The organism is Planctobacterium sp. R6 (assembly GCF_055755215.1).
Genome location: NZ_JBVTQY010000024.1, coordinates 1 through 57671, shown reverse-complemented (window position 1 = coordinate 57671; position 57671 = coordinate 1). Strand labels below are relative to the sequence as shown.

49 protein-coding genes, 1 tRNA gene and 1 pseudogene are annotated in these 57671 nt (G+C 48.5%); 31 read left to right on the top strand and 20 right to left on the bottom strand.

Annotated elements, in window-relative coordinates:
* The first annotated feature begins 31 nt into the window (after positions 1-31).
* Both AC0J20_RS15135 and AC0J20_RS15130 read left to right on the top strand, forming a co-directional pair.
* Positions 32-835, top strand: a complete 804-nt coding sequence (locus AC0J20_RS15135) for an SDR family NAD(P)-dependent oxidoreductase (protein ID WP_473022312.1) — start codon at positions 32-34, stop codon at positions 833-835.
* Positions 836-886: 51 nt separating this feature from the next.
* Positions 887-1648, top strand: coding sequence for an SDR family oxidoreductase (locus AC0J20_RS15130; RefSeq protein WP_473022310.1), 762 nt, complete (start codon positions 887-889; stop codon positions 1646-1648).
* Between the two features lie 159 nt (positions 1649-1807).
* Here AC0J20_RS15130 and AC0J20_RS15125 read toward each other — a convergent pair whose 3' ends face one another.
* Entirely contained in the window at positions 1808-2992 is a 1185-nt protein-coding gene (locus AC0J20_RS15125; protein WP_473022308.1) for an L-dopachrome tautomerase-related protein, read from the bottom strand.
* A gap of 53 nt (positions 2993-3045) precedes the next feature.
* Positions 3046-4053 carry a zinc-binding alcohol dehydrogenase family protein gene (locus AC0J20_RS15120; RefSeq protein ID WP_473022307.1) on the bottom strand — a complete coding sequence of 336 codons (1008 nt, stop codon included), beginning with the start codon at positions 4051-4053 and terminating at the stop codon, positions 3046-3048.
* 135 nt (positions 4054-4188) lie between these two features.
* Here AC0J20_RS15120 and AC0J20_RS15115 point away from each other — a divergent pair, with 135 nt between their 5' ends.
* The 5 genes from AC0J20_RS15115 to AC0J20_RS15095 all read left to right on the top strand — a co-directional run bounded on the left by AC0J20_RS15115 (position 4189) and on the right by AC0J20_RS15095 (position 11569).
* The gene (locus AC0J20_RS15115; RefSeq protein WP_473022306.1) at positions 4189-5121 is read left to right on the top strand and encodes a LysR family transcriptional regulator; all 933 of its coding nucleotides are present in this window, start codon (positions 4189-4191) and stop codon (positions 5119-5121) included.
* A gap of 412 nt (positions 5122-5533) precedes the next feature.
* Positions 5534-8428, top strand: coding sequence for a TonB-dependent receptor (locus tag AC0J20_RS15110; protein ID WP_473022305.1), 2895 nt, complete (start codon positions 5534-5536; stop codon positions 8426-8428).
* Positions 8429-8498: 70 nt separating this feature from the next.
* Complete coding sequence (locus AC0J20_RS15105) at positions 8499-10046, top strand: tryptophan halogenase family protein (protein ID WP_473022304.1); 1548 nt, start codon at positions 8499-8501, stop codon at positions 10044-10046.
* 10 nt (positions 10047-10056) lie between these two features.
* A complete protein-coding gene (locus tag AC0J20_RS15100; RefSeq protein WP_473022303.1) occupies positions 10057-10818 on the top strand; it encodes a SapC family protein in 762 nt (253 codons plus the stop codon).
* A 28-nt stretch (positions 10819-10846) separates the two neighbouring features.
* Positions 10847-11569 (top strand): DUF6445 family protein, encoded by a 723-nt coding sequence (locus tag AC0J20_RS15095; protein ID WP_473022302.1) that lies wholly within the window; start codon positions 10847-10849, stop codon positions 11567-11569.
* A gap of 11 nt (positions 11570-11580) precedes the next feature.
* Here the strand turns inward: AC0J20_RS15095 and AC0J20_RS15090 are convergent, their stop codons facing one another.
* Together AC0J20_RS15090 and AC0J20_RS15085 are read right to left on the bottom strand one after the other, a co-directional pair.
* Positions 11581-14679: a TonB-dependent receptor gene (locus tag AC0J20_RS15090; protein WP_473022301.1), complete on the bottom strand. Its 3099-nt coding sequence runs from the start codon at positions 14677-14679 to the stop codon at positions 11581-11583.
* Positions 14680-14801: 122 nt separating this feature from the next.
* A complete protein-coding gene (locus AC0J20_RS15085) occupies positions 14802-15698 on the bottom strand; it encodes a diguanylate cyclase (RefSeq protein ID WP_473022300.1) in 897 nt (298 codons plus the stop codon).
* Positions 15699-15873: 175 nt separating this feature from the next.
* On the opposite strand from AC0J20_RS15085, the gene AC0J20_RS15080 reads away from it, so the two are divergent.
* From AC0J20_RS15080 to AC0J20_RS15070, 3 genes are all read left to right on the top strand, one after another.
* The gene (locus tag AC0J20_RS15080) at positions 15874-16431 is read left to right on the top strand and encodes an RNA polymerase sigma factor (protein ID WP_473022299.1); all 558 of its coding nucleotides are present in this window, start codon (positions 15874-15876) and stop codon (positions 16429-16431) included.
* Positions 16428-17480: a FecR family protein gene (locus tag AC0J20_RS15075; RefSeq protein WP_473022298.1), complete on the top strand. Its 1053-nt coding sequence runs from the start codon at positions 16428-16430 to the stop codon at positions 17478-17480. Before AC0J20_RS15080 ends, AC0J20_RS15075 begins: the two co-directional genes overlap by 4 nt.
* Positions 17481-17596: 116 nt before the next feature.
* Entirely contained in the window at positions 17597-19057 is a 1461-nt protein-coding gene (locus AC0J20_RS15070) for a sugar porter family MFS transporter (protein WP_229530138.1), read from the top strand.
* Between the two features lie 18 nt (positions 19058-19075).
* Here the strand turns inward: AC0J20_RS15070 and hemN are convergent, their stop codons facing one another.
* Positions 19076-20452: an oxygen-independent coproporphyrinogen III oxidase gene (gene hemN, locus AC0J20_RS15065; RefSeq protein ID WP_473022297.1), complete on the bottom strand. Its 1377-nt coding sequence runs from the start codon at positions 20450-20452 to the stop codon at positions 19076-19078.
* Between the two features lie 322 nt (positions 20453-20774).
* Here hemN and AC0J20_RS15060 point away from each other — a divergent pair, with 322 nt between their 5' ends.
* Together AC0J20_RS15060 and AC0J20_RS15055 are read left to right on the top strand one after the other, a co-directional pair.
* On the top strand, positions 20775-21257 hold the full coding sequence (locus AC0J20_RS15060) for a DUF3085 domain-containing protein (protein WP_473022296.1): 483 nt from the start codon (positions 20775-20777) through the stop codon (positions 21255-21257).
* A gap of 55 nt (positions 21258-21312) precedes the next feature.
* Positions 21313-22050 (top strand): M48 family metallopeptidase, encoded by a 738-nt coding sequence (locus tag AC0J20_RS15055; protein WP_473022295.1) that lies wholly within the window; start codon positions 21313-21315, stop codon positions 22048-22050.
* Here AC0J20_RS15055 and AC0J20_RS15050 read toward each other — a convergent pair.
* Positions 22047-22658: a DUF7010 family protein gene (locus AC0J20_RS15050; protein ID WP_473022293.1), complete on the bottom strand. Its 612-nt coding sequence runs from the start codon at positions 22656-22658 to the stop codon at positions 22047-22049. The genes AC0J20_RS15055 and AC0J20_RS15050 overlap by 4 nt on opposite strands.
* 297 nt (positions 22659-22955) lie before the next feature.
* Between AC0J20_RS15050 and crp the strand changes: the two genes are divergently transcribed.
* The 5 genes from crp to AC0J20_RS15025 all read left to right on the top strand — a co-directional run bounded on the left by crp (position 22956) and on the right by AC0J20_RS15025 (position 26059).
* Complete coding sequence (gene crp, locus AC0J20_RS15045; protein WP_377307080.1) at positions 22956-23594, top strand: cAMP-activated global transcriptional regulator CRP; 639 nt, start codon at positions 22956-22958, stop codon at positions 23592-23594.
* Between the two features lie 75 nt (positions 23595-23669).
* On the top strand, positions 23670-24056 hold the full coding sequence (locus AC0J20_RS15040; protein ID WP_473022292.1) for a VOC family protein: 387 nt from the start codon (positions 23670-23672) through the stop codon (positions 24054-24056).
* Between the two features lie 4 nt (positions 24057-24060).
* Positions 24061-24411, top strand: coding sequence for a YciI family protein (locus tag AC0J20_RS15035; RefSeq protein WP_229530131.1), 351 nt, complete (start codon positions 24061-24063; stop codon positions 24409-24411).
* On the top strand, positions 24371-25627 hold the full coding sequence (locus AC0J20_RS15030; RefSeq protein WP_473022291.1) for an RNA polymerase sigma factor: 1257 nt from the start codon (positions 24371-24373) through the stop codon (positions 25625-25627). The genes AC0J20_RS15035 and AC0J20_RS15030 overlap by 41 nt, the downstream gene beginning before the upstream one ends.
* Positions 25628-25876: 249 nt before the next feature.
* The gene (locus AC0J20_RS15025) at positions 25877-26059 is read left to right on the top strand and encodes a hypothetical protein (RefSeq protein ID WP_229530129.1); all 183 of its coding nucleotides are present in this window, start codon (positions 25877-25879) and stop codon (positions 26057-26059) included.
* A gap of 70 nt (positions 26060-26129) precedes the next feature.
* On the opposite strand, the gene AC0J20_RS15020 is transcribed toward AC0J20_RS15025, so the two are convergent.
* The gene (locus AC0J20_RS15020) at positions 26130-26486 is read right to left on the bottom strand and encodes a VOC family protein (protein WP_473022290.1); all 357 of its coding nucleotides are present in this window, start codon (positions 26484-26486) and stop codon (positions 26130-26132) included.
* A gap of 216 nt (positions 26487-26702) precedes the next feature.
* On the opposite strand from AC0J20_RS15020, the gene AC0J20_RS15015 reads away from it, so the two are divergent.
* Complete coding sequence (locus tag AC0J20_RS15015; RefSeq protein WP_473022289.1) at positions 26703-27686, top strand: transposase; 984 nt, start codon at positions 26703-26705, stop codon at positions 27684-27686.
* Between the two features lie 237 nt (positions 27687-27923).
* Here AC0J20_RS15015 and AC0J20_RS15010 read toward each other — a convergent pair whose 3' ends face one another.
* Entirely contained in the window at positions 27924-28295 is a 372-nt protein-coding gene (locus AC0J20_RS15010) for an MGMT family protein (RefSeq protein WP_473022326.1), read from the bottom strand.
* A 17-nt stretch (positions 28296-28312) separates the two neighbouring features.
* Here AC0J20_RS15010 and AC0J20_RS15005 point away from each other — a divergent pair, with 17 nt between their 5' ends.
* The 3 genes from AC0J20_RS15005 (at position 28313) to AC0J20_RS14995 (ending at position 33008) form a co-directional block, all read left to right on the top strand.
* Positions 28313-28915: a tRNA-uridine aminocarboxypropyltransferase gene (locus AC0J20_RS15005; RefSeq protein ID WP_473022288.1), complete on the top strand. Its 603-nt coding sequence runs from the start codon at positions 28313-28315 to the stop codon at positions 28913-28915.
* Positions 28916-29041: 126 nt separating this feature from the next.
* Entirely contained in the window at positions 29042-32074 is a 3033-nt protein-coding gene (locus AC0J20_RS15000; protein WP_473022286.1) for a response regulator, read from the top strand.
* A 91-nt stretch (positions 32075-32165) separates the two neighbouring features.
* Positions 32166-33008, top strand: coding sequence for a type 2 periplasmic-binding domain-containing protein (locus AC0J20_RS14995; RefSeq protein WP_473022285.1), 843 nt, complete (start codon positions 32166-32168; stop codon positions 33006-33008).
* A gap of 15 nt (positions 33009-33023) precedes the next feature.
* On the opposite strand, the gene AC0J20_RS14990 is transcribed toward AC0J20_RS14995, so the two are convergent.
* From AC0J20_RS14990 to AC0J20_RS14970, 5 genes are all read right to left on the bottom strand, one after another.
* Entirely contained in the window at positions 33024-34241 is a 1218-nt protein-coding gene (locus AC0J20_RS14990) for a CaiB/BaiF CoA transferase family protein (protein WP_473022284.1), read from the bottom strand.
* Positions 34242-34280: 39 nt separating this feature from the next.
* On the bottom strand, positions 34281-35486 hold the full coding sequence (locus AC0J20_RS14985; RefSeq protein ID WP_473022283.1) for a multidrug effflux MFS transporter: 1206 nt from the start codon (positions 35484-35486) through the stop codon (positions 34281-34283).
* Between the two features lie 25 nt (positions 35487-35511).
* Entirely contained in the window at positions 35512-36345 is an 834-nt protein-coding gene (fghA, locus tag AC0J20_RS14980) for an S-formylglutathione hydrolase (RefSeq protein ID WP_229530121.1), read from the bottom strand.
* A 29-nt stretch (positions 36346-36374) separates the two neighbouring features.
* Positions 36375-37499: an S-(hydroxymethyl)glutathione dehydrogenase/class III alcohol dehydrogenase gene (locus AC0J20_RS14975; protein WP_267498304.1), complete on the bottom strand. Its 1125-nt coding sequence runs from the start codon at positions 37497-37499 to the stop codon at positions 36375-36377.
* Positions 37500-37662: 163 nt separating this feature from the next.
* Positions 37663-38946, bottom strand: a complete 1284-nt coding sequence (locus AC0J20_RS14970; RefSeq protein WP_473022282.1) for an Nramp family divalent metal transporter — start codon at positions 38944-38946, stop codon at positions 37663-37665.
* 169 nt (positions 38947-39115) lie between these two features.
* On the opposite strand from AC0J20_RS14970, the gene AC0J20_RS14965 reads away from it, so the two are divergent.
* Positions 39116-40171: a LacI family DNA-binding transcriptional regulator gene (locus tag AC0J20_RS14965; protein WP_229530119.1), complete on the top strand. Its 1056-nt coding sequence runs from the start codon at positions 39116-39118 to the stop codon at positions 40169-40171.
* A gap of 6 nt (positions 40172-40177) precedes the next feature.
* Here the strand turns inward: AC0J20_RS14965 and AC0J20_RS14960 are convergent, their stop codons facing one another.
* Entirely contained in the window at positions 40178-42115 is a 1938-nt protein-coding gene (locus AC0J20_RS14960) for an amylosucrase (protein ID WP_473022281.1), read from the bottom strand.
* Between the two features lie 221 nt (positions 42116-42336).
* Here AC0J20_RS14960 and AC0J20_RS14955 point away from each other — a divergent pair, with 221 nt between their 5' ends.
* The 3 genes from AC0J20_RS14955 (at position 42337) to AC0J20_RS14945 (ending at position 47044) form a co-directional block, all read left to right on the top strand.
* Complete coding sequence (locus AC0J20_RS14955) at positions 42337-44748, top strand: TonB-dependent receptor domain-containing protein (RefSeq protein WP_473022280.1); 2412 nt, start codon at positions 42337-42339, stop codon at positions 44746-44748.
* A gap of 154 nt (positions 44749-44902) precedes the next feature.
* Complete coding sequence (locus tag AC0J20_RS14950; protein WP_473022324.1) at positions 44903-46117, top strand: MFS transporter; 1215 nt, start codon at positions 44903-44905, stop codon at positions 46115-46117.
* A gap of 51 nt (positions 46118-46168) precedes the next feature.
* The gene (locus tag AC0J20_RS14945; RefSeq protein ID WP_473022279.1) at positions 46169-47044 is read left to right on the top strand and encodes an ROK family protein; all 876 of its coding nucleotides are present in this window, start codon (positions 46169-46171) and stop codon (positions 47042-47044) included.
* Positions 47045-47091: 47 nt separating this feature from the next.
* On the opposite strand, the gene AC0J20_RS14940 is transcribed toward AC0J20_RS14945, so the two are convergent.
* The gene (locus AC0J20_RS14940) at positions 47092-47835 is read right to left on the bottom strand and encodes a substrate-binding periplasmic protein (RefSeq protein WP_473022278.1); all 744 of its coding nucleotides are present in this window, start codon (positions 47833-47835) and stop codon (positions 47092-47094) included.
* A gap of 186 nt (positions 47836-48021) precedes the next feature.
* Here AC0J20_RS14940 and AC0J20_RS14935 point away from each other — a divergent pair, with 186 nt between their 5' ends.
* Positions 48022-48528, top strand: a complete 507-nt coding sequence (locus AC0J20_RS14935) for a DinB family protein (protein WP_473022277.1) — start codon at positions 48022-48024, stop codon at positions 48526-48528.
* Here the strand turns inward: AC0J20_RS14935 and AC0J20_RS14930 are convergent.
* Positions 48525-50267 carry a lysophospholipid acyltransferase family protein gene (locus AC0J20_RS14930; RefSeq protein ID WP_473022276.1) on the bottom strand — a complete coding sequence of 581 codons (1743 nt, stop codon included), beginning with the start codon at positions 50265-50267 and terminating at the stop codon, positions 48525-48527. The two genes, AC0J20_RS14935 and AC0J20_RS14930, sit on opposite strands and share 4 nt — an antisense overlap.
* Positions 50268-50456: 189 nt before the next feature.
* On the opposite strand from AC0J20_RS14930, the gene pyrC reads away from it, so the two are divergent.
* Positions 50457-51494, top strand: a complete 1038-nt coding sequence (gene pyrC / locus AC0J20_RS14925) for a dihydroorotase (protein ID WP_229530113.1) — start codon at positions 50457-50459, stop codon at positions 51492-51494.
* A gap of 46 nt (positions 51495-51540) precedes the next feature.
* On the opposite strand, the gene AC0J20_RS14920 is transcribed toward pyrC, so the two are convergent.
* A complete protein-coding gene (locus tag AC0J20_RS14920) occupies positions 51541-52704 on the bottom strand; it encodes a Na/Pi symporter (protein ID WP_473022323.1) in 1164 nt (387 codons plus the stop codon).
* Positions 52705-52972: 268 nt separating this feature from the next.
* Between AC0J20_RS14920 and purE the strand changes: the two genes are divergently transcribed.
* The 3 genes from purE (at position 52973) to AC0J20_RS14905 (ending at position 54770) form a co-directional block, all read left to right on the top strand.
* A complete protein-coding gene (gene purE / locus AC0J20_RS14915; protein WP_229530112.1) occupies positions 52973-53464 on the top strand; it encodes a 5-(carboxyamino)imidazole ribonucleotide mutase in 492 nt (163 codons plus the stop codon).
* Positions 53461-54600: a 5-(carboxyamino)imidazole ribonucleotide synthase gene (locus AC0J20_RS14910; protein WP_473022275.1), complete on the top strand. Its 1140-nt coding sequence runs from the start codon at positions 53461-53463 to the stop codon at positions 54598-54600. The genes purE and AC0J20_RS14910 overlap by 4 nt, the downstream gene beginning before the upstream one ends.
* A gap of 94 nt (positions 54601-54694) precedes the next feature.
* Positions 54695-54770: transfer RNA gene (locus AC0J20_RS14905), tRNA-Thr, on the top strand.
* 255 nt (positions 54771-55025) lie between these two features.
* Here AC0J20_RS14905 and AC0J20_RS14900 read toward each other — a convergent pair.
* The 3 genes from AC0J20_RS14900 to AC0J20_RS14890 all read right to left on the bottom strand — a co-directional run bounded on the left by AC0J20_RS14900 (position 55026) and on the right by AC0J20_RS14890 (position 57281).
* The gene (locus AC0J20_RS14900; protein ID WP_473022274.1) at positions 55026-55550 is read right to left on the bottom strand and encodes a P-loop NTPase family protein; all 525 of its coding nucleotides are present in this window, start codon (positions 55548-55550) and stop codon (positions 55026-55028) included.
* 253 nt (positions 55551-55803) lie between these two features.
* Positions 55804-56724, bottom strand: a complete 921-nt coding sequence (locus AC0J20_RS14895) for a hypothetical protein (protein WP_473022272.1) — start codon at positions 56722-56724, stop codon at positions 55804-55806.
* A gap of 20 nt (positions 56725-56744) precedes the next feature.
* Positions 56745-57281, bottom strand: coding sequence for a hypothetical protein (locus AC0J20_RS14890; RefSeq protein ID WP_473022271.1), 537 nt, complete (start codon positions 57279-57281; stop codon positions 56745-56747).
* 254 nt (positions 57282-57535) lie between these two features.
* Between AC0J20_RS14890 and AC0J20_RS14885 the strand changes: the two are divergent.
* Positions 57536-57671 (top strand): annotated as a pseudogene (locus AC0J20_RS14885) (IS110 family transposase); the annotation flags it as partial.

Genomic DNA, 57671 nt, shown 5'->3' with positions numbered 1-57671 from the left:
ACAACAAATACATTGTTCAGGAGAAATGAAAATGACTTTACAGAAGAACTTAGGTACAGCCCTGATTACAGGCGCATCATCCGGAATTGGAGCTGTCTATGCGGACCGCCTGGCTCGCCGCGGCTATGATGTCATTCTGGTTGCACGCAATCGCGTAAAACTAAATGCTTTGGCCAAAAAGATCACGACCCAAAGTGGCCGATCTGTTGAAGTACTGGAAGCAGACCTCAGCAATCGCGCAGCTCTGACCCGGGTGGAGGAAAAGCTAAAACAGGACGAAACCATAACATTGTTGGTTAACAATGCGGGGACAGGAACCCATACGCCGTTGTTAGAGAGCCAAATTGATAGCATGGAGCGTATGATCGAACTCAATGTCACCGCACTAACGCGTCTGACTTACGCGGCTGTCCCCAAATTTGTCGCCCGTCGCCAGGGCGCTGTCATTAATATTTCTTCTATTGTGAGTATTGCTCCGGAAATCCTGAATGGCGTTTATGGTGGCAGTAAAGCCTACGTACACGCCTTTAGCCAGTCTCTGCATCATGAGCTGTCGGATAAAGGGATTAAAGTCCAGGCTGTACTGCCCGGTGCAACCGCGACAGATTTTTGGGCCTCCGGAGGATTACCGCTGGAAAATCTCGACCAGCAAATCGTCATGAGCGCTGAAAACCTGGTGGACGCTGCATTGGTTGGATTCGACCGAGGTGAGCTGATCACCATCCCATCCTTACATAATTACACTGCATGGGAGAGTTACGAAAAATCCAGACAGCTCATGTCTGCCAACCTTTCCAGTAATTCACCAGCGCCTCGCTATACAGAGACACACTAAAACACATTCACGATTTAACACAACGCTTTAATATCAATGAGGACAATGACAATGAAAACTACTGACAACACTATTTTAATCACTGGCGGTACTTCCGGTATCGGTCGAGGTCTGGCAGAATCTTTTCACAAGTTGGGTAACCAGGTGATTATCGCTGGCCGTCGCCAGGAATTGCTCGACGAAGTTGTGGCAGCGAATCCGGGTATGGATTCGATACGCCTGGATGTGAGTAATCCAGCTGAGATACAAACAGTCGCCGAAGTACTTATTGCGCGCTACCCTTCACTGAATGTGATAATCAATAACGCGGGCATTATGCCTTTTGATAATGCAGCCGGAATACTGGATGACAGCCAGGCAGCTCGTACTATTGATACCAACCTACTCGGTCCAGTTCGGGTCAGCTCGGCCTTTGTTGAACATCTCAAAAAACAGCCTGACGCTTATATTATCAATAATAGTTCGGTACTGGCCTTTGTGCCGCTTGCAGCTACTGCGCTTTACTCCGCCACCAAGGCAGCCATCCACTCTTACACATTGTCACAGCGATTTATGCTGCGCGATACTTCGGTCAAAGTAATTGAAATTGCCCCTCCCTGGGTGGACACCGATTTGATCCACAAAAGTGGTGATCCCCGTGCAATGCCTCTTGATGCTTTCCTCGAGGAAACGATGGAAAAATTAGCGCAGGAAAATGTCGAGGCTCTGGTGGATGTGGTGGTACCTTTGCGCGATAACCCGGGCAGCAAGGAACATGCGCTCGTCAGGGATTTCAATCTGTCACTGGTCGACAATCCAATTCCCGTTGCCTGATCCAGATACCGACAGTACCTTCTGGTACTGTCGGGCTTTTGTTCTGTTCGCAACGGTACTATTCAGCGAAATTATACGGCATAAGGAATCTTGGCTGCTCACAGCTAAAATCAAAGTGCTGCCTGACTGTTTTTACCCGAAACAAACACTTCTAAGAGACTAGCGGGTTGGTGCAGGTAGAGCATCAATCTCAATACGGAAAAGACTGTAGGGCCTGTCTCGTAAGTCGTTACCACCATGAAAAACTGGCTGACGATGAAGTTGATTAACAATAAAGTAAAGGTAGCCATCAGTTCCAATCGACAAGGTATCAGGCCAAAGAACCCGAGGGTCGTGTACCAGTGTTTGCCATTGACCATCCGGAAGTCGCTTGCGAATGCCATTGTGCTCATAATCTGATGCGTAGATAGCGCCATTGGCATCAGCCTCCAAACCATCGGATGCACCTTTTTCACCGATATCCATTACCGCCCGGGACAACTGCTCTTCACTGATGTTCGGATCCCGAAGTAGCGCAGTAGGCACAGCATAAAGCCTGCGACTTGATAGCGCACTGAAATAGAGTGTGACACCGTCCGGAGACAACGCAATACCATCAGAAGCGACCCGAAACGGACTAATCTTTCCATCTGCCTCTCGACTTACCATGTTTACCCCCTCAACCACAGGTATGAAGTTCGGATCAGGAGCGGTAGAACTATCACCACTGAGGCGTCGCAACGCTTTTCCGGTTGCCAGGTCCATGACGATAATGGCACCTGGTCCTGATAAAGATGAGTCAGTTACATACACGACACCGGCCTTACCGACCCGAAAATCAAAACGCATGTCATTCACATAGGTCGTTGGGAAAATAACATCAGGTGGGAATACATGGTTAGCAATCACCTTATTCGTTGCCAGATCTATTTCTACGAGTTTAGCCCCACCCTGTATCGGAGGTTGAAAACCAGGTGCAGCGGTATCCAATACCCAAAGATGATTTTGACCATCAGCTATCACGCTTTGAACGCTGATAAATCCTGAATGGGGCTTTTCTATCTCAAATGTGTTTGTTGCCATATCGGGATAAGGCACCAGTTTGCCGTCTGTCAGTTCCACAACCGCGTAGTTGGGTTCGTCGCCCCATTGAGGAAAGTTAACAAATATGCGTCCGCTGCGACTAACGGTAACGCCCGTCGGCATAGGACCATTGAATGTGTGCACCAATTCGATATCGCCGTAGTAACGGACATGAGGAAGGCCTTCGGTGGTTGCAGCCAGTACCGGAGCGGGAAATACCCCTTCCAACACTGAAAAGGCTGCCAACACAAAGTAAAATATTCCTGAATTTAAGGTTTTCATAATCATCATCTCCAGAGTTCAGTCAGTTTCGAAGTACCAGGCATAAAAGTGCTTTAAAAGCCTTCCAGCACAACTTTTCCTTTCGCCTGGTTACTCTCAATCAATGCATGGGCCCGTCTCAAATTCGCCGCGTTGATCGTGCCAAAATGCGCTCCGAGCGTTGTTTTTATATGTCCCTGGTCGACAAGCTCACTAATGCGCTCGAGCAACTGGTGCTGTTGGATCATGTCTGATGTTTGAAAAATAGGACGGGTAAACATAAATTCCCAATGCAGTGACAGGCTTTTGCCCTTCATGGGTAATACGTTCAGTGACTCAGGATCATCAATAAGTGCCAGCTGTCCCTGAGGTGCAAGTACAGCAATAAGTTGCTCAAAGTAACTGGCTGTGTGTGTCAGGCTGGCAACATGGTGCACCTCGGTGATACCCACATCAAGAAGCTGCTCTTTGAGCGGGGCGTAATGGTTGATGACATGATGGGCGCCCAACGCTTTAACCCAGTCAAGGGTTTCCGGGCGCGATGCAGTACCTATAACCGTCATCGAAGTTAATTGACGAGCCAGCTGGATTAACATCGACCCCACTCCACCTGCTGCGCCAACTACCAGCAAGGTTTCGCCTTTGCCTTGTCTCTCGCTAATTTTCAGTCTGTCAAAAAGTAGTTCCCAGGCTGTGATAGAGGTTAGCGGTAATGCTGCCGATTGAGCAAAGTCGAGTGAAGACGGCTTGTGGCCTGCGATGCGCTCGTCCACTAAATGGAATTCACTGTTGCTACCCGGTCGTGTTATCGAGCCCGCATAGAAAACCTCATCTCCGGGTTGGAACAAAGTCACCGCTTCGCCCGTTGCCTGCACAACACCAGCAGCGTCCCAACCCAAAATACGAGGAGCAACTGTTTCTGAATTCTGTCGTACTTTAGTGTCAACAGGGTTCACAGATACCGCGCGAACTTCTATTAATAGATCTCTGGGTCCGGGAACGGGTTGGTCAATCTCGACATCGATTAGTGACTGTTCATCGCCAATCGGTAAACCATGTTGAGAGTAAGCTATTGCTTTCATATTTATTTCCTCAATTAATGAAAAGTGATATTTGTTAGTCACTTGAAATAGGGTCAAACTTTCCGTCATATTAGCCAGCAGTAGAGATGGGAAAAACGCGTCTAATACAACAACACTTGTTCTCGAGGTGAATAAATGGTTCGACTGGAAGATCTTACGCTGTTTGTCAGAGCTGCTGCCTTAGGTAGCTTTTCTAATGTGGCGCGAGAAGTTGATGTATTGCCGGCACAAGTCAGCGTTGCCATCAAACGTCTGGAAAAGACCCTTGGCATACGCCTTTTTGCACGTTCTACCCGGAGCTTGCGGCTCACGGCCGAAGGAGAGGAATATCTGACTTATGCTCAGAAGGCACTGGAAACCCTGCAAGAGGGGCACGAAAGGATCAATCATCAGGATTCTGAACTGAGCGGTACCTTACAGGTGGCGACCCCCTCTGATCTTGGGCGAAATATGCTGTTACATTGGTTCAGTGAGTTTCGAATCCGGCACCCGAACATAAATCTGAAATTACATTTGTCCGATCAGGTCGCCAATGTGTTTAGAGAGCCTGTGGATGTCGCTATCCGGTATGGTGTTATGGATGACGCCAGCTTTGTGGCCCTGCCCCTGGCACCAGAAAATCGTCGGGTGCTGGTCGCCTCCCCAGAATACATTAAACGCCATGGCAGACCTGAATATCCGGATGAGCTGCAACAGCACAACTGCCTGACGTATTTACTAAAAGGACGAATACACAATCGCTGGCGCTTCGGGATTTCAGGCCATGACCAAACCATAGAAGTTTCAGGTGATTTACAGTGTGACGATGCGGATGTAATCAGACGCTGGGCTATCGCTGGTGAAGGCTTAGCTTACAAATCCTGGCTTGACGTCAGTGGCGATATCTTAGCGGGTCGGTTAGAGATATTGTTACCTCAACTCCAGGGCGAACCTGCTCCATTACATTTGATTTGTCCTCATCGGAAACAGTTTTCACCCGCAATTCGCCAGGTCCATCATTTGTTACGTGAACACTGTACCAAGCTGATGCAAGACTTCCCCAGGGTTGAGCCGGGCACCAAAGTGTAAAAAACAAATAGTCAGCCGGGTTTCAGGTGTTTAAATGAATCTGTCAGGCCCTGGCAAACAGAGCAATACCCCACCTTATTAATCTAAATCCCAGTTTTTTTGCCTTTTTAAGCCCGCTATTTTTGCGGCTTCCCACTCTACTTGTTAAAAATTAGTAAATTAAATTGGCGGAAAATTAACGTCGTTTCGTCTTTACCCCTGACGTGAATAACCGCGCTGATGTGTTGCAGTGCCAGCGCGAGTTTTGAGTTATTCACTGCATTGTGTTGCTCCATTACATGTTGTGTTTTGCCAGCTTTACCCTGTGAAGCTGGCCTTTTTCCGGCTCCTGGTCGGTAACTGGCCCAAAACGCAGATTCGATGACTGGAGAGCAATACAAAAACCAACGCTTTTTTCAGGACACACATCATCATGTTAAAAAGAACGAAACTCTCCGCGGCCGTTGTGGCGGCGATGGCATCACTGAGTAGCGCACCGCTGGTGTCGGCTCAGGAAGAGACAAGTGCCGACAATTTTGAACTAATTCAGGTGCGCGGTATTCGCGGCAGTATGGCGCGGGCTATGGATGTAAAACGCGAATCTGGTGGCGTGGTAGACGCCATCTCCGCTGAAGACATAGGTAAATTCCCCGATACTAACGTAGCGGAGTCTCTGCAACGTATCACAGGTGTATCGGTGGACCGCTCTGGCGGTGAAGGTCAGTTGATTACCGTGCGGGGATTTGGTCCGGAGTTCAATACCGTTCTGGTGAATGGCCGCCAGATCGCTTCAGAAAACAATTCCCGTGCCTTTAGTTTCGATACCATCGCTTCGGAGCTGGTGCGTAGCCTGGATGTCCATAAAACCAGTACCGCCACCATGCAGTCAGGCGGCATTGGTGCCACCATTAACATTGAAACCGCCAAACCCTTCAACATGAATGGCTTTAAAGTGGCGGGCAGCGTTAAAGGGGTTTACGATGAAAACAGCGAAGAAGCCACACCCCAGGTTTCCGGTCTTATATCCAATACCTTCAACGACGACACCTTTGGCGTATTACTGGCGGTATCTCATCAGGAAAGGGAAACCCGGCTCAATCAGGCTCAAATGGATGGCTGGCTGGAAAACGTGGGTGTCCCGAATCCGGTTTCCAGCGATGGCACCCCCTGGACCGGTACTATCTTTTCGCCGCGCAATTACGATCATAAGGTAACCTTCGAAGAGCGCACCCGTACCAATGCCAACCTGGTATTCCAGTATGCCGCCAGCGATGACATAGTGGTCACCGCTGATTTATTGTATTCCGACTTTGATGTCAAAACCGACGCCACCTCTTATGGCCACTGGTTTACAGCTCCCAATATTCAGGGTGTGGGTGATGATGGCAGCCTGTTTGATGCCGACGGCAATCGTCGTTCCGCTATTGTAGACGAAAACGGTACAGTGGTGGATCTGTACCAGGAAATCGGAATGGCCACCGATATGCACGCCAAAAAGTTTGATCGCTTAACCGAAACCATGGATGTGGGTCTGAACCTGGCCTGGGATGTTAACGACAATCTGAAACTGAACTTCGATCTGCACCATTCCAGTGCTGAAAGAGAATCCAACAATGGCGGTGAAAACCAGTTATCACTGATTGGTTATTCCAACCGGGTACGCTTTCAGGTTGATAACAATATTCTGCCCCTGGCCAGCATGTTTGCCTCCCCCAACGGTAACATCTACAGTGGCCAGCAGGAAATCGACGTGCAGGCAGGCGGTCAGCCATTAACCGTAGCTGACCCCAACAACCCGGGATTTGTGATGTATAACCCGATGATTGGCGGTGCTGCGGGCCCGGCGGGTGTGGGCAATCACCTGGATGAAGCCAACAGTCGCGCCCACGTTATGTTGCGTCGTGGCTGGGCGGTGGAAGACGATGTCACTCAGTTTCGACTGGATGGTGAGTGGGATGAAGGTCAGGACAGTGGCCTCACCAAAGCCAAATTCGGTCTGCAATATTCCACTGAAGAAAAGTCACTGACCCGTTGGGATAACGAAACCGGCGTACATTGTTTGTACTGTGGTTATCCGGATGCCCCCGTGGTACCGGCGGATCTGCAATACGTATTTGATGCCGGGAATGATTTCCTCGGCGATGTCAGCGGCAGTGGCCGTATGCCGACGCAGTGGCTGGCTCATAACGGCGAAACCATGTTTGCGTACCTGGAACAGTTATCAGGTCAGAGCTTTGATGCCGTTCAGAAAGACAACTCTTTCGATGTAGAAGAAACCATTTTGTCTGCCTATCTGGAAATGAATTTTGTCGGAGACCTGGCAAAGCGTCCCATTTACATTACCGGTGGCGTGCGAATTGAACAAACCGATGTAGACGTCACGGGCACTCAGGCGGTATTGCAAAGCCTGACGGTACTGGATGCTACGGAACTAAATCAAAACTACGGTACCCCTGCCGCTATCTCTGAAAGCTCCAGTTACGATGCGGTGTTACCCAATGTCGCCATTAAGTGGGACTTCACTGATGACCTGATTTTCCGTGCAGCGGCATCGCGCAGCCTGACTCGTCCGACACTGGAAAGTATGTCTCCGGCGGTTGTGATCACCACCACCCGTCAGGGCGGTGATCTGCGCTCCTTCTCCGGGAATCCGGCGTTGCAGCCTTTCACCTCTGATAACTTCGATTTGTCAGCCGAGTGGTATTACGGCGATGCCAGTTATGCCTCTGCCGGTTACTTCCGAAAAGAAGTATCTAATTTTATCGTCAACGGCCAGAGCGAACTGACCTTTGACGCACCGGGCGGCGGCTTAGTGCAGGATCCTTCTTCAGGCAGCGATGCGGTATTTACCAATACCCTGCCCAGCAACGGAGAAAACGCCTCAGTGGATGGGCTGGAACTGGCGTGGCAGCACACCTTTGACAGCGGTTTTGGCTTTATCGCCAACGCCACCTTTGCCGACAGCAATGCCGAACTGGACCCCACAGATACCACACAGATCTTTGCACTGACCGGACTCAGTGATTCCATGAACCTGGTGGGCTTTTATGAAGACGGTCCTTTCCAGGTCAGGCTGGCCTGGAACTGGCGTGATGAGTTTGTGCAATCCCTCACCCAGGTGCAGGGCAATGGCCCCACCATCGTGGAGGATTATCGGCAGCTGGACATGAGTGGTAGCTACGATATCACCGAAAATATCACCCTGTTCTTTGAAGGTATTAACCTCACCGAAGAATATGTGCATAAACGCGGTCGCTTTGATAACCACCTGCTTCTGGTGGAAGACAGCGGCAGACGTTTTGCCCTGGGTGTCCGGGGCAGTTTCTAAGCCTCACCGTACGCCGCTACCTGTGGCTAGCGGCGTTGTTGTTTTCACCTCAGTAAAAAATGTTAACCCTATGAACAAGCACAATATCAGGCAGGTGGTGGTGGTCGGTGGCGGCACAGCCGGTTGGATAACCGCAGGGCGTATCGCGGCTCAGCACAACAGCCAACAAGAGGGCGCGTTGCAGGTGACTCTCATCGAATCGCCTAATATTCCCACCATTGGCGTGGGTGAAGGTACCTGGCCCACCATGCGCGACACCCTGATCAAACTGGGGATCAGTGAAACCCAGTTTATTCGCGAATGCGACGCCAGTTTTAAACAAGGTGCTAAATTTTGTGGCTGGGTAACCGGCGCAAAAAACGATTTTTATTATCACCCGTTAGTGCTACCACAAGGTTTTAATCAATGTGACCTGGTGCCCCACTGGCAGCAAATCAGTACTGAGCATTCCTTTTCTGAAGCTGTGTGTTTTCAGGAGAGCATCTGCGAACAAGGCCTGGCCCCGAAAACCATTCAGACACCGGAATATGCCGCCGTTGCTAATTATGCTTATCATCTGGATGCCGGAAAATTCACCAAATTATTGACCGAACATTGCACTAAAAAACTGGGAGTTAAGCACATCAAAGCCGATGTCTGTCAGGTAATTAATCATGACAATGGCTATGTGAAATCAGTGCTTACCCGGCAAGCTGGCGAAATTGCAGGCGATTTATTTGTAGATTGCAGTGGCTTTCAGTCCCTGCTGTTAGGGCAACATTGCAACATCCCTTTTACAGATCGCAGCGACGTGTTGTTTTCAGATACTGCATTAGCGGTACAGGTGCCTTACGAAACAGAAGATACCCCTATTGCTTCCCATACAATCTCCACCGCACAAGCAGCCGGCTGGATATGGGACATTGGCCTGCAACATCGCCGCGGTGTAGGCTATGTGTATTCCAGTCGGCACAGTGATGAAAATCAGGCAATGCAGGCGCTGAAAGCCTATGTGGGACCGCAAATAGACACGCTGTCAGTGCGTAAAATCCCCATCCAATGTGGCCATCGCCAGAAGTTCTGGCACAACAATGTAGTGGCTGTCGGGTTAGCCGCAGGCTTTCTGGAACCACTGGAAGCGTCCGCTTTGGTACTGGTGGAAATGTCTGCCACTATGATTGCCCAGCAAATGCCAGCCAATCATGATGTCATGCCGGTGATTGCCAAACGCTTCAACGATACCTTTTTGTATCGCTGGGAGCGCATTGTGGATTTTCTGAAGTTGCATTACCTGTTATCGCAACGCAACGACAACACTTTCTGGCGGGATCACAGGGACCCAGCCAGTATCCCGGAATCGCTGCAACAGTTGCTGCAGTTGTGGCGTTATCACCCGCCCCAGGATCATGATTTCACCAGTAACAATGAAGTATTTCCTGCTGCCAGCTATCAATATGTGTTGTATGGTATGGGCTTTAAAAGTGATTTAAGCCATGTGCACATCAGCCCTAAACAGCAACAAATGGCACAACAGCAGTTCGATATTAATCGGCGCAATATCCAGCAAGTTTTGTCACGATTACCGCAAAATCGCGACATTTTGAATAAGATAAAAGAATACGGCTTTCAAACCTTATGAGGATCAAACCATGTCGCAACTAGTGGCTTTAAATCGCCAGACTCACAAATCACTTCGCGTAGATACCCAAAAGGTAGAACAGCAGGCGGCCGAATTACACATGGTGCCCGTGGTGCTACCTGAATTTCGCAAATTGCTGGTGCACTACCCCATCGTATTTTCTAAAAACAGTGAAACCGGACAATTTATGTGCTCCGCGTTACTGGGTTTTGAACAGGGTGAAAACCTGTTTTGGCAGCAAGGTAGTTGGCAGGGCATTTATGTGCCATTGCAGGTTAGTCGCCAGCCATTTTTCTTAGGTCAACAGGATACGAACCAACAACCAGACGTAGCGCAGCAGGACCCGGTGCTCTGTATCAACGAAGCCCACCCGGCGACAGGCGACCTCGGCGAAGCCCTGTTTGATGCCGATGGTCAGGCAACGGCTTATTTGCAAAACCAGCAACGGGATCTCATGACCCTTTTACATGGCGAGCAGCTGACGCAACAATTTATTGCAACCTTACTGGAATTACAGTTGCTAACCGCCATGTCACTGGAAATAAAATTTGTGGATGACAGCAGCACCAAAATTAATGGCCTGTACACTATTGATGAGGATAAGCTGGACGAGCTGTCGCCTAACATTTTACAGCAGTTGCAGCAGCAGGGTTACCTTGCGGCCATTTACGCCATGGTGCACTCTACCGGTCAGATATATCATTTAATTGAGCGAAAAAACCAGCGTCTGCAACAGGCGCAAAACTGGTTTAAATCGGCGGCACAATCTTAGTACTATGACGACATTACCGGTGGCAGATATGCAAGGACAGCCAATGCAATTTAACCCTTCCGCCAGAATCAGTGTGCACTTTATCGGGCCTGAAAATACTGCGGATGCCAAAGCCCCGTTACTGATCATTGACGATTGTTTGTTAATGCCACACGCGCTGGTTGAAGCCGCAAAAACTGCGCAGTTCAGCAACAATGATGGTGATTTTTACCCAGGAATCCGCGCGCCTTTACCGCCACAATATTGTCACACAATGGCACAGGCCCTAACGCCTCTTCTCGCGCCTTATAGGGATTTCAATAGCGCGTCGCTGGACTACAGTTTTTCAGCGTTTTCCCTGACCACGCAGGCCAGCCAAACACTCAAACCCATTCAGTGTATCCCCCATTACGATGACACCCACACCAGCAAGTTTGCACTGGTGCATTATTTGTTTCAGCAAGACCTGGGAGGCACGGGCTTTTTTCAGCATAAAAAAACCGGTTACTGGCAGATTAACCCACAGAATCAAAACCATTACATGAAAACCCTGGGTACCCAGGCCACCACCGAAGGCTTACCGGAAGCCGCCTATATTCAGGGCAGCACCCCGCTGTTCGAGGAATATTTTAGGGTGACACCCATGTTTAATCGGGCCATTGTTTATCCCTGCAACTTGTTGCACTCGGGATTGATCAACGCACAAACGGGGTTGTCACCGACCCCCAACGAGGGAAGACTCACCGCCAATCTGGCGCTGGAGGCAGGTTAATAGAGTGCGGCTTAGAGTTTGCCGCGAATACCAAAAGAATAGCGGGTTCCGGTATCCTGAATTAGCAACAATTGATTGGCATAACGGCCGTGCTTGTGCACCACTTCATTACTGAGGTTAATGCCTTCCAGAAAAATCGACAGATTGGGGTTAATGTCGAAACTGACACTCATGTCCAGTTGTTTGTATGGGGCAACAAAGGTCGGCTCGGAGCTTTGCCGCTGCACCAGCGACTGCAAAAAGCCTTCCCGGCGATTCCAGGCCAGGCGCCACTGCCATTTATCCTTATCGTAAAACAACACCAGATTGGCGGAATCACTGAGTCCCGTCAGGGCAAACTTGTTGCTGATATCGTCCCGTTTTAATTGTGCGTTGCTGTCCACCAGCGTCATATTCCCCAGCACACTAAATCCCGTATCCCCAAACTGGTGACTTATACTGAGTTCCACGCCCTGAACTTTGGCCTGCTCACCGTTTTGCGGTTGTACCAAATCAAATTCCGCCAGCGCATCGTCAGCGTCCGGTGCGGTTGGATCACTCCCGGTACTGGGGTCGGTAACCTCACCAAACACCACCGGTGAGGTTTGAGTAGTGATAAAGTTGCTAACGCGTTTAACAAAATAACCCGCTGATAAATAGCTGTTGCGGGCGTAATAATATTCCAGAAACACATCCAGATTTTCCGACTCAAAGGGTTGTAGCTGAGTATTGCCGGAACTGGCCCGCAAGTCGCCGCCTTGCCGGGTGGTGTTCAGCGTCACGCCGGGTGATAACTGAGAAATGGTGGGCCGGGTCAGAGAACGCGACCAGGCCAGCCGCGCGGTCAGTTGGTCGCTCAGCTCCCATTTTACATTCAGAGAAGGCAGCCAGTTGTGGTACTGATTGCGAAACGCCACCGGCTGCAAAGCGCCGGTTACCGGTCCCAGCTCGGTTTGATCCAGGATGTCCAGTCGCTGCAACTGTTCAATAAAGCCGGAGATATGCACCCGGGTATGCTCGTAGCGCAAGCCGCTGTGCAGGGTAACGGGGTTATCCAGTAAGGTGTGATTGAGTACAAAATCAATGTATGCCCCCTGTACCTGTTCGGTAACCGTAAACGAACTGCCGCGCTTGGTGGCACCTAAATTGGTTTCGCCAAACGACTCCAGATATGCAAACAACTGCTGACTATCATGGCGCAGCCATTGTTTGGGTATCCACTGATGGCCGGGAACGCTGCTAAGGAAATCATCACCGGCACTGAACACCTGTTGAAACTCATCCGGAAGGTCCGGCTCATCAAAGTAACCACAATACTGACAATGCCGGGCGTTATCTTCATTGTCGTAGCGCGTGTTACTTTTCACCTGCTCAGTGTACTGATAACCAAAATCCAGATAAAAGGGCTGCTGAAAAGCATCGTCCCAGTTGCCATCAATACGAAATTGCCGCACTTCATCACGTATATGCCAGCCCCGGCGCAACATCACATGAGCGCGTCCGTTGGCCGGGTCCAGATAATGGCTAACACCGACATTATTTCCATTGGCATCAGACACAATATCACTGGCCGTCTCAAAACCATAAATACGCGGCAATAGTGCATTTTCCACCAGTTCAAACCGGGAGCGATTGAGATAACCAATCAGCGACAAGGCATTGGCCGCGCCACTGGTATCGTCAATTTCTGCCTGTGAATAAGACCAGTCCACTTCCCAGCTGAATGCGCTGTCCGGCCGCCACTCCATATTCAGTCCAATGGCATCAATTTTCGCCGGCCTGTCGAAGGTTCGCGCGTGAAAATCGGTGGCATGACCAATGTTCTGTTCAAAAGACACGACGGTACCGTGGCTGTCCGTGCTTACCTGTTCCAGATTACTGGAAGTGAACCAGTGCCCCATCGACGTCGCGTTAGTACTGACATCCAGCCGGGTGTGCAGGGCATCCGCTACAAATTCCAGATTGTCATCAGGGCGGTATTGCAACACCAGCGTACTGCCGGTGCGTTTGCGTTCATCAAAACGCACCCGGTGATCATAATTGCGGGGCACAAATATGTTATCGGTTTCGGTGAGCACTTCGCTGTGCGGAATATTGGTATTTACCAACCAGCCGTCCATTTGCGCTTCGTCAATGCGCGCGTCCCGCTGCTGCTGGTTGTAAGCCAGCAACGCACCAAACCGGTTGTTCTGCCAGGTGTTGGAGATCAGGGCAGAATACTGAGGTGATAGATCCCGGCTATTGCGGTCATACAAGCCTTTAACACTGCCCACAAACTGAAAATGCGGTATCGACAGGGGTCTGGCGGTTTGCACATCAATGGTTGCTCCAATGCTACCGGATTGCTGTCTGGCATTCTGAGTTTTATAAACATTGACGCCACTGACGATTTCCGATGCCAGGGTATCAAAACTAAATTCGCGGCCTAAATTATCGGTAGCCATTTGTCGGCCATTCAGCAGTACCCGGTTAAACTCCGGCCCAAATCCCCGCACCGTCACAAACTGTCCTTCACCTTCCGCCCGGTCAATAGAGACACCGGCAATACGCTGCAACGACTCCGCCAGATTCTGATCCGGCAATTTACCAATTTCCACGGCCTGAATGTTATCCATCACTACGTCAGATTCCCGCTTGATGCTCTGCGACTCCCGGATACTGGCGCGATACCCCCGCACCATAATGTGTTCATAGGGGCTGATATCCTTGGCAGGTTCTATGGTGATCAGGTTGTCATCACCACGAATAAAATCAATAAATTGCGCAAACAGTGATTTTACTTCAGGCGGTTCCTGCGGCTTTTCTGAGATGATGATCTGATTATTGTCAGCAATTCTGGCCTGCAATCGGGTGTCTGCCAGCAACCGGTGAATGGCATCCGGTGCCGGAAAGTAACCACGCACCGCATTGGCCTGCACGTCTTTCACCAATGAGTAGGGAAACACCACGGTCAGATTGCCCTGTGATGCAAACTCGATGAGCGCTTCGTCAGCGGGTTTACTTTCTATCTGAAATCGCCTGAGAGGGTTACCTTCTGCAGCCATCACACCCGACATTGCCAACATCAATGCTGTCGCTACGGCGCTGCGCCGTAAACGTTTAATGTCTGATTTGCGAGAAGATAACGCCATAGTAAGCTTAGTAATTCAGTGTCCTGCAAAGATTAATAATGATGATGCCTGCGCCGATTTTCGGATTAGCTCTACACAGCATAGCCAAAAACCCTAACGCCCCCTATTTTTGCTCTGCCATTTCATCGGTTGCTGAGTCTCAACTGTTCAATATTCAGCCATAAGCGTTCGTCTTCAAGAGGCGTTTGGTCACTCATGTTGGGGTTTTCCAGGCGAATCACCACCCGCTCCTGCAGCCGCGCTAAGGTTATCGCATCTTTGATCATGGGGTGAGCGAAAAATAACTGATCGTAGGAGCCATCTTCGATGGCCTGGTTAAAACCAAGCTCTATCGCCTGCGCAAGCGTTTGATTGTCCGGGGCCACAAAAAAATACATGGCAAAGGGATAAATCAACAGTAACCGAGGCTCGATACTCAGATTTAACGCAGTTCGCGCACTGACTTCACTCCAGGGTTCATGGATAGCCCGGGGAAACAAATCAAACCGGCCCCCCTCCAGCATAGGAAACAAACTTTCATACTTCACCGGAGTAACCACATTCAGGCCTGCGTGCTTTAGCACCACAGTATCTCCCCAAAAGCGCCCCTGCCCTACGGAAAATCGCTGCAAATCGACTAAGTTGTTAACCTTTGAATAGCGGCTTTCCTCTCCCTGACGAATGATAAAAATACGGTGTCCTAACATGCCTTTTAACACCGGAATGCGAATCGGCAGCAGCGACTGCTCATAGTGTTTTTGCGTGCCCGCCCACATCACGCTCATGCCGCCTTCTTTTAACATTTCCATGGAACGCCCTTCTGTCTGGGCATTAGGCAACGGCTGAAACTGATAACGGGCGCTGTCTCTGGTTTTACGCAGGGCCAGTTTTAAAATTTCTGCGATCAGGTTTTCTTTTGGGTCATTGGACTTGGGATGCACAATCAGGTACTCATTGGCCTGCGTGTTAAAGCAAATAACCAATAACAACCAACCTGTAGTGCAAATGCCAATCAGGAATAATTTATCAATACGCAGCATGGCTTACCTGTTCTGAAAATAAGGCTTAAAATGTTATAAATATGTTAAATTAAGAGTTCGACGAGCCAGCATTAAAAATCCCCCAGTCGTGTTTTAAAATTTTTTTTAATATCGGCTGGCGGATTTTTGCGTGTGGCTCGTTTTGATGAATGATTGCAATCAATAACAGAACAATATGCCTTTAGACTCTACAATCCATGACGCTTACATGGCAGCCAGAAACGGACTGTCACGTATGGTGTCGCGTCTGGTGCCGCCGAAAGAGGTGGAAGATATTGTACAGGAAACTTACGTTCGACTTTGTCAGGTAGAGCAACCCAGGTCGATCTCTGAGCCCCGATCTTTTTTGTACCGTACCGCCAAAAACCTCGCTCTGGATCATTTAAAAAGAGCGGAAACCCGTCTGACTGATTCACCAGAAGACAGTCTTGACAGTATGATGTTGGAACAAACGGTCGATAACACCTTGCAAAGCGTAGTCAGTGACCAGGAATTTGGTCACTTTTGTGAAGCGGTGCGGCTACTACCGGTTGTCTGCCGCAAAGTATTTGTCCTTAAAAAGGTGTACGGCTATTCCCAAAAGGAAATAGCAAAAATGATGAATATTAGTGAAAGTACCATTGAAAAACATATCGCTCAGGGAATGAAGCGCAGCATGCTCTATGTCATGCAAAAAGAGCAAGGCGCGCCTGTACCCGCTGACAAGGCTTCTGTAACAGGTAAATCGCTATGAACAATAATGTTGTACCTATCCGTACTACCGCCAAAGCCGCAAACAACAGTGCGCTGGATTCTGCAGCAGAATGGATAGCCAAAATGGACCGGGGGCTGAGTCTCGAAGAAGAGCAGCAACTGAAAACCTGGCTGCAGTCTTCAGAAGAGCACCGTGAGATGTTGTTTAAAATGGCGAAACTGTGGGACAACATGGCCGCGCTGGAGCGATTAAAATCGCTGTTCCCGGAACCACCGGTTAAACAGTCTCGCCGCGCGCCTTTAGCCATGGCCGCATCGGTGGCGTTTGTTGCCATGTTATTTACCTTTTTGTGGCTAAGTGCGGGGGACTCCTGGCTGTCTGACAGTGAACTTGTGGTTTTGTCAGAGCAGCGCTTTGAGACAGGTACCGGCGACTCGAAAAAAGTTACCTTGTCTGACGGCAGCCTGTTGTCGGTCAATACCAACACCTCCGTTAAAGTGACCTTTATGGAACAACAGCGGGTAATAGAACTGTTTGAAGGTGAAATTCACATACAGGTGGCCCATAACACCGAAAGACCACTGAGCGTATACGCCGCCGGACAAATCATTCAGGCGGTAGGCACAGCATTCAATGTTGAACTCCTTGAAGATCAGGTGGAGTTGATCGTCACAGAAGGCAAAGTCAGAGTGGCCAGACAAGCTGAAGATCAGCCGGATCCACTGCGCCCCATGCAAAATCGACTGGACGACAGCCTGCCATCATTGGTGCAGGGGCAAAAGTCGCTGCTGACCGTAGCGGCCCCAACCATAGAAACCGTAGAAACGGCAGATATTAATGCAGCATTATCCTGGCAGCAGGGCAATCTGGTGTTCAGAGGGGAACCATTGCAACAGGTATTGGCTGAGGTCAGCCGCTACAATGCAGTGACTTTCGAACTCCCGCAGAATGAACTGAACCACATTCAGGTAGCAGGATTATTTAAAACCAATGACCTGAATGGTTTTCTCAGCGCGCTGCAACAGAACTTTGCCATTGAAAACCAACGTACTTCGGATAACCGCATTGTTTTGCGCCGGGGCAGTTAAGAGTTGCAACAGGATGCCACAGCCAATGCTGTGGCCTCTGTCTGCAAGAATGTGTTAAAACCTGTGCTATTGTCCATCTATCATCCATTCTATGACCCCATAATGAGACCATAATCATGTCAGAAACTATTGAACAGCCAAACCAGGGCGGCATCAGCGCTGCTCAGGTAGAACAAATCACCGCCGCCGAAGATCAGGCGGTCTCGGTGGCCTATGTGATATTTATCTCAGCGGTAGCGGCCATTGGCGGTTTTTTATTCGGCTTTGACTCAGGTGTCATCAATGGCACAGTGGGCGCACTGGAAAAAGCCTTTAATGCCACTGATGTCGCCACGGGTTTTAATGTGGCATCTGTCTTACTGGGTTGTGCCTTAGGAGCATTAATGGCCGGGCCAGTGGCCGATAAATTAGGGCGCAAACCGGTGATGATAGTCACAGCAATCGTATTTGCCATCAGCGCTTATGGCTCCGGTATTGCTGACAGTTCTATGGCGTTCATCTTTTATCGGTTACTGGGCGGATTAGGCGTAGGTGCAGCGTCAGTACTGGCACCGGCTTATATTTCTGAAGTTGCTCCCGCCAGCCTGCGAGGCCGACTGGCCACCTTGCAGCAAATGGCCATAGTGTTGGGCTTATTTGCCGCTTTTATGAGTAACTTTACCATCGCTTCTTACACCGGCGGAGCCAGTGAGCCTGGCTGGTTTGGGATCGCAGCCTGGCGCTGGATGTTCTGGATGGAAATCATTCCCGCCAGCTTGTTTTTCATCGGTGTCATCCTGATCCCTGAATCGCCACGCTTTTTGGTGGCACAGGGCCGCGAATCTGACGCAAAGAGCGTATTTGAGCGCATCGCACCCGGCGTGGCGAACGCCCAGGTTAGTGAAATTAAACGCTCGTTGCAAAGCAGCCATAAACCTGCCCTGCGGGACCTGTTTATCAGCGGCACCCGCAAAATTCATCCCATTATCTGGGTAGGCGTAGCACTGTCAGTGTTCCAGCAATTTGTGGGCATCAATGTAGTATTTTATTATGGTGCTGAGCTTTGGCAGGCGGCCGGATTTGATGAATCGCAATCTTTGTTTATCAACGTTTTGGGCGGTGTTACCAATGTAGTGTCTACCTTTATTGCCATCGCGTTAATAGACAAAATTGGCCGCAAACCGCTGCTGATTATCGGCAGTTCCGGTATGGCGGTGATGTTGGCTACATTGACCTGGTTATTCAGCACGGCAGGTTTAGATGAGGCCGGCAAACTGGCGCTCACCGAAGGCATGGGAACTTTAGCACTGGTTGCAGCCAATCTGTATATCGTATTTTTTGGCATGAGTTGGGGACCGGTTGTCTGGGTACTGCTAGGCGAAATGTTTAACAACCGAATTCGCGGTGCCGCTTTGGCGTTAGCCGCCAGTGCGCAATGGCTGGCAAACTTCGTGGTAACCATGACTTTCCCCATCCTGTTAACTCAAACCGGACTGGGCGGCGCTTACGGATTATATGCCTCCAGTGCCCTGATCAGCCTGTTTTTTGTATTGCGTTACGTCAAAGAAACACGCGGCCGAAGGCTGGAAGAAATGTAGTTCTGCCTTAACTGAACGTCATAATACCTTTGAAAAGCGCTGAGCCGTTTGATGCTGGGGCAAATATTGGTCAAATACCATGCAGATATTTCGCACCAGCAATCTGGCACACTCATGAACCAGGATTTGCTTTTCCTGGATACTCACTAACCCGTCGTCAGCAAAGGTGCTCAGTGTCTGCAATTCCTGCGCAAAGTGCGACTTAAAGTCAATTTCGAATAACTCTTCGACTTCACTAAAACTCACATAAAGATTGGTCATCAATGCCCGGATAACAAAACCCCGAAGTTGATCCTCCTCTGATTGCACCAGGCCGCGTTCAATCGCATGTTGCTGTTCATCCAGTTGGCGGTAATAGTCAGCGGTATGCTTCAGGTTTTGGCTATAGATATGACACACGGAACTGATCGCGCTGACACCAAAGCCCAGCAGATCTGCATGTTGAATACTGCTGTACCCCTGAAAGTTTCGTCCGAGACGCCGCGCTTTGAGGGCCAGTGCCAGTTCATCATCGGGTTTGGCAAAATGATCAATGCCAATCATCACATAACCAGCCCGGGTCAATGTCATAACTGCCAGGCGCATCAAAGCCAGTTTGTGCTCGCCAGTCGGTAACCATTGGTCTTTTATCTTGCGCTGCGCCGGAAATTTCTGTGGCAGGTGGGCATAGTTAAACAGAGAAATCCGTTGCGGATCTATCGCCAGCACATCCTCAAGGGTTTGCTCAAAAGTCGCTAAATTTTGAAACGGCAGGCCATAAATCAGATCCAGATTCACCGAACCTATGCCGCTGGCGCGGGATACACGGCAAAGACGCTTCACCATATCCGTATCCTGAACCCGGTTGATGGCTATCTGCACCTGCGGATTCGTATCCTGGACACCCATGCTAATTCGGTTAACACCAAGTTCAGCCAACCCCTGTATATAGGCTTCTGAAGTTTCTCTGGGATCAATCTCGATACTGATTTCAGGATTGCAACGCACCTTGTAGTCATTGCAAATCCCCCACAAGATATCTTTGATTTCGGTAAGCGACAGCATACCCGGCGTACCACCACCAAAATGGATCTGCACTATCTGATGATTTTTGAACAGTGCAGCCCGTAAACTGATTTCTTTCCGCAGATAATGAACATACTTGCTGATCTTGTCGCGGTTGCGGGTGATCACCTTGTTGCAGCCACAGTAATAACAAAGGCTGTGACAAAATGGCACATGAATATAAATGGCCAGATCAGGGTTTACCGCTAACAGAGCGGCCTTTCGAAACTGTCGGTCGGTGAAGCTGTCTTTAAACTCCAGCGCCGTGGGGTAAGAGGTATAACGTGGTCCGGAAGTGGCATATTTTTCCAGTATTTTGCTGTTAAATAAAGCGCTGTTATCAGAGTACATGTACCGCCCAAGCCTGTTGTTAAATGGGTACTCAGCTTAACTTCTGGCAATTTCTAAACCTTAATCTGTATCAAGTTTTTGCGTGATCCTGGCCTGCATTTCTGCACAATCGTGCAAGCGTGCGCAGAATTCTCGTTTAAGGCAACAAAATCGTATAAAAAAGCACCACAGACAGGAAAAATTTTCTAAAAAAATAAGATGATTTCCTGACGCGTTCCGCTACAATCTGCGGTCCAATAATCAGGCTCTGCAACTGTTTCCAGCCAGACTTCGCCAAAGAGCCTGAACCTGATTTAGCAGTTTACACAGGAGATAAAACGAAATGGCGGCAGCTGTTTTTAATTTATCTGATATTAATAACCTGATGCGGGAGCTTCAGGGCGACGTGGTACTTTACCCCACCATTGAACACATATTTATGGAAAGCCTGTATCCGGATGGCATTATTCTGGATGCTCATGGTCGAACCAAAGCACAGGCGGAAGCCGCTGAAGAAAAGTTTTGGCCAGATTCCAGCCGCATTATCAGCAGCAAAATCCCCAGAGCGTTGCTCATGAAAAATGACAAAGGCTTGTACATTTGCAATAACCTGAAGGACGAACTGACCCCTTTCAGACGCGGTGCTATTGCCTTTGCGAAAGGCTGCAATCCAATATCTGATGACAACTGGGCTAAATACACCCGCCAAATTGCACCGGGTGAAGTGATTCAGATGGTGCCGATTGCGGATGTTGTAGCCGCTATCCGCGCAAAATCTGACACCCTGGTGGTTGAAATTGGTCAACCCAGTCAATCAGCAGCATAATCAAATGCCGGCAGTGTGAACAGCACGGCCGGCATTTAAGCTGATTTCACATTTAATGCCCTTTTTCCGCTTCCCCAAAAAACGCAATCAGGCTCACCGCAAATCTGCTCTCAGGTGGCAGAGTCATGAGGTTCAGATCACCCGCAAAACCATGAAGTCCATCCGGCTCCGGGTAAGAGATACCGGCGAGTTGGCACTGAGTTGCCCACATGGCATCACAGATCACGAGATTATTCGCTTTCTCGATGCCAGATCCGGATGGGTAGAGCAACAGCTGCAGCGTGTAATGGCAGCTAATCACAGCAAGGCAGAACAAAACAACGCCAGACAAGTCAGCCTGTGGGGTAAAGCCTTTTGTATCGAGGTGCGCCCGGCAATCAAAACGCCATTTGAAATTGACCAGCAAAACGCGACTATCTTTATCAGAACCCCAATTCAGCATCAGCAAGAAATTGCGCTATTGCACCAGAAAATCTGGCGCGGGGCGTTACAGAAGTATATGGAACAAGCATTGCCACTTTGGCAAGATAAGATGGGTGTCCATACAAAGTTTAGTGGTATCAGAAACATGAAAACCAAATGGGGCAGTTGCAACGTTACCCGGCACCGCATCTGGCTCAATGTGCAACTGGCTCAGTACCCGCGAAGCTGTGCTGAAATGGTTCTGGTGCATGAACTGGTGCATTTACTGGAAGCATCCCACAACAAACGCTTTTATCAGTTGATGGATCACTTCCTGCCTGACTGGCGCAATGCCGATCAGATACTGAAAACTCAGGTGATGTCAGTTTAGTGCTCTGGCCTCTTGAGGTACAACGCCACAGCAAATAAGAGCTCAAGTCCTCCCCCGATAAAGGCGGCAGCAAAAAACGGCCATTGCAAAATGGCAGCTAAAAACCCTGACGCCATTAGCAAACCACCTAACAGCCAATACAGGGTTAAACCGTATAAGGTCTGAAACATTAAATATCTGGCCCCTATGGCTACCAGCATAACGGGAAAGAACAGATGCGGATTGTACTGTGCCGCGACAAAAGCAACGAACAAGCCCCCAAATAACACGCCTAAACTCTCTATTGCCAATGTGCCCAGTTTGTTCTGCGCTGAATGTTTACCCGTTGCTCCTAAAAGTTTGGCTAACGCAACAGAAAGGGGAAAAATAAACAGACCTCCCAGAAACAGGGCCAACATGCTGCTGTGGGCGTTGCTATAAATACCCACGCTTCCCGCCAGACACCATATCAATCCGGAAACCAGCACGCCGGTTGCTCCGTTTACGTAAACGACACGCATTTCTGCCTGTGACTCTACCAATTCCATTTCCAGCCCCCTGATCATTGAAGTGCAGATAACCGGCCTGCCACTCAGACCCTGATATTTATCGACACTAAAATCTATCATGTTGTGAAGCAGCCCACATTATTGTTCTGATAGAAAACTTTCCATTGCCGATAAACAAAACACATGGGTATTATGACAAATACATTCTTATTTGTTTCGATAACAGGTCGTATTACAGCAGACGCCGGCCACTTTAAACTTCATGCGATTAATGTTCGGGTTTAAAAGTCGGTTTTAAGTGTTTCAGGCAAAATCCCGGATTTACGCCATACTTATAAAAAATTTCTGCTATCGGCTCGTGTGCTTTGTACCTGACGGTGGCACTTAACCTTATAAACTGGTTATGGGTAACAACAAGTGTCAGATTTAAATAATCAATATGATGTGAAAGACGTGGAATTTCTGGATAACTTTTTAACACACTGCACGATTAAAGAATATCGCCGCCATGCGGTGATTGTCAGACAAGGTGAACACACCCAAAAACTGTACTTTTTATTAAAAGGCTCAGTGTCGGTTACCCGTCAGCACGAAGGCGATAAAGATATTGTGTTAGCCTATCTCAATCAGGGCTCGTTTTTCGGTGAAATGGGGCTGTTTGACGAAAAATCTGAGCGCAGTGCTACCATTCGCACCCGTACAGTTTGCCAGGTTGCCGAAATCGCCTACGACAAATTCGAGATTCTGGCGCGCAGCCGTCCCGACATTTTAATGGCAATTTCCAAACAATTAACCGCACGTTTGCGTAAAACGTCTAAAAAAGTAACAGATCTGGCCTTTCTCGATGTTACCGGACGCGTTGCGGGTTGCTTACTGGATCTGATCAATCAACCCGATGCCATTACACACCCGGATGGCATAATGCTGAAAATCACCCGCCAGGAGTTGAGTCGTCATGTAGGCTGTACCCGGGAAATGGTGGGCAAGGTTTTAAAAAGCCTTGAAGATCAGGGATTAGTGGCCTTTGAAGGTCACAGTATTGTGGTTTTACAATAAATTTAAAAGGGGTTGTAGAAATCTACCAGGCTTGTTCGTCAGGGTATTGAAAACTCATAAAACTGGAGATACTTCATGAGCAATAACCTGACTTCTAACCACTTTTCCTGGTCTGAATTAATGACCTCAGCCCCAAAACAGGCGGTTGAGTTTTACGGACAATTATTTGGCTGGCAATTTGAAACCATGGATATGCAGGGGCAGGACTATTTCGTCGCCCTGTGCGACAAGGAAAAAATAGCCGGAATCATGGCTTGTCCAACGCCGGAACAACCACCTTGCTGGGGCCAATATGTTACCGTCTCAGACATTCAGGCCACCGCCGACAAAGTCCAATCACTCAATGGCACATTGTTAACGCCGCCAACTGCAATTGACGGTGTGGGATACTTTATTGTGTTTCAGGATCCCCAGGGTGCCCTGCTATCTGCTATACAATATGAACCTCAATCCGGAGCCTGAACCAATGAAATACCTTTTAATGATTTACGCTAACGAAGCCTGGGAGCAACAGCAAGGCGAAAGCTGGGATGACGCACTGGTGGCAAGATACAACCAGGTGGTGGAACAACTACAGCAGCAAAACGTCTTCCTGGATGGAAAAAGACTGACGCCGACTGAGACAGCCACCACAGTGAAGGTGCGCGAAGGTCAGACATTGGTATCAGATGGCCCCTTTGCGGAAACCAAAGAACAGTTGGGCGGGTTTTTCCTGGTGGAGTGCCGGGATTTGGATCAGGCGACAGAAGTTGCGGCCATGATCCCCAGTGCCGAATATGGCAGCATTGAAATCCGCCCATTGTGGTATCAGGAATAGCGTGTCAGTCACCCTGCTGGAAAGCACGTACCGCCAGTATTCGCAACCGATGCTGGCGTATTTATTGCGCCTCACCGAAGATTTAGATCAGGCTCAGGAAATTTGGCACGAAACCTTTCTGCTGGCATTGCAACAATGGCCTCAAAAGCCCCCTGAAAATCCACCAGCCTGGTTAAAAATCACCGCTAAAAATAAATTCATAGACAAATATCGCCATCACCAAATGACCCGGGAAAAAGTCCAACAGTTGGTTTCTGAACAACAGGAAGCCACTGACGAACTGACAGATACACAATTTGGTGATGAGCAACTAAAGCTGATCTTTACCTGTTGTCATCCGGCACTGGAATTCGACAAACAAGTGGCATTGACCCTGAACACGGTAGCCGGATTAACCACCGCGGAAGTGGCACAAGCATTACTGTTGTCACAAAAGACACTGGAACAACGTCTCACCCGAACCAAACGCAAGATAAAGCAGGCGGCAATCCCCTTTGTGATCCCTGAGCCAAAGCATCTGCCGGGAAGACTTAACGCGGTATTAAAAACCCTCTACCTGATGTTCAACAGCGGCGCAAATCAAAGAGAAGATACACTGGAATTGCAAAAAAATGCCTGTTTTTTGGTGCGGCGATTGTCCCGGTTAATCCCACAGCAGGCTGAAACAGAAGGTATGTTAGCCCTGATGTTATTCCATCAGGCTCGACAACCAGCTAGATTTGATGCAAGCGGAGAAATTATCCCGCTGTCAGAACAAAACCGGGCGTTATGGCACCCGGATTACATCACAGAGGCCCATGAAATACTGAAGACAGCCATGCAAAGACAAGCTTTAGGGGTTTATCAAATTCAGGCTGCAATTCAGGGAGTGCACTGTCATACAAAGCAATGGTCAGATACCGACTGGGCTGAAATAGAAGCTCTGTACAGAGTGCATTTGAACCTTGATACGTCACCCGTTGTAGAGTTAAATGCCATCTATGCAATGAGTATGTCTCGTGGTCCTGAGTGTGCGATAGCACAACTTAATCAATTGGAAGCTTCTGCAGCGCTGGCACAATACGCGCCATTTTATGCCGTTAAAGCAGATATTTCCCTGCGATTGAAAAATATACCGGCCGCGATAGAAAATTTTACTCTGGCAGAAATGTTCAGCAGCTCGAGTCATGAAAAGAATCACTTTGCCAGGCAAGCAGAGACTTTGCGACAGGCCTGACAGAATAAAATAAATACGCCTTCCTGAAGTTGGCATACACCATGCTTTCAATAATACTGAACTTTAAGAGCTGTCAAAAATATCTTGTTATAGGTGAATATTTGCTGGCAGATAATCGTTAAAGTTGGAAACAGATAAAGCCGATAACCTGTGTATACCGACCGGATAAATTGGGTTATGGGCGAGCACGCCCGGAAATAACAAGGTCAATTTCCGCGCGAGTCGACGTAAGGTAATTCAGGAGGCTGTATGTCTTGTTTAACCAGAAGTATGCAGAAACAGTTAGGCAAATACATTAAACGCAATGCACAATCAGATTGGCTGCAAAAACCAGACAAAGTCCATACAGAACTGGTAAACAAAGGGGTTTGCCCCTCAGATGTGACAGTAGATCAGTTAGCCATCATTATTAAAGATGTGCAAACCGGCTGACCTGCATGAAGCGCGTCATTTACAACTGGCGCAGCTGATTTTGCAGTAACAGATTGCCTGAATGTAACATTCAATCTGAGAAACATATTTTGTTTTTGTCTAAATCACGGACATAAGCGGAAAAGCGAGGCCCTCTCTGATTTGGTTGGCCTTCGCAGGTACCTCCCAGGTTAATAGCCTTGTTGTACAGCTTTACAACCTGATCCCCCGTTCCCACATTGAAGCCCAACATAGTCCCATTGCCATTTGTTGCTGGTTGTTCGTTAAATGGCAGCGCAACAGCAAATGCAAAATCCTCTCCCAACCAGTAGGTCATCCTGTCAGAAGCCTTCAGCTTTTGTAAATTTTCACTCTCAAACAGCACATCGTAAAACCTGGTAGCAGCATCCATATTGTTTGTGCCCACAACAAAATAATTCATTTTCATCGTCTGATATCCCCGGAAATACAAAAACCACACCCTAACGCCCCCCACTACCAATATCTGTCAGCAGTCCCTAACATGACACCCATCAAAATTACCTGGACAAAATTAAGAGCGAATTAAGTAGACAGCCATCAAAACTGTACTTAGGTACAGTTTTCAAACTCACTGATTTGTGCAAAATAGAAGTAATTCTTATCAGACTCAGGAGGAGTTCAGATGCCAAAAGCCAGGAAGGCACAAATCAGCCTTGAAGATACCCCCTATTACCATTGTGTTTCCCGCTGTGTGCGCAGGGCCTATTTGTGTGGTCAGGACAAACTCACCGGCATCAGCTATGAACACCGCCGTCAGTGGGTTCAGGACCGGATTCATTTTTTATCTCAGATATTCGCCATTGATGTCTGTGCCTATGCCGTGATGAGCAACCACACGCACCTTGTTTTACACATCCATAAAGCTTTGTCAGACAGCTGGGATACTGAAGAAGTGATTCACCGCTGGCACCGGTTACACAAAGGTACATTGCTGAGTCACCAGTTCCTGAATCCTGTGCAGCGACAACACATGCATGAACCTCAAATGGCTACCCTTGCGGAAACTGTTGAAGTCTGGCGACAACGACTCACCGATATCAGCTGGTTTATGCGCTCATTAAACGAATACATTGCCAGAGAGGCCAACAGGGAAGATGAGTGTACCGGCAGGTTCTGGGAGGGACGTTTTAAATCCCAGGCGTTACTGGATGAAGCGGCACTTGCTGCCTGCATGGCGTATGTGGATTTAAACCCAATCAGGGCCGGCATTGCCAAAACGCCGGAACAATCTGACCACACCAGTATTCAGTATCGCATCAATGCTGCCAGAGCAGGTAAAACACCGCGATATCTGACACCTTTTGTCGGAAGTCACAACGATGACAGGCCCCACGGCCTGCCTTTTCAATTAGCCGATTACCTGGCACTGGTGGATATCACCGGCAGAGCAATCGTGCCGGATAAAAAAGGGGCAATTGACGGCTCTGTACCCGCGATGCTGCAGCGCATCAACATTACACCGATGCAGTGGCAGGAGCTTACCACCCAGTTTGAGGATTGTTTTCACCACGCCGCGGGCAGTGAGTCTTATCTTGAGGCCTACCGGCATCGACACAAACTAAAACGGCTCAGAGATAAAAACAGCGCGATACGGTTGTTTGGATAACATCCCCCACTCCTTACGCAAATTAAGCTCGATTACTGTCAAGGTAAGGTCTGCCCGTACATGCAGACGCAACAAATGGTTGCTGTTGCACGCGAAATTCAAAAAACTGCCCGCAAAAAACTAAGAAACACCCGCAAAACTGCTGATCACGCCTTGTTCATTGACAAATCTTGTCCATTAACAGGAAGTTGGACCTGGAATTTAACATGGCTGTCTTGATAAAAACTCTGATAAAAATCAATGCTGTAGTTTAAACAATAATTCCGCCAGATCGGGTTGCCACTGAAACGTCTTTAATTTCACCCGGTTGTTTAGCACTACGACATTTTCTTCCTGCAATAGTCCGGTTTGAAGCAAGGCGTGTTCGCTACCCGGTGGAAATGCGATCCGGCCATCTGAACGTAACACACGATACCAGGGTACCTGCAGCGCTTTGGGCGCGTATCCCAACGCTTTACCCACCATACGGGCTCGTCCCGGCAGACCGGACAAATCCGCAATTTGTCCATAACTTGCCACCTTTCCCGACGGAATTTGTAATGTGGTTTGCCAGATTCTCGCGTAAGATGGGTGTCCTGTATCTTTTGTATTTTGATTGTTTTCCTGCACGCTTAAAGACTCCTCGTATGGCCAGACGTTATTGTTCAAATTGCCTTTTTCCGGAAAAAACCTGCATATGTGCCCTGGTAGCGCAATTTCAGACGATTTCTTATTCGGGGGCCATACATGTTCTGCAGCATCCGGATGAAATTCAGCATAGCAAAAACACCTTGCGCCTGGTAAAACAATTGCTGCCTTCAGTACAGATCTGGTGCGGTGAGGCCGCGACTGACTTTGCCGCTTTAACACAACTCACTGAAAAACAGCCTCACCAATGGGGCTGCTTTTTCCCCACGGCAAATAGCCACCCGCAATCAGGTGCGCAGCCTGATTTGCCATCGTGCAATTTGATCTACATTGATGCCACCTGGCGCAAGGCCAGAAAAATCTGGCATTTAAATCCCTGGTTATGGGACATCCCCTGTTACAGGCTGACCGAAGCGCCAGTTGGTCAATACCGTATCAGGAAAAATCACGCTCCAGGGCAACTATCAACCTTAGAAGCCATTGCCTATAGTCTGGAAAACGTCATCAACACCCAGGATTTATTAACCTTATTTGAGCAATTTCAGCAACGCACTGAATCCTTTTCTGCAACCGGACCGGATAACCCCTCTTTACAAGAGTAATTTTTTACCGTAAACCTGAGCCATCAGCGAAAAGTACTCAAATTACGTCAGGCGGATTTTTAAAATTTCTCTATACTAGAGTTGGCGTATTTATCATCTCGTTAAAGGACTGAGCTTTTTACCACTATGAAAAGTCGGATTGTTAAAGGATTAATCACTTTCTGGATACTGGCGGTCAGCCACTGCTGGCAGCTGACCAATGCAGAAACGAGCAGATTAGAACTCACAGAAGCTGCCCACTTTGTTCCCGTCGCGCAAAATCAACAGCTGTACAGCAAATCAGCCCCCCCTCCCGCAGCCGCATCAGAGCTATCCCAGTGGTTGGCACAATTAACTCCCATCGGACAGGATTCCGACTCTCAGGGTCAACTGGTGGTTGTCAGCAAACTGCTTAACACCACGCAACAAACGCGTTGGTTCGTGAACCCCATCAGCCCCATTGCTGAAACTGTACACCTGTACTTTTATGAAGATCAGGCACAACAGTCAGGAACAAGCGGATTGCATCACATGGGCGATATCAATCTGCAACAAGGCAATTACATAGACATTCCCACCGGTGTCACCGGTACCCTGTTGCTGATTTTCGAAAGCCAGTTCACCCTGGTGGCACCTAAAATAAAACTCATCGCCGAACATGCAGTTAATGACCAGGTAAACAGCAAATCCATTTTGATGTTGTTAGCGCTTGGTATGTTGTTGGCCCTGAGTATCTACAACGTATTTTTATTTTACGCCAGTAAAGAACTGACCTATTTGTATTTCACATTTTGCTCGGCCTTTTTGGCGTTTGGCTGGGCCAATATCATCGGCCTATTAAAGCTGTTTTTTAATCCATTGCCGGACCTGTTTTTAATTCCACCGTTTTTATTGAGCGCCGCTTTTTCTATTTTATTTACCCGCGCCTTCCTCAATCTCAAAACCATATCCGGGCTATTGGACAGCGTCTTAATGGCTTCCTTCTGGATATGCATTGTGGTGACCCCCATCACCGCCTTTTTGCCTCTGATAGGCATTTTTGTCGCATACGCCTCAGTTTCACTGGTGATTGTAACCAGCCTGATTGCCGGTGCTATCGCCTGGCGTCGACAGTATAAGCCAGCCCGCTTTTTTATTTTTGCTTACTCGGCGTTTGCCCTGCAATCCATTCTCTGGAGCGCAGCATTTCTGCATCCGGCCATCGATACCTCCGTCAGTATTATTTTTATCGGTCTGCTATCCAGCACCACCGGCTGTATTCTGCTGTCTTTATCACTTGCCGCTAAGGTCAGTCTGATCACCATGGAAAACCGGCAGTTTGCCAACAACCTGGAACAAAAAGTTTATGAACGCACCGAAGCCCTGGCTGAAGCCAATGTTGCTTTAGAACACCTGATCAGCGAACTTCAGGAAGCCAGTAGTGCCAAAAGCCACTTTCTGGCCAATATGAGCCACGAGATACGAACGCCACTAACAGCGATTATTGGTTATGCAGACGGGATATTGGAAGGCGATATCAATCGCGAAGAACAGGATCGGGTGTTACGCGTCATTTCCCAGAACGGAAACCACCTGCTGCACATTATCAGCGACATCCTGGATATCAGTAAAATCGAAGCCGATAAGCTGGAATACGAAATGTTGCCCTGTTCTATCGTGGAAGTGCTGAGTCAGGTGGAATCGGTGATAGCTCACCGGGCCAGAGACAAGGGCCTGGGGTTCAGTTTAAATTATCATTTTCCTATCCCATCTGAGGTCACCACCGATCCCTATCGCTTTAAACAGATCCTGTTGAACCTGACCAATAATGCGGTGAAATTTACCGAACAAGGCCAGGTGGATATTGATATCAATTTTACCGACCCTGAACTGGTAGTGACCGTCAAAGATACCGGTATTGGCATGTCGCAGGAAAAACTCAATGCCATCTTTGATCCCTTCGAGCAGGGCGGCGCATCAGTGTCCCGACAATTCGGCGGCACGGGATTGGGCCTGAGTATTTCCCGGCGTCTCGCCATAGGCCTGGGTGGAGACATTTCTGCGCACAGTTCGCCGCAGCTTGGCGCCTGCTTTGAAGTGCGCATCAAGGCTTGCCCGACTCCCCAATCAACTATGTTACACTCTGTATCCGAATTTATGGAAAGCCGTAATGATGCTACGGAACCATCTGCAGAAATGCCCGACTTCTCCGGCAACAAAATTCTCCTGGTAGACGACCACCCAAATAACCGGGATCTGATAAAAATCATTCTCAAACGTATGAATGTTGAAGTCTCAGAAGCCGAGGATGGTGACTCTGCATTACAGATGGTATTTGAAAACGAATACGATTTGATACTTATGGATATACAGATGCCCAGAATGCGGGGAGATGAAGCCACTGAAACCTTGCGCAAGTACGGCTATACTTTACCTGTAATCGCGTTGACCGCAAACAATATGAAACATGAGATCGAGGAGTACATGCGCAAAGGCTTCACCGGTCATTTAGCCAAGCCCATTGTGAGACAGGACTTCATCGCCACACTCACTAAACACCTGAGATCTCAGGGGAGTACCGACAGTTTGTTTAGCAATGATGAGATGTTGCCTTTGGTGATCGACTATCACCGTGACCTGATCAAACAACTGGATAGTTTTGAACATCACTGGGCACAACAAGAACTACAGGAAGCAGGTGAAATAGCCCACCGTATCAAAGGTGCCGCCGGATCCTTTGGGTTTGCTCTGGTGGGCCAAAAGTTTGCCGATATAGAACAGTTGCTGAAAGCCGGTGAACAGGAAAAGCTCAACGCGGTAGTGCCACCGTCGCTCAAACTGGCCCGACTCTGTTGTGAGTTACCGGGTATTGAGATACCCCAGGCAGTAGCGCGTCATGATATGGACGTGGAACTGTTACTCACAGAATTGCAGGCTTTTGTTTTGCGAATAGACGACGAAATTGCCCAACTCTGGGCATGTCTGACACGGGGCGAATTCAATATTGCCAAACTTTACCTGAACAGAATTACCCCCAGAGCCAAAAAGTTCGCCTGGCAACCGTTGTGGCAATTAGCCACCGAGATGGAAGCGACAATACAAGCTGGTCAATCCGACGTTAGCCAGGTCCAGGCGTGGCAATCCCAATTCGAAACCCTGATTGATTCTGTCAAAAATCGATTTGTTGAAGCTGAATTTTAGCGCCTGCTGAACTTTCAACAAAGAAATCGGGGAATTGTGATTTTTTGGGCTATGCTTTGAACCATATAGCAAGTTGATTTGGAGCGGCCAGTTGCGTACGGTACTTTTTTGCACTGTCATACTGATATCCATGGCACTATTGTGCGCCAGCCTTGCCGCGCAAAACAGCAAAGCAGAGCAAAACAACACTAACAGCCACCAAATCACACTAAAACTCTGCTACGAAGAGCAAGAGTTAGCCCCCTACTTTTTAGGCACAGGCCCGGCCCCCCCAAAAGAAAATCCGGGCATTTTTGTGGAACTGATGAAAATTATGGAATCCAGAATTCCCGGTCTGACGATTGAGTTTCACCGGGTTCCCTGGAAACGTTGTCTCAATGAACTCAAACACAATCAGTCTGATGTGCTGATTGCCGGATTCAGACCCGCCAGAGACAATATCGGACTGTACCCAAAATTCAATGGCATGCCCGACAGCAAGCAAGCGTTGCTCACCTCACAATACTGTTTGTTCACCCACGCCGACAGTCAATTCAGCTGGAACGGCCAGGAGTTTAAATACATACCAGACAAACCCATCAGTGTGCCTCAGGGCTACAGTATTGTGGAATTTCTGGAGCGCCATGATGTGCCTCTGGTATTAACCAATTCTTCGCATTCCGCGATGGAATTATTAGCCAAATCAGTGACCGCCGGCGCTGTCACTTATTGTGAGTCTGGGGGCAGCTTTTTGTGGCAAAATGCCGGGCGCTCAATGAACATTATTGCCCATTCACCGGTACTGGTCACAAAACACGGATATCTGGTGTTCAGCAAAGCATTTGCCCATACACATCCGGAACTGGTCAATACTATCTGGCAAACAGCCAGCCAGATTCGGCAGCAGCATTTCAGTGAATTACTGGGAAAATACGAGGCCTTAAAAAGCCAATAACGCCTGTTCTCGGCCCTACAGGATCACGCCCTGGGTTTTCAATATTTGCAGTTCCGTCTCGTCCATTCCCAGTAACTCAGCAAATACCTGATGATTGTGGCTACCGACTTTATCTCCCGGCCAGTCGGTTTTTCCCGGAGTATTGGTCAGCCTGGGTAAGATTGCCGGAACTTTTAGCGGTTTACCGTCGATTTCAACGGATTCAAACAATGCTCGGGCATTAAAGTGAGGGTCTTCCATCATGTCTTTGGCATTGTAGATGGGGCCGGCCGGTACCCGGTATTCAGCCAACACATTCAGCACACTTTCCGCACTTTGTCCGGCGCACCAGTGTTTTAACACAGCGTCAATTTCAGCTTCGTGCACCACCCGGCCACTGTTGTTTGCTAAGCGCGGATCGTCTGCTAAATCTTCCCGATGCGCCGCCTGCATTAACCGTTTGAAAATGGAGTCGCCGTTACCGCCTATCACCACATATTTGCCGTCTTTACAACAATAGGTATTGGTGGGTACGATGCCGGTAACCGTTGTTCCGGATGCCTCTCGCACTACCCCGGCCCCAGAATATTCGGGGATCACGGCTTCCAGTAAATTAAACATGGATTCATACAACGCCACGTCTACCACCTGTCCCTGATGCTGCTCGTCTTTTTGGCGCTGAATCAGGGCTAAAGCGATACCCAAAGCCGCATGAATACCTGAAATCGTATCGCCGAGACTCAGATTAGGTCGCACCGGCACATCGCCCGGATAACCGTTCAGATGCCTGAAACCGCTTATACCCTCACAAACAGAGGCAAATCCGGGCTTTTGCGAATAGGGCCCGGTTTGACCAAACCCGGAAATGCGCGCATACACCAGTCCGGGATTGAGTGCCTTTATTTGTTCCGGACCCAGGCCCCAATTCTCCATGACACCGGGACGAAAGTTTTCAATCAGTACATCGGCTTTTGCCAGTAACTTTTTGGCCACGTCACGCCCGGCCTGTTGTTTCAGATCCAGGGTAACGGATTTTTTATTACGACCAATGCTACGCCACCACAATGAAGTGCCGTCCTGAACTTCTCGCCAGCCGCGAATGGGATCACCGCCCGGCGGTTCGACTTTGATCACTTCGGCGCCGAAATAACCCAAAATACAACCGGCAAAAGGTCCTGCCAACAATTGTCCAAATTCGATAACTCTGATGCCATCAAGCGGTCTGCCGGGATTGGCTTGTGATCCGTTTTTCATTGATATTTTCCTGAATAAAGCGCCAGCTTTTAAAAAATACTACAGTGAAACCGCAGGAGAAAGTCTGGCATAGCGCAACAGCGCAAGACTGATCAATGCCACTGTGGTAAAACAAATCACAACCGGATAGGCCGTTGCGTTGTATAGTTGGCCCACCAGCACGGCCACCGTCACTGACATCAGGCTGGACAACGACCCCACCACCGAATTGCCGATGCCCGCCATTCCGCCCAGCCACTCCATAGACATGGCATTGATATTGCCGAAGATAAAACCCATAAAAAACAGGATAAACATAAAACAACTCAGAAATAACCACATCGGCGGCACCCCAAAATTAAACCAGGTACCCAGCAAAAGCAACAGCCCCACAGCCGTCATGCCCAACAGCGCCCACACCGAAACCCGGTGCATTCCGTAACGCACTACAATACGACTATTGATAAATGCTGAGGCCCCGACACCAGCGGCCAGCAACGCAAAATACAGAGGAAATTCATCCACCACCTGATAAAAGTCACTGAACATCGCTTGCGAGGTACTCAGATACACTAACATTGCCCCAAATGTCAGGCCGGTGACTGAGCAATACGCCATCACTCGTCGGTGCCCCAGAATCAATTTGAGACAGTGGAACAAGTTGCTGAACGACAAGGGAATGCGTCTTTCAGGTAACAAGGTTTCTGGCTGACGCAATAAAAACCAGCTGAGTACCAACACGGAAAATATCAAAAAGGCAACAAATATGGCGCGCCAGCCAAACTGTAGCATGATCACCTGGCCCAACAACGGCGCCATCATAGGCACCAGTATAAATATCACCATGATCACTGACATGATCTGCGCCATTTGCTCACCGCGGTACAAATCTCTGATCAATGCTCTTGCCCCAATCCGACTACCGGAAATGCCAAAGCCCTGTAAGACCCTGCCCAGCAATAAGAGGGTTAAGCTTTGCGAGAAAATGGCGATTAAAGTCCCCACAAGATAACAGGCAACGCCGGCCACAACCGTCTTGCGCCGCCCGTAAGCATCGGAAAATGCACCAAACAACATTTCCCCGAAGACTGAGCCCAGGATAAACATGCTGATCACCAGTTGCGTATCGTTGCTGTCAGTGATCAGCAAATCCCGGGCAATCAGAGGCAACGCCGGTAACATGGCGTCAATAGTTAGTGCCGTCAACGACATAAGCAGGGCAAACAGAGCTATAAACTCTGTTTTCCCCATCGGTGTATCTTTCAAGGTGTTTTTCTCAGCGAGATATTGTTCAGTCAGCTAAGTGCCGGGCGTGGAACAACATGTGTTTTTCAATAAAGGTAGCAATGAAATAATAGCTATGGTCGTAGGATTTATGAGCGTGATACTCTACCGCTACGTCCTTTTCTTCCGCCACCTGCCATAGATTTTCCGGTTTGAGTTGTTCCTGCAAAAACTCATCATCGAGCCCCTGCTCAATCAAAATTGGTAGGTGGCATTCGATGTTCCCCAGTAAATAGGTCGCATCATATTCGCACCAGTCACCAGGGTCTTCTCCCAGATAACCGGTAAAGGCTTTAATACCCCAGGGACAATCCATCGGATTTGCAATAGGGCTAAAGGCCGAAATACTTTTAAACTGATGCTGATTGCGCAGCCCAATGACCAGTGCCCCATGCCCGCCCATTGAATGACCCATGATACTTTGCTGGCCATTGCTCGGAAACTGACTGTGGATCAGTTCCGGCAATTCTTTTGCAATGTAATCATACATCTTGTAATGGGTGTCCCAGGGAGGCTGAGTGGCATTGACATAAAACCCCGCCCCCTTACCAAAATCGTAATAATCCACATCCGGTACAGACTCGCCCCGTGGCGAGGTATCCGGGGCCACCAGAATCACGCCCAATTCCGCAGCAACCCGCTGGGCTCCGGCTTTTTGCATAAAATTTTCTTCGTTGCAGGTCAGCCCCGACAACCAGAAAATCACCGGACATTTGGCCCCTTTCAGCGCCTGTGGGGGCTGGTAGATGGCAAAGCGCATCTTGCAGTGAGTCGAGACGGCAACGTGTTCATAACGGGCTAATTGCCCTCCAAAAACACGGGTATTCGATAGCTGTTTCATGCGCAAAACCTCCTCTGAACCTGGTTAAATTAAAAGTGAATAACAGAACGGATACTCTTGCCTTCGTGCATCAGGTCAAAAGCGTCGTTGATCTCATCCAGTGGCAAGGTGTGAGTGATAAACTCCTGAAGTGGAATATCACCTGCCAGATACTGCTCTACGATGCCTGGTAATTCAGAGCGGCCTTTGACACCACCAAACGCCGTGCCACGCCAGACTCTTCCGGTGACCAGCTGGAAAGGCCGTGTGGAAATCTCCTGACCGGCACCAGCCACACCAATAATAACGGATTCACCCCAGCCTTTGTGGCAGCATTCCAGGGCGCTGCGCATCACGTCAACATTCCCGATACATTCAAATGAAAAGTCCACGCCACCATCGGTTAACTCGACAATAACTTCCTGAATAGGTTTATCGTAATTTTTCGGATTGACACACTCCGTGGCCCCTAACTTTTTGGCCAGCTCAAACTTGGACTCATTGATGTCGATGGCAATTATGCGGCTGGCCCTGGCCATAGCCGCGCCAATTACCGCGGATAATCCGATGCCGCCCAGACCAAATATCGCTACCGTGTCGCCGGCTTTAACCTTCGCGGTATTGAGTACCGCACCCATGCCGGTTGTAACACCACATCCCAGCAAACACACTTCCTCCAACGGAGCGGCTTTATTGACTTTTGCCAGTGAAATTTCAGGTAAAACGGTGTACTCAGAAAACGTAGAGCAGCCCATGTAGTGATATATGGGTTGGCCATTTATAGAAAATCGCGTGGTACCGTCGGGCATCAATCCTTGTCCCTGGGTGACCCGGATCTTCTGGCACAGGTTAGTTTTACCGGATAAACAGAACTTACACTCGCCACATTCCGGGGTATACAATGGGATCACGTGATCTCCCGGCACCAGGCCGGTAACACCTTCGCCCACCTGTTCCACAATACCACCTCCTTCGTGACCTAAAATGGCCGGGAAGATCCCCTCAGGATCGTCACCCGACAAGGTAAAAGCATCAGTGTGACACACGCCACTGGCGACAATGCGAATGAGCACTTCACCCGCCTGTGGCGGCATAACATCAACTTCTTCAATTTTCAAAGGCTCACCTGGTCCCCAGGCAACGGCGGCGCGAGATTTGATAGTTTGTACTGTCATGCTTGTTCCTTTTTTATAATGTGATGCGATACGTGGCCTTCATAGTAGCTGAAGACCGTGTCGATACGATGAACATCGAATGTTTGCTCTGGTCATTGCTAAAGCACACCAGAGCTACAGGTAAAAATAGATTTATACCGATTAGTAGTAAATAAGGAGTCTATCAGATCAGTAGCCACAAAAGATAAAAAATTGCGAAACCGGTTAAACAAAACAAACAGCATTTTGTAAACAAATAATACCCCGGGCTGACCCGACAATCTTCCGGCACATGTCCCAGATTCAGCGCCTTCATATTCAGCCAGGCAAACCAGGGGGCAGCCAAAAAAGACACCGTAGTAGCAAAATCCACCAGCGACTTAAGTTGACCGGAAAACAACAGGATGATCCCCAGGCCACCAGCCGCAATCACCGGTATGGACAGATGATAGCTAAGCTGGTGTTGCTCATCACTGAGATGCAGTTGTTTCTCTGCAATACGGGTAATCACCTGACTAAAACCATCGGCAACCGCAATACAGGTGGAAAACATTGCGATAAAAATCAGAATTGCCACCACCGGACGACTCCAGTCACCCAGCACCTGGGTAAAGATGTCGATCAGTTGCGCCGAAAAGCCGATGGCACTGTTGCTAAGCTCGATACCTCTGCCATATAAAATCTGGGCTCCCAAAGACAAAAACAACAGCGCCAGTAAACAGCAAAATAGATAGCCCATATTAAAGTCTAACAACCGATTTTTCAGTCTCTGCAAGCTTGCCACCTGGGTGCCTTGCTGTGATTCGGGGTTTTGCTGTTCCAGTTTTTGTTGTTCAACCACCCAAAATGAATGCCACACCGACACCTCAATCGCCGTAGGCATCCAGCCCACCAGAGCCACCATAAAGGCAATGCTGGCGGCATCCAATAACGGCGCCGCAACCGGTGCTCCGGCAGGTAAAGGCGGCATATCGGTAAATACCGTGGCGATCAGAGTGATAACGCACAACACCATAAACACCAGCATCATGATTTTCATCAGTTTATTTAACAGCGCGTAGCCACCGGTGATCAGCAATATCATGCTGGCAAACAACACCAGTGCTGACCACATCCCGATGCTCCAGCCAAAGGGCAGAATATTAGCGATGACCCCTGCAGCCACGATGGTAACGGCCGCCTGAATAATAAACATGGTACTGAAGGTGATCAGTACTACCGGGATATAAAACCTGCGGCCCATTCGGTGATAGGCATCCAACAGGTTTTCTCCGGTGGCCGCTGCGTATCGTGGCCCTGCCTGGAAAAATGGCAGTTTTACCAGATGTGCCAGGATGATCAGCCCCACCAGCCAGTAACCAAAGTCAGCACCGGCCCGGGTTGACTGAACCACGTGAGACACGCCAATACTGGTGGCGGCAAATACCAGGCCCGGGCCCAGTAACATAAACAGGTTGCGCATCGTCATTGTTGTAATTTCTGCTAAGCGTTTTTTGGGATTCTGTCACATTATACCGTTCCCATTAAATAATTAATGCGTTCGGTATCGCCACCTACCTGCCTCAGATGCGATAGTCCGTGGACATTTCCACGCCGTTAGGGGAGAATCTGGCGATCAAAATCGTTTAAGTTATGCCATGTCTGCCAGTAATAAGCCGCTCAATTTAAAAGAAGTCTCCCGATTATTAGGGGTCTCCACCGCAACGGTATCTAATGCCTTTAACCGCCCTGACCAACTGTCAGAAGCATTGCGACAGCGGATCCTCAAAGAAAGTGCGGAATTAGGCTACCATGGCCCTAACCTCGCAGCTCGCTCGTTGCGCAAAGGCAAATCCGATGTGGTCGCCGTGGTACTGGCAGATACCCTGAGTTACTCCTTTTCCGATCCGGTGGCCAGCCAGTTTTTACAGGGCGTCTCCGAAGTGTTGTCGCACAAGAAAAAACAACTGTTGTTGTTGTCCAGCAGACTGGCCTCTAAAGAACAAAGCAGTGCAGAGTCCCTGCCCGATGGTTTCATTTTTTATGGCGCCCCCAAAGGCGATGCCTTTGAGCGTATCAGTCGCAGCGGTAAACCCATCATCGCGGTGGACTTCGAGCAAGGCAAAGTGCCTTCGCTGAACATCAATAATCAGGCCGCCGCCAGGGCGGTTGCTTTACACGTCATAAGGGAATCCGAAGAGCGTGTAGCGGTCGTCAGTTTAAGGTTGATCGCCTCAGACAGAGTCTGCCGTCTGGAAAAAGCGGATTTACAGGCTGAATGCAAAGAGGTGATTGCTTATAACCGCCTGCAGGGTTATTTGCAAGCCTGTCAGGAAAAAGGCGTTGATCTGCCCCCCCATATGATTTGGCATACCCCAATGAATACGCCGGAAATGGCGGAAAAAGCGGCTTATGAGGCACTGACGATTACCCCCCGACCCACTGTTATTCTGTGCATGAGTGATGTATTGGCGCTGGGGGTTTTGCGGGTTGCACAATCCTTACACATTCGTGTACCCGAGGATCTTCGCATCGTGGGATTCGATGACATTCCCGAGGCCAACCGCTGCACTCCCTCACTCACCACTGTATGTCAGCAAAGTATTGAAAAAGGTCGTATTGCAGCCCGCTGTTTATTTGATAGTGATAACCCGCAAGCACAGCTGATGGAAACCCGCCTGGTGGTGCGTCGCAGTTCCGGCGACACGCACTAGCATAGCTTACAAATCAGGGTTGCCGACCAGCCACAGCACCTGCAACGGTGACAGGCGCAGTTGCCCATTTTGCACCTGAGGTTTGCTGCGGGTGATTAAGTCTGTGCCCTGGGCCAACCAATTCCGCCCGAGATTCGCTACGCTAACGGTTTGCTCATAGTCACTAAAATTCACCAACGCCAGCAGCTCCCTGTTGTCTTGCCCCTGCCTGACATAAGCAAAAATATGCTGATTGCCCGTATCAAGAATTAGGGTGTCTGATTCTCCAAACAATGGATTTGACTGGCGTATTTTAATCATGTGCTGTAACCCCTGTGCGATGCGATTGCTGACCGTGCCGGTTTCGCTTGCTTTCGCCATGGTTTCATCAGTGACGGCAATCCGGTGCACCCAACGGGCGTCGTGTACCTGAGTGGGATCCTGTTCATAGCCATAATCATTAAGCAGACCCAGTTCATCACCGGAATACAACAGCGGAACACCACCAATACTCAGGATCACGCTGTGTAACAACAAAATTCGGTCGATAGCCTCATTGATTGCCGCATCATCACCGCTTGTCAGGGCTTTTTCCAGTCCCGCCAGACTGGCCAGTGAACCACACACCCGACAATCACCGTTTGTCGGGTTTTCCTGGAAGGCCACTCCCTTAGCAAAACTGCCTTCAAAACGGTCTACGTAAAACTGATTCAAAAAATAACGGTGATCATGACCATTGATCCCCAGTTGCCCGGCGACGGCATCATCAAACGTCCAGCCGATATCATCGTGACAGCGCACATAGTTTACCCAGGCGCAACGGGGATTTATGGCAAAACTCTTGCGCATCGACTGGGTTAACAGCCGGGTTTTACGGGTGGCCAGACTGTTCCACAACAGAGCCATCAGCAACGGGTTGTAAGACAACTGACACTCTTGCGGAGCAATATACTTATTCACTTCATCAGGGTGAACTATGGCTTCCGATTTAAACACCACGGAAGGGGCTACCACCTGTAAACAGGCATTAAATGCCTGGATCAGGGAATGGGCTTTGGGTTGATTTTCACAATTCGTGCCCAGTTGTTTCCAGATAAACGCCAGTGCATCCAGGCGCAATGCTTCGCAGCCCATATTCGCCAGATACAACATTTCTTCAGTAATGGCGTTAAACACCGCAGGATTACCGTAGTTGAGATCCCACTGAAAACTGTTGAAGGTGGTCCACACCCATTTACCTGCCACCTCATGCCAGGTGAAGTTACCCCGGCGCACCTGTGGAAAAATTTCTCTTAAGTTTTGCTCGTAAGCATCGGGTAAACGGCGATCGTCAAACAGGTAATAATACTGCTGATACTCTTCGTTGCCCTGCTGCGCTTGCCTGGCCCATTCGTGTTCGTCGGAAGTGTGGTTAAACACAAAATCCAGTACCAGGCTGATACCGGCTTTTGACAATGCGTCCGCCAGGTTTTTCAGATCCTGATTGCTCCCCAAATTGGGACTGACAGTACGGTAGTCGGACACCGCATAACCACCATCACTGTCACCTTCCGGCGATAAATACAGTGGCATCAAATGCAGGTAGGTGATCCCCAGATTTTGCAGATAAGGAATGCGTTGCTGTAACTTTTGTAAATCACCGGCAAACAAATCCACATAACAGGCCATTCCCAGCATGTTCTCCTGGCGATACCAGTTGGGTTGTTGCAGGCGCTGTTTGTCTTTGCGTTTTAAGCTGGCGGATCGGGATTTATACCCTGCTGCCAAATTTTTTACCAGGGTCTGTAAATGGTAGTGAAAATCATATCTGTGACCATAAAGCTCCAAATATAATGCAAACAGGGTTTCAAACTGATCTTCCAGACGCTGGCGAAAGGCGTTTTTTTCAGATGCTTTTACACCATTTAAAAAAGACTCCACATCCAGTCTGGAAAGTGTCAATTTCGCTTCTTTTGCAATATTCATAGGCACACCAACTTAATCGTTTTAGCTAAATTCATTATATAACTTTTGCACCAGGCCACCATCAGACAAAAGTTTTAATTAACATGTGTTTTACATTTGTTAATTGTTCTGTTAACTTAATCTTAATCGTTTAAGTTGAAAGGTCAAGTGTTGTGTTTTGGCCGCAATAACTTAAGCAATTCCCAAAACACACACTATGCTATTTTTTGTAGGAGAATAAGATGAGCAAGCAACGCAACCCCATTGCCATGGCTGTCGCATTCGCTTTAACTGCCAGCCCTTTACTGGTTAACGGTCAGGAAGCGGAGTCGCAAGACAGCACTGCTGATGTATTGGACTTTGAGAAAATTATGGTTACCGGCTCTGCCCGCGCCACATCCCGTATGGACTCCAGTGTCTCGTCCAGTACGCTCAGCCCGGGTGATTTCGCCGTGGCTACCCCCAGAGCGACTGCAGAGATATTTCGCTCTATTCCGGGTATTCGCTCTGAATCCACCGGCGGGGAAGGCAACGCCAATATCGCAGTGCGCGGCTTACCGGTGGCCGCCGGCGGTGCTAAATTTCTGGTACTGCAAGAAGATGGCTTGCCGGTAATGCAGTTTGGTGATGTTGCGTTTGGGAATGCCGATATTTTCATTCGCGCTGACTCGACTATCTCCGGCATTGAAGCCATTCGCGGTGGTTCATCTTCCACTATGGTGAGTAACTCACCGGGCGGTGTAATCAACTTTATCAGTAAAACCGGGGATTTTGGAGGTGGCAGCGTGGCCACCACCTTTGGCCTGGATTACGACAGTTTCCGCACCGATTTTGAATACGGCGATTACATCAATGATTCTACCCGCTTCCACATCGGTGGTTTCTTCCGGGAAGGCGAAGGTCCAAGAGAAACCGGCTATAACGGTAACTCCGGAGGCCAGATTAAGGCCAACTTCACCAAAGACTTTGAAGCCGGGTTCGTCCGGGTTTATATCAAACATCTGGATGATAAGAGCACCGGCTATTTACCCATGCCCATGTATGCCAATGGCGACTCCATAGAGGGTTTCGATGCTCAGGCTGACACGCCCCACTCTGTGTACTTACAGGATACGCTGCGCATAAACGGCGACGGCCAAATCAGTCGTGGCGATCTGCGCAACGGCATGCATCCGGTGGTGAACAGTATCGGATTTGAAGCCAATTTTGACCTGGGTGAAGACTGGCAAATGATTAACCGCTTCCGCAAATCCAGCGTTTCCGGCGAGTTTATCGCCCCGTTTCCGGCGGAAGTCGGTGGAGCCAGCAGCATCGCGCAAAGTATTGCCGGTGAAGGGGCCGGATTAGTTTATGCCAATGGCCCTTCAGCCGGGCAGACATTCTCGGATACCACCGGCAATGGTTTGGTGATGCGGGTACACACTTTTGATGTCGAAATGGAAGACTTCGACTCCTACGCCAACGACCTGAAACTATCCCGCGATTTTGACAACATCTCGCTCACCCTGGGTTACTACAAAGCCCGCCAGAACCTGAAAATGTCCTGGTTGTGGAATTCCTATCTGATGGAAGTCAAAGGCGATAATGCCGCCTTGTTAGATGTGGTGGCACAGGATGGTACCGCCTATTCAGACAACGGACTTTATGCTTATGGTGTGCCGTTTTGGGGTAATTGTTGTCAGCGCAATTACGACACCCAGTATAACCTCGACGCCCCTTATATTGCGGTTGCGGGTGAGTTTGGTAACTGGAGTTTAGAGGCCAGTTACCGCCATGACGCCGGAGATGCCACAGGCTCTTATGCCGGGGCGGTCACCAGTAGCATTGATATGAATGGCGATGGTGTTATTTCTGTTCCGGAACAAAATGTCGCTTCAGCGGACCAGGCCAACGTTTCGCCGGTCAATTACCGTTGGAGTTACAATTCCTATTCGATTGGTGCCAACTATCGCATTGATGATGACATGGCGGTTTTTGGGCGCATCAGCCAGGGTGGTCGCGCAAATGCTGACCGTCTGTTGTTCGGCAAAGTACGTCCTGACGGCTCTGTCGCCAAAGAAGACGCCGTTGATATGGTGGATCAGTACGAATTAGGTCTGAAGTATCGTCAGGACGGTTTAGGTTTATTCGTAACCGGTTTTTATGCCGAAACCGAAGAACAAAACTTCGAAGCCACCACCCAGAACTTCTTTGACCGGGTGTATGAAGCCCTGGGAGTTGAAGTGGAAGCGGCCTATGTAGTCAACGACTGGACCTTTAAAGGTGGCTTTACCTGGACCGATGCAGAAATTGTTGAAGATGCGCTTAATCCGGCAGTTGAAGGCAATACGCCGCGCCGTCAGGCTGATGTGATCTATCAGTTAACCGGTACCTATCAGTTTGACAGTGGCAGCGCCGGACTTAACCTAATCGGTACCACTGACGCCTATGCCCAGGACAACAATGATCTGAAATTCGATGGTTACACTCAGGTGAACGCCTTTCTGGACTACAGTATTACAGATAGCCTGACTGTGGCATTGAACGTCAATAATCTGTTTGATGAAGTCGGTATTACCGAAGCCGAGGAAGGCAGTGCAGCAGCAACGGATATCATCCGTGCCAGGGCAATCAACGGCCGTACTACGTCGGTAACGTTGAAATACCAATTCTGATAAAACGCTGGCCGCGGCGGGTTACCCAAAGCGGCCAATAAGGTAAAAACGCAATACAATCTAGTCGATTTTGCTCCGGAGGATTAATCCCATGTCTGATCTGCAGGCACAACATCAACGCAATTTACAATTGATCCGTTGGCTGACCTACCTGATGTTCATGATGTTTGCCATGACCTCAGATTCGGTGGGTGAAATCATCAAAGAAGTAAAACGGGAATTTGATGTCAATAACACCCAGGCCAGTCTGATGCACTCATTGTTTATGGTGGGTGTCGCCTTTTCAGGTTTGTTTCTGGGCTTTTTGGCCGATAAGTTTGGGCGCAAAAAAACCATCATTCTGGGACTGGCACTGTTCGCGGCGTCCTGTTACCTGTTCTTGTTAGGCACCTCATTTACCTTCATTTTGGGCCTGATCACCATTTCAGGTTTGGCAGTTGGCATATTTAAAACTGCCGCACTGGCGCTGATTGGCGACATTTCTACCTCCACAAAAGAGCACACCGGAACCATGAATGGCGCCGAAGCCTTTTTTGGTGTTGGCGCCATTATCGGGCCACTAATCGTTGCCTGGTTAATTCGCGAAGGGGTGGACTGGAAGTGGCTTTATGTTCTGGCCGGAGCCTTGTGTACCTTGCTGATTATTATGGCCTGGAAAGCCGATTATCCCGACCACAGCCAGGGGTTAAAACCAGACGAACCCATTGATGTTAAACGCAGTCTGCTGCTGTTAACCAACCCTTATGCAATGGGCTTTTCGGTTGCAGCCTTTTTATATGTCGCTGCCGAAAGTGCCATTTACGTCTGGATGCCCAGCTACCTGGTGTGTAACGCCTCAGATCTTACTACCACTTTCGACTGTTACACCGAAGGCCCGGAAAAAATGCTGGCCATGTACGCGGTATCGGCGTTTTTCTCCCTGCGGGCGCTGGGACGTTTTGTGGGTATCTGGATGATGCAACACTTTAACTGGGCGGCTGTCATGCTGATGTTCAGTTTGGCCATCTTAGTCTGTTTTCTCGGCGGATTATGGGGTGGGCCACCACTGGCTGTATTTCTGTTTCCCTTGTCCGGCATTTTTATGTCGGTTATCTACCCCACCATTAACTCCAAGGGCATCAGTTGTTTTCCAAAACACGAACATGGCACCGTCGCGGGCGTCATTTTGTTTTTCACTGCCGCCGGTGCAGCGGCCGGTCCGCTCATTATGGGTATTGTCAGTGATGCCAACGGCGGCGACGCCAGATACGGCTTTATGGTGGCCGCGGGATTCACCGCCCTGCTGTTTTTTGGGTTTTTATACAATTATCTGCGTAATCCCACCGAAGAGCGACTCGCGGAAATCGAACGCACTGAATATCAACACTAGTTTAGCAACTGCCTGAGAACGCGTTTCCGGCAATTTACAGGATCTGATTTAATGACTGAATACTTCGCCGTTATCGAGGCCGGTGGTACCAAATTTAACTGTGCCATCGTCGACAAACACCGGGACATCGCGGCGTCCATCCGCATCCCCACTACCACACCAGAGCAGACCCTGTCTGCTTGTGTGGACTTTTTTAATGAGCAAAAGCAAGCTGGCCTGTCATTTTCCCGAATGGGAATAGCAGCCTTTGGTCCTTTGGATCTCAAACCCGACTCGCCCACTTTTGGCTATATCACGGCCACACCAAAACCCCACTGGAGCAATACGCCGCTGAGTCAGGTATTGTCGGAGGCACTTAACTGTAAAGTTACACTGGATACCGATGTCAACGCTGCCGCCCTGGCGGAATATCGCTGGGGTGCCGCACAGGATTGCGAAGTGGTGGTGTATGTCACCATAGGTACCGGAATCGGTTCAGGTATTGTGATCAATGGCAAACCAATCCACGGCCTGATCCACGCAGAAGCCGGTCATATGATTATTGGTGAGATAGACGGTATTAAAGGAGTATGTCCGTTTCACGGCAGTTGCGTTAGTGGCTTAGCATCAGGCTATGCCATGTCACAAATCTGGCAACAGCCGGCTGAAACCTTGCCTGACGATCACCGGGCCTGGCAGATTCAGGCCCAGGTGCTGGGCACTTTTTGTCACAATCTTTTGTTGAATTACAGTCCGCATAAGATTGTGTTGGGCGGGGGTGTTATGCATAAGCCGGGGCTGCTGGAAGACGTACGCAAATACACCGAAAGCAGCCTTAATCAGTACCTGACACTGCCCCATGGTGTGCAATTTGGGGATCTCATCTGCCAGCCCGGTCTTGGAGACAAATCCGGATTGTATGGTGCCCTGGCATTGCTACAACAGTGATGACCGGATTTTGCCAACCGGTACGTTCAGGGAAATGAAGTTAGCGGCTAAAACGCCGCTTTGAGCTTTTCCACCATGGCCATATCAGAATCAAGACTGGCCGCCAGATAAAGACTGGTACTCAACCCTTGTGGTTGGTACCAGGCCCGGATGCGATCAGGGTCATAGCCTTTTTGCGCCGCGATAATCTTAATAATCTCTTTATTAACCAACAATCCATCGATCAGCCCTTTGTACAGCAACTCTGCCAGTTCGTGTAAATCGCTGCGGATCACAAAGTGCTCGTCTTCTGTGAATCCCTGCTGATTCAGCCAGTCGTGGATTACGTCATTGCGCACCGTTCCCAGTACCCACTGTTTAGCATCTTCTTTGGAATTAATCTGGATTTCTTCGCGATCGGCAAGGGCCACGAAACTGAATTGAATTTGCCCGAGTGGACCAATCCAGTGAAACATCTGCTCTCTGGATTGATAACGGGCCATGGAAAAAATAAGGGTATTTTTGCGGGACTGAGCCAGATCGTAAGCTCTCGCCCAGGGGAACACCTCGATAGGCGCATCAATGCCGGTACTTTCCAGTAATGCCCTGACTTTGTCGATTGCGGGCCCGGCCAGCAAGCCCTGCTCCTTCACCTGCAGTGGCGGCAATATCTCGGTGACCACGCGCCAGGAATGAGATTCTGCGCCGGCAAACCCAATGCTGACGCTTAAGGTGAACATCACCCCAATCAGGCCCCTGACGATTCCTGGTATTCTTCTGAACCCATGTCCGCTAACCCGAAATGCTGTCACCAAACCTCCAGAGAATGTAAAAAATTGGCTCCCCAGTAAAGGTAGTCGAAAAGTCAATTTATACCAACCGGTCAGGATTTTATCTGAACAAACCGGTGCCGTTTAAATTTCCTTTGGCAATGAAAGTAGTTATTGACTAAGCTGGTCCATGACGCTAATGCCAAACAATAACTAAAGCGCAATATAATGATAGCCAGTCAACTTGAAATCATTGAACAGGGTAAATATTACCTGAAAAAGTTAAGCGACGAGCAGTACAATCACGTCCCCAAACCACTGTTTAACAGCAGTGCCGGAGCGCATATGCGCCATGTCATCGACCACTATCTCGCGTTGATACAGGCAACGGACAAAGTCATTAACTACAATAAACGGCACAGGTTTGGCGAATCGGAAAACCACACCGCAGCTGCGCTGCAACAGCTGAGTGACATTGCCGACTGGTTAAACCAACTCACCAAAACAGATTTGCAGCAAACGGTCAGTGTTATTTCAGAAATATCGGTCAGTACTCAACAAGATTACGCCGGCGAATCAACCCTGGGCAGAGAGCTGGTATTCGTTTCCAGCCATGCAGTGCATCACTATTTTTCACTGAAGCTCATTGCCCGCTCTCAGGGCATAACCTTGAGTGATAGCTTTGGTGTTGCCCCGGCCACCGCCAGCTTTCAGCGCAGCGGTATAGCCGGTTAAAGATGATACGCTTTGAACGCGTCCCAGCCATCAGCCAAATACTGCCTGCCGGCTTTGTCCGGCATTTTGAGCAAGTCCACGCATAACAACAAACCCGGTGTACCGGCAAAGTTATCATCCAGGCCCAGGCAGTAAAACTGAGCACCCAGTTTTTTGTAGTGTTTCACCAATACCGGGACGTCTTTGGCGTCTGGCTCCAGGGTTTTTAAGAAGGCTGACAGGTGCTCCTGTAACGAATACTGCTGCGCAAACTGCGCCAGATCCGGGTGTAAGGGTTTATCCCAGGGAGTCCTGGCTTTTACCGAAGTCAGTGGCGTAACCAGAGCCTTTTCCATCAGCGAAATACTGCGCTTGTCATACAATTTGCTTAATGAAACCGTTCCGTATAGGCGGCGATATTGTGGGAACTTGCTGGCAAAAGCACCGATACCACGCCACAACAAATAGAGGCCATAATAACTGCGCTGATATTCCGGGATCAGAAACGACCGGCCCATTTCCAGACAGGGCGCTTGCCGGTTACAGAAGTCAGGCGCAAATTCAAACATCTGTGACAAATACAATCCGTCGACACCACTGTCTGCCAGCAATTTATCGGTTTGGCCCATGCGGTAGGCACCAATAATGCGCCCTTCTTCACGATTAACAATAAACAGTTGAGTATAAGTTGCGTCAAATTTGTCGGTGTCCTGCGGCTCTCCGCTACCTTCGTTGTGCGCTCTGAATACCCACTCCCGCAAGCGTGCTATCTCCTGCACTACGGCGGGGATTTGCGCCTGAAAACCGTAATACACGTCAAACTCTTTGTACGCCACCAGGTGTTGTTCCGCTGGCAGGTTGGCAATTTGGGCCAGAATTTCTTCAGCGCAGATAGCTGTCGCCAGGGGTTTAAATTGAGCGCTATCAGTTTCAGGCCAGGCCTGATACCAGGATTTAGAGCAGGTTATACTCAGACAACGGGCCAGATCAGCCTGCTCCTGAGGCCCTTTGTTGGCCGCCAGCTCAGCCGCTTTAAGTGGATTTCCCGCGCGTAACTGCACCTGACTTCGGGTTTTATTGAGCAGCTCCCTGCCCAGAAACAACATGCGCAATGGATAATAAATAGCTTCAATACGGTAAAACAGGTCACTGTTTTGCCCTTCCACCCAGACAGGTAAAAATTGCGCCTGGGCACTGTGTACCAGCTTTCCAACCAGGCGGTTCCAGGGATGTTCTACCACGCGATTTTGTTGCCGATCTTTATAGCTGACTTTACCGGAGGGAAATAACAACAAGGCACCACCAGACTTTACATGGGCCATACTGCTGCGCAGCGATGGCCCATTGCGGGGGTCACGTTCCGACAGCGGATTAGTGAAGATAAAATAATCCTGAATTTCTGCAAATATTTGCAGGCCGACATTCGCCAGTACCTTTAAATCGGGCCGAACCTGACTGATCAGGCGCGCTAATATGACCCCTTCCAGTCCACCAAATGGATGATTGCTGGCAATCACCAGGGGGCCAGAGGGCGGAATTTTGGACAACAATTCAGCGTCCCCTTCAAGCACAATATCCAGCACTGACAATAACTTATCAGCAAACTCCTGCTTTGACAGGCCCTGCATCTGATTGTCTTCGTACAGGCGCTGCATTTTGGCTAAGCCCATAATCTTATCAATCAAACGAATCGGTAGAATAATGTGCGGTTTTTGCTTTTCGGCAGGCAGCAAAGAGGCCAGACTGATTTGGGCGGTCATGTTATGAGTGAGCTAACGCGTAAAATTGCATATAATGACGGGTAAGACCAACATTGGCACACTTTTCTGTCAGAAACCATAGCGTCAGGACAAAATCCCGGTATCAGGATGTCCGGCAAGTGTCAATTTGGTTTATACAACCGATAATAAAACCAACAGGTAGCTTTAGATATACTATCAGGACTTTACATGACCCATCTCACAATCACGACCCCAGACGACTGGCATTTACATTTCAGAGACAACGATATGTTGGCAGAAACGGTGCCTGCAACTTCCCGTTGTTTCAGCCGCGCCATTGTTATGCCGAATCTGGCTCCCCCGGTAACCGATCTGAATTCTGCCAATGCTTATCGCGAACGCATTGAATGTGCGATCCCATCGGGACAGGCGTTTACGCCATTGATGACCTTGTATCTAACCAACAGCACAACTCCGGAAATCATCCAGGAGGCAAAAGCTGGCGGTATCCTGGCCTCTAAACTCTATCCGGCCGGCGCCACTACCAATTCTGAGGACGGTGTTTCTTCGTTGCAAACCCTGTATCCGGTTTTTCAGGCAATGTCGGACTGTGGCATGTTGTTGCTGGTACACGGTGAAGTAACCGAATCCCATATCGACATATTTGACCGCGAAAAAGAATTTATCGGGCAGCACCTGTCACAGATTGTCAGAGACTTTCCTAAACTGAAAATCGTGTTAGAGCACATCACCACCGCTGATGCGGCTGAGTTTGTGGCCAATGCCGGCGACAATATTGCCGCCACAATTACGCCACAACATTTGTTGCTCAACCGCAACGATTTGCTGGTAGGTGGGATTAAGCCACACAATTATTGCCTGCCGGTGTTAAAGCGCAATACTCACCAGCAAGCGCTGCGGGCCATGGTGCAATCCGGAAATTCCAAATTCTTTTTGGGAACCGATTCAGCCCCTCATGAAAAGAGCAAAAAAGAAAGCGATTGCGGTTGTGCCGGTTGCTACAGCGCCTGGAGCGCCATAGAGCTATACGCGCAGATATTCGAAGACCTGGACGCACTGGATAAACTGGAAGGCTTCGCCAGCCTCTATGGTCCGGATTTTTACGGGTTACCCAGAAACAAGAGCAGTATTACCCTGGTACAGGAAAACTGGACCGTACCGGAATCCATTATCCTGCCCAATGGCAACCCCATCGTGCCCTTCTTTGCCGGGCAGGAACTGCGCTGGAAACTACAAACAGCTTAAAGTAAACGACATTGCAGCCCCTTTGGCAGTTAAATCGCTTTTGGGGCTAGTTGGTTAGCAAGATTGCCGAAAGCGGCAAAACAAAGAACAATCCTAAAATATAAGCCAGGCCCCATGCCTTTCTGTCTGCGACTTTTAAAGACAACTGATGGGAAAACAAAATCGGCAATTCTCGTAAGTATTTGACGCCATAAATAAGCAATACGCCCAGCACATTGTAGAGCAAATGCACCAGGGCAATTTGCAACGCAAATCCCGCGTTGGCTCCGGTAACCGCCAGCGCTGCGATCAGCGCGGTGATGCAGGTGCCGATGTTCGCCCCCAAAACAAACGGATAAATATCCCGATGGGTCAGCACATTGGTACCCACTAAAGGTACAATTAACGAGGTTGTTGTGGAGGAGGATTGCACCAGCACCGTAATAAACGTGCCGGATGCGATACCACTAACCGGCCCTTTGCCGATACTGCTGTGCAATATATCTTTTGCTTTGCCGACCATCAGCGCTTTCATGGTTTTACCCATAAAAGTAATCGACAGGATAATTAAACCAACGCCCAATATCGCCATAATGGCCCCGGCCCATAGATCCGGTAAAAAAGCTAAAGTGTTTTTTAACGCTTCTGCCACGGGTTTGGTAATGGCTTTCAGCGGATTAAAACCTCCCAGTGAAAATCCCCCTCCGACATACAACACATCCATCAGCAATCCACTTAACCGTTCCAGCAGATTAAAGGCGATTTCCAGTGGTAAAAAGATGACCACACTTAACAGGTTGAAAAAATCGTGAATGGTGGCCGAAGCGAACGCCCGTTGAAATTCTTTTTTGTCGGCAATGTGTCCCAGACTCACCAGAGTACTGGTAATACTGGTGCCGATATTCGCCCCCATAATCATCGGAATAGCAATGGTGATGGGCAATCCGCCGGCGACCATGGCAACAATGATCGATGACACAGTACTGGAGGACTGAATTAAAGCTGTACACACCATCCCAATGATCAAGCCCAAAACCGGATTAGATGCGAACTCAAACAATTCTCTGGCATGATCTCCGGTGGCTAACTTAAACCCCGTGCCGATCACGGTAACCGCAACTAAAATGCCATAGACCAAAAGTAGCAACAGTGCCCAGTTTTTAGCATTTTTAGAAGACTTGCCCAGCAGCGCCTGGGTATTTTTGTGCGGCTCGTGAGCCGTAGAGTGCATCATCAAATAATCCAACCAAACGTCAGTTAATTTTTTCCAATGGGTGTACAGATAAAATTGCTGATGGCCAGTTCTGCACCCCTGATGGTTTTCACCGCCGACAGCGGCCTGGGTGAAACTCCCACATTTGTGTTGCATTCTTATGAAAGTTGCTAACTTTTGATAATTTGGCCGCCCTGGCAGCAAATATTTGTTCAGATTGCTAGTTTCGGAGGGAGGAAGTGCGCTATCATTCGCATTTTTTCCACAGCGTAAAACCGAGGTATACATGGCAAAAGTTGCGATCGTAATGGGCTCTAAATCTGACTGGCCCACTATGCAAAAGGCGGCGTTAATGTTACGGGACCTTGAAGTCGAATACGAAGCTCAGGTAGTGTCAGCGCATCGCACCCCCAATTTACTCACCGAGTTTGCAGAAACTGCAGCCGACAATGGCATTGAAGTCATCATTGCCGGTGCAGGTGGTGCCGCACACTTACCGGGTATGATTGCTGCCCACACCCATTTGCCCGTATTGGGTGTACCGGTGCGCTCCTCGCAGTTAAGTGGCCTGGACTCATTATTGTCTATTGTACAAATGCCCAAAGGCGTTGCGGTAGGCACCCTGGCAATTGGCGAAGCAGGTGCAGCCAACGCTGGATTATTTGCTGCGCAAATGCTGGCCAATAACGATGCCAATCTGCGAGACAGAATCAAAGCTTTCCGCGAAAACCAGACAAAAACCGTACTGGAACAAGGTAAACTGGAGTTATCCGAATGAAGGTGCTTGTTTACGGCGGCGGGCAGCTGGCCCGCATGATGTATTTGGCCGGGTGTCCTCTGGGCATTCACGTCAGAGCCGTCGACGTGAACAAAGATCAGGTAATCAACCCTATCAGTAAAGCGCCCAGCACAGTTTCGTTGCAGGAAGCCATCGACGATGCCGATGTGGTCACGGCGGAATTTGAACACGTGCCGGAACACCTGTTAAAACTGGCTGATGAATCCGGCAAACTAAAACCCAGTATCGCCGCCATCCGCACCGGTGCTGACCGGGTTAAAGAAAAAGGCTTGCTCAGCGAACTGGGGATCGCTACCAGCGAATATCAGGTCATGCGCAACGTCAGTGAGTTACCGGATATAGTGCAAAAGCTCAACACGCCGCTGGTACTCAAAGCCAGTCGTGATGGCTACGATGGCTATGGTCAGTGGCGGTTAAAACAGCCTGATGACATCGCGGCCTTAGCGCAAACACTGAGCAAACTGGATTTGCAAAATGTGCCTATTATCGCTGAAAAGATGATTAATTTTTCCCGCGAAGTGTCACTAGTTGGGGTGCGTTCAGAAAAAGGCGAATTTGCCTTCTATCCACTGGTGGAAAATCACCACCACGAAGGGCAGTTACACCTGACCCTGGCGCCCGCTCCTGAAGTATCCGAAGCGCTACAGGCTCAGGCCCAGGAGATCTTCGTAAAACTGGCTGAAAAGCTGAATTATATCGGGGTGTTGGCGGTTGAATTTTTCCAGGTTGGCGAACAACTGCTGGTAAACGAGATTGCTCCCAGAGTACACAACTCTGGTCACTGGACCATGCAAGGCTCGGACACCTGCCAGTTTGAAAATCACCTGCGCGCAGTGTGCGGGTTACCACTGGGTTCAACAGAGGTACGCTCAGCGACAGCAATGGTCAATATCATCGGTTGCGGTAGTTTTAGCCGGGATATGCTGGCCATACCCGGGTGTCATATCCACTGGTATGGCAAATCCGCCAGAGCCAAACGCAAGTTAGGACATTTCAACATCAGCGCCAAAAACAATCAGGATTTGGCGGCGCGTTTACTGGACCTGGCAAAGCACCTGCCACAAGAAAGTTTCCCGCTACTGGAAGCCGAAGCACAAAAACTACAAAAATATTAAACGCTTTATTCTGTTTCTGCTTGACAAAAAAAAGGGCGCCGCTACAATGGCGCCCGCTTTGTTGCTCAGCAACATTGCAAAAAGGTTTTAGTGTGCCGACTTAGCTCAGTTGGTAGAGCAACTGACTTGTAATCAGTAGGTCGCCAGTTCGACTCCGGCAGTCGGCACCATTCCTTCCCTTTTTGCAAATCTCGAATTCATCTAATTTAATTTATCTGATTTAACCGTCCCTGGTGCTTCGCCCAGCTCGACGTCCACTTGTCTCGCGTTCATCCCTAAAATAGCTCCAGGTATTCGCTATTTTTATACGGGATTCACCCATGAGACTCACCGCTTCGCGGCCATGCTAAAGCATGTTCAACTTTGTTCCAGACAAAGTTGTCCGGCAGTCGGCACCATTCCTTCCCTTTTTGCAAATCTCGAAACTATTTCCCATACTTTTCTACAAAGCCATTCAGTTGTGATACTGAGCGTATAACATGCAGTTTTTTGTTCGCTGATTGTTGTTTTATTCTTTGTAAAAAATCATCGTTCCAAAATCCGGGACAAAGCTTCAGCACCTTAAAGCTTTCCAGTGTTCCCTTTAATACCGAACTCCCCTCCGGCCAACCTTCAGGCTTAACAAACAAGCCTTTGAAAAAGCGCTTAATTACCAACCAATAGGTAACCGTGTAGGGCAAATCGATATAAATTAAGGTATCAGCCGCTTGCAACCTTCGATGAAAAGAGTGCAATGAATTCATGGGAGCGAACCCTTCAATGATCCAAGACTCAGAATCCAGAATGGCGTCATGGCGTTGTTCGTAATGTTCACGACAAACTTCTTCGCCATTCGCTTGATACAAAATAGAATCCAGCGCATACAAAGGGATGTCTGTTGCCGTCGCCAACTTTTTACTCAAGGTTGATTTACCATTAGCGGGTTTACCGAATACTGCGACTTTTTTCATCCTGACTCCTCTCTTTAGAATATGACCCCGGAGGCAGAAACAACAAACCCGCCTCCTGGGCGGGTTTGTTAAATTATGAAGACATCACAAATCCCACCATTCCTAAGGAATGATGATAATAATGCTCACTGTGTGTTGCGAAAGATTTGTGTTCATTGGGTTATCCTGCTGTACCAAGCGCTTTTAGTCAACGTCCTAAAAGATTTTCAACCACATGAGATGTAACATCTCTTTTCAGAGTAGAAAATAACCTTTATTGATTTACAACTTCACAAGTTAAGTCATTATAATTTTCGCATTTAAATATTTTCCGCTGATGCAATAAATCAACAGGGATATTTACGTTGATTAATTTACTTATTGTATTTGCATCATTTTCACTGCTTTTAAGTGGTGTTCCACAATACAGCAGCATGTAGTCGCCATTAAACTTTTCAGAATCAACAAATGTATCGCATCCTGAATATTTTAGTTGCTCAGGTAACCCTTTAATCCCACTTTCACCAGAATTCGTTAGCTGAGTTGGGCCTGCACAAAACCAGAAGTTAGCAGAATTCATTTTGCAAACAGCAATCTTTTCAACTTTACATAAGCTTCCGTCTATATCGGTAAAGTCATTACACCTTTCAGGTATAGTATCATCTTGATTTACATTTACGCTTTCTTCGTTCTTATATGTAGGTGTACCTAAAACGATTTTCATAACCTCAGGATTCATTTCCGTTTCAATATCGTTACTATTTGAAGGAGATTTTGAAACCCTCTCTGGAGAATGATTTTGAATTGATTCTTTTTCAGTATTCGAGTTGCTACTTTTTGGGAGAATTACACTAGTTTCGCTTTTCTTTGGGTTTTGAAGCTTGGCTTGTTGAAGAAGAATCTTTTCTTGCTCAAGATTACGCTCTGATAACGTTGCATTTGCGTTAGCCAAAGCGACATTAGTTACAGCTAACGTATTTAAAAAAGCTTCACCCCAGCTATTTTCAGAATCTTCTCTTAGCTTCGCTTCTTTTTCACTGGCAATGATCCTTTCCTCAGATTTCAAAGTTTCTACACGGTTTTCTTCCCAATCAGTTTTATTCTGAGATGCAACGACAGTAGAACCTTGGCGGACACTTGCACATGAAAGGATTAAAAAGCTTACCAGGATTCCAAAAATTATATTTTTTAGCATATTTCCTCCATGCGCCTAAATTACGGAATAATGAGTTTGTTTTCTATTCGAGGTAAATCACCAACTTCATCAGTATAAATTAGGAATTGCCATTGACCATCTTCTTCAATAAGGATAATTTCATGCTTTTTTAAACTTTTATCTATAGAAGCTTTATATAGTGCAGCCTTATCAAACTTTTTGTCATAGTCTATAAGATCGGTAACTATTACACTTCCCATCATTCCAAGACCCTTTTTCATCAAGCTTGCTGCTTCCTCTAATTTTGGGTCATCAACGCTATCTACAGGAACCAATCGATAAATAAAAATAGCCTGTTTGTAAAAATCTAACGACAAGGATTTAGCCTTTTCCGCTCTTTTTTCATGCCCAAACCTAGGATTATCAAAATGATAGGAAACCTTATATTCTCCAAATTGCTGTGACGCATAAGGCGCGTACGCGTAAGAGTATCGAGCTAAATTAGGTGCGTTTGAGTATTGTTCTAAAGTTGCATCCTCAATAGATACACACCCACTTAAAAGTAAAAATGTCATTGTCCATATCAACTTTTTCATATTTTTCCTGTATTTTTATTTTTTACAAACACATGCAACTATAACAGCACATGCATATTATTTTTAATAAAAAACGTTGAGGTTGTGTTCGAAGTCCGGACAAATCACGCCCTTTCGCGAGATAAGCCGATAGGGCAGAAAAAACCTGAAGATGGGCAACAGGGATGATGAGATGAACACCTCTTGTTGAATCGGCGTCATTTTTTACGCCATTATTGAATTGCGAAGTTCAACAAAAACAAAAGGTGTTCAAAATGAAAGTTACCCTAATAGGTATTGATCTAGCAAAAAATATTTTTCAGGTTTGCGGTGTAAATCAGGCTGGGAAGCAAGTGTTTAATAAGCAAGTGAAACGAACAAAATTGTTTGAGTTTCTCGCAAACTATCCTG

What these genes read in the sequence shown, in the direction of transcription:
- AC0J20_RS15135 (WP_473022312.1), top strand. Translation starts at nt 32, where the DNA reads ATGACTTTACAGAAGAACTTAGGTACAGCCCTGATTACAGGCGCATCA.
- AC0J20_RS15130 (WP_473022310.1), top strand. Translation starts at nt 887, where the DNA reads ATGAAAACTACTGACAACACTATTTTAATCACTGGCGGTACTTCCGGT.
- AC0J20_RS15125 (WP_473022308.1), bottom strand. Translation starts at nt 2,992, where the DNA reads ATGAAAACCTTAAATTCAGGAATATTTTACTTTGTGTTGGCAGCCTTT.
- AC0J20_RS15120 (WP_473022307.1), bottom strand. Translation starts at nt 4,053, where the DNA reads ATGAAAGCAATAGCTTACTCTCAACATGGTTTACCGATTGGCGATGAA.
- AC0J20_RS15115 (WP_473022306.1), top strand. Translation starts at nt 4,189, where the DNA reads ATGGTTCGACTGGAAGATCTTACGCTGTTTGTCAGAGCTGCTGCCTTA.
- AC0J20_RS15110 (WP_473022305.1), top strand. Translation starts at nt 5,534, where the DNA reads ATGTTAAAAAGAACGAAACTCTCCGCGGCCGTTGTGGCGGCGATGGCA.
- AC0J20_RS15105 (WP_473022304.1), top strand. Translation starts at nt 8,499, where the DNA reads ATGAACAAGCACAATATCAGGCAGGTGGTGGTGGTCGGTGGCGGCACA.
- AC0J20_RS15100 (WP_473022303.1), top strand. Translation starts at nt 10,057, where the DNA reads ATGTCGCAACTAGTGGCTTTAAATCGCCAGACTCACAAATCACTTCGC.
- AC0J20_RS15095 (WP_473022302.1), top strand. Translation starts at nt 10,847, where the DNA reads ATGCAAGGACAGCCAATGCAATTTAACCCTTCCGCCAGAATCAGTGTG.
- AC0J20_RS15090 (WP_473022301.1), bottom strand. Translation starts at nt 14,679, where the DNA reads ATGGCGTTATCTTCTCGCAAATCAGACATTAAACGTTTACGGCGCAGC.
- AC0J20_RS15085 (WP_473022300.1), bottom strand. Translation starts at nt 15,698, where the DNA reads ATGCTGCGTATTGATAAATTATTCCTGATTGGCATTTGCACTACAGGT.
- AC0J20_RS15080 (WP_473022299.1), top strand. Translation starts at nt 15,874, where the DNA reads ATGCCTTTAGACTCTACAATCCATGACGCTTACATGGCAGCCAGAAAC.
- AC0J20_RS15075 (WP_473022298.1), top strand. Translation starts at nt 16,428, where the DNA reads ATGAACAATAATGTTGTACCTATCCGTACTACCGCCAAAGCCGCAAAC.
- AC0J20_RS15070 (WP_229530138.1), top strand. Translation starts at nt 17,597, where the DNA reads ATGTCAGAAACTATTGAACAGCCAAACCAGGGCGGCATCAGCGCTGCT.
- hemN (WP_473022297.1), bottom strand. Translation starts at nt 20,452, where the DNA reads ATGTACTCTGATAACAGCGCTTTATTTAACAGCAAAATACTGGAAAAA.
- AC0J20_RS15060 (WP_473022296.1), top strand. Translation starts at nt 20,775, where the DNA reads ATGGCGGCAGCTGTTTTTAATTTATCTGATATTAATAACCTGATGCGG.
- AC0J20_RS15055 (WP_473022295.1), top strand. Translation starts at nt 21,313, where the DNA reads ATGCCCTTTTTCCGCTTCCCCAAAAAACGCAATCAGGCTCACCGCAAA.
- AC0J20_RS15050 (WP_473022293.1), bottom strand. Translation starts at nt 22,658, where the DNA reads ATGATAGATTTTAGTGTCGATAAATATCAGGGTCTGAGTGGCAGGCCG.
- AC0J20_RS15040 (WP_473022292.1), top strand. Translation starts at nt 23,670, where the DNA reads ATGAGCAATAACCTGACTTCTAACCACTTTTCCTGGTCTGAATTAATG.
- AC0J20_RS15035 (WP_229530131.1), top strand. Translation starts at nt 24,061, where the DNA reads ATGAAATACCTTTTAATGATTTACGCTAACGAAGCCTGGGAGCAACAG.
- AC0J20_RS15030 (WP_473022291.1), top strand. Translation starts at nt 24,371, where the DNA reads ATGGCAGCATTGAAATCCGCCCATTGTGGTATCAGGAATAGCGTGTCA.
- AC0J20_RS15025 (WP_229530129.1), top strand. Translation starts at nt 25,877, where the DNA reads ATGTCTTGTTTAACCAGAAGTATGCAGAAACAGTTAGGCAAATACATT.
- AC0J20_RS15020 (WP_473022290.1), bottom strand. Translation starts at nt 26,486, where the DNA reads ATGAAAATGAATTATTTTGTTGTGGGCACAAACAATATGGATGCTGCT.
- AC0J20_RS15015 (WP_473022289.1), top strand. Translation starts at nt 26,703, where the DNA reads ATGCCAAAAGCCAGGAAGGCACAAATCAGCCTTGAAGATACCCCCTAT.
- AC0J20_RS15005 (WP_473022288.1), top strand. Translation starts at nt 28,313, where the DNA reads ATGGCCAGACGTTATTGTTCAAATTGCCTTTTTCCGGAAAAAACCTGC.
- AC0J20_RS15000 (WP_473022286.1), top strand. Translation starts at nt 29,042, where the DNA reads ATGAAAAGTCGGATTGTTAAAGGATTAATCACTTTCTGGATACTGGCG.
- AC0J20_RS14990 (WP_473022284.1), bottom strand. Translation starts at nt 34,241, where the DNA reads ATGAAAAACGGATCACAAGCCAATCCCGGCAGACCGCTTGATGGCATC.
- fghA (WP_229530121.1), bottom strand. Translation starts at nt 36,345, where the DNA reads ATGAAACAGCTATCGAATACCCGTGTTTTTGGAGGGCAATTAGCCCGT.
- AC0J20_RS14975 (WP_267498304.1), bottom strand. Translation starts at nt 37,499, where the DNA reads ATGACAGTACAAACTATCAAATCTCGCGCCGCCGTTGCCTGGGGACCA.
- AC0J20_RS14970 (WP_473022282.1), bottom strand. Translation starts at nt 38,946, where the DNA reads ATGACGATGCGCAACCTGTTTATGTTACTGGGCCCGGGCCTGGTATTT.
- AC0J20_RS14965 (WP_229530119.1), top strand. Translation starts at nt 39,116, where the DNA reads ATGTCTGCCAGTAATAAGCCGCTCAATTTAAAAGAAGTCTCCCGATTA.
- AC0J20_RS14960 (WP_473022281.1), bottom strand. Translation starts at nt 42,115, where the DNA reads ATGAATATTGCAAAAGAAGCGAAATTGACACTTTCCAGACTGGATGTG.
- AC0J20_RS14955 (WP_473022280.1), top strand. Translation starts at nt 42,337, where the DNA reads ATGAGCAAGCAACGCAACCCCATTGCCATGGCTGTCGCATTCGCTTTA.
- AC0J20_RS14950 (WP_473022324.1), top strand. Translation starts at nt 44,903, where the DNA reads ATGTTCATGATGTTTGCCATGACCTCAGATTCGGTGGGTGAAATCATC.
- AC0J20_RS14945 (WP_473022279.1), top strand. Translation starts at nt 46,169, where the DNA reads ATGACTGAATACTTCGCCGTTATCGAGGCCGGTGGTACCAAATTTAAC.
- AC0J20_RS14935 (WP_473022277.1), top strand. Translation starts at nt 48,022, where the DNA reads ATGATAGCCAGTCAACTTGAAATCATTGAACAGGGTAAATATTACCTG.
- AC0J20_RS14930 (WP_473022276.1), bottom strand. Translation starts at nt 50,267, where the DNA reads ATGACCGCCCAAATCAGTCTGGCCTCTTTGCTGCCTGCCGAAAAGCAA.
- pyrC (WP_229530113.1), top strand. Translation starts at nt 50,457, where the DNA reads ATGACCCATCTCACAATCACGACCCCAGACGACTGGCATTTACATTTC.
- AC0J20_RS14920 (WP_473022323.1), bottom strand. Translation starts at nt 52,704, where the DNA reads ATGCACTCTACGGCTCACGAGCCGCACAAAAATACCCAGGCGCTGCTG.
- purE (WP_229530112.1), top strand. Translation starts at nt 52,973, where the DNA reads ATGGCAAAAGTTGCGATCGTAATGGGCTCTAAATCTGACTGGCCCACT.
- AC0J20_RS14910 (WP_473022275.1), top strand. Translation starts at nt 53,461, where the DNA reads ATGAAGGTGCTTGTTTACGGCGGCGGGCAGCTGGCCCGCATGATGTAT.
- AC0J20_RS14900 (WP_473022274.1), bottom strand. Translation starts at nt 55,550, where the DNA reads ATGAAAAAAGTCGCAGTATTCGGTAAACCCGCTAATGGTAAATCAACC.
- AC0J20_RS14895 (WP_473022272.1), bottom strand. Translation starts at nt 56,724, where the DNA reads ATGCTAAAAAATATAATTTTTGGAATCCTGGTAAGCTTTTTAATCCTT.
- AC0J20_RS14890 (WP_473022271.1), bottom strand. Translation starts at nt 57,281, where the DNA reads ATGAAAAAGTTGATATGGACAATGACATTTTTACTTTTAAGTGGGTGT.